General features: G+C 67.5%; 56 protein-coding genes (1 of these 56 only partly in view). 23 read left to right on the top strand and 33 right to left on the bottom strand.

Going from position 1 to position 55,314, the window contains the following annotated elements:
* Window positions 1-1,434 carry the 5' portion of an alpha/beta fold hydrolase gene (locus VFY73_RS23295; protein WP_329723295.1) on the bottom strand. It extends 357 nt beyond the left edge of the window, so only the first 1,434 of its 1,791 coding nucleotides appear in the window; the start codon lies at window positions 1,432-1,434; its stop codon lies off the left edge, out of view.
* A 159-nt stretch (window positions 1,435-1,593) separates the two neighbouring features.
* Here VFY73_RS23295 and VFY73_RS23290 point away from each other — a divergent pair, with 159 nt between their 5' ends.
* The 4 genes from VFY73_RS23290 (at window position 1,594) to VFY73_RS23275 (ending at window position 6,520) form a co-directional block, all read left to right on the top strand.
* On the top strand, window positions 1,594-1,875 hold the full coding sequence (locus tag VFY73_RS23290) for a DUF427 domain-containing protein (RefSeq protein WP_329723293.1): 282 nt from the start codon (window positions 1,594-1,596) through the stop codon (window positions 1,873-1,875).
* A gap of 6 nt (window positions 1,876-1,881) precedes the next feature.
* Window positions 1,882-2,667, top strand: coding sequence for a hypothetical protein (locus VFY73_RS23285; RefSeq protein ID WP_329723291.1), 786 nt, complete (start codon window positions 1,882-1,884; stop codon window positions 2,665-2,667).
* Between the two features lie 131 nt (window positions 2,668-2,798).
* Window positions 2,799-4,403, top strand: coding sequence for a thioredoxin family protein (locus tag VFY73_RS23280; protein WP_329723289.1), 1,605 nt, complete (start codon window positions 2,799-2,801; stop codon window positions 4,401-4,403).
* Between the two features lie 194 nt (window positions 4,404-4,597).
* The gene (locus VFY73_RS23275; RefSeq protein WP_329723370.1) at window positions 4,598-6,520 is read left to right on the top strand and encodes a S9 family peptidase; all 1,923 of its coding nucleotides are present in this window, start codon (window positions 4,598-4,600) and stop codon (window positions 6,518-6,520) included.
* Between the two features lie 199 nt (window positions 6,521-6,719).
* On the opposite strand, the gene gstA is transcribed toward VFY73_RS23275, so the two are convergent.
* A complete protein-coding gene (gene gstA / locus VFY73_RS23270) occupies window positions 6,720-7,331 on the bottom strand; it encodes a glutathione transferase GstA (protein WP_329723287.1) in 612 nt (203 codons plus the stop codon).
* Window positions 7,332-7,493: 162 nt separating this feature from the next.
* Here gstA and VFY73_RS23265 point away from each other — a divergent pair, with 162 nt between their 5' ends.
* The 4 genes from VFY73_RS23265 (at window position 7,494) to VFY73_RS23250 (ending at window position 11,545) form a co-directional block, all read left to right on the top strand.
* Window positions 7,494-7,874 carry a glutaredoxin gene (locus VFY73_RS23265; RefSeq protein ID WP_329723285.1) on the top strand — a complete coding sequence of 127 codons (381 nt, stop codon included), beginning with the start codon at window positions 7,494-7,496 and terminating at the stop codon, window positions 7,872-7,874.
* A gap of 118 nt (window positions 7,875-7,992) precedes the next feature.
* On the top strand, window positions 7,993-9,591 hold the full coding sequence (locus tag VFY73_RS23260) for an alpha/beta hydrolase (RefSeq protein ID WP_329723283.1): 1,599 nt from the start codon (window positions 7,993-7,995) through the stop codon (window positions 9,589-9,591).
* Window positions 9,588-10,379 (top strand): ATP-binding cassette domain-containing protein, encoded by a 792-nt coding sequence (locus VFY73_RS23255; protein WP_329723281.1) that lies wholly within the window; start codon window positions 9,588-9,590, stop codon window positions 10,377-10,379. Before VFY73_RS23260 ends, VFY73_RS23255 begins: the two co-directional genes overlap by 4 nt.
* Entirely contained in the window at window positions 10,376-11,545 is a 1,170-nt protein-coding gene (locus VFY73_RS23250; RefSeq protein ID WP_329723279.1) for an ABC transporter permease, read from the top strand. The genes VFY73_RS23255 and VFY73_RS23250 overlap by 4 nt, the downstream gene beginning before the upstream one ends.
* A 144-nt stretch (window positions 11,546-11,689) precedes the next feature.
* Here the strand turns inward: VFY73_RS23250 and VFY73_RS23245 are convergent, their stop codons facing one another.
* Window positions 11,690-11,920, bottom strand: coding sequence for a hypothetical protein (locus VFY73_RS23245; protein WP_329723277.1), 231 nt, complete (start codon window positions 11,918-11,920; stop codon window positions 11,690-11,692).
* A 260-nt stretch (window positions 11,921-12,180) separates the two neighbouring features.
* Between VFY73_RS23245 and VFY73_RS23240 the strand changes: the two genes are divergently transcribed.
* On the top strand, window positions 12,181-12,897 hold the full coding sequence (locus VFY73_RS23240) for a LuxR family transcriptional regulator (protein WP_329723275.1): 717 nt from the start codon (window positions 12,181-12,183) through the stop codon (window positions 12,895-12,897).
* Window positions 12,898-13,022: 125 nt separating this feature from the next.
* Window positions 13,023-13,178 carry a hypothetical protein gene (locus VFY73_RS23235; protein ID WP_329723273.1) on the top strand — a complete coding sequence of 52 codons (156 nt, stop codon included), beginning with the start codon at window positions 13,023-13,025 and terminating at the stop codon, window positions 13,176-13,178.
* A 281-nt stretch (window positions 13,179-13,459) separates the two neighbouring features.
* Here the strand turns inward: VFY73_RS23235 and VFY73_RS23230 are convergent, their stop codons facing one another.
* A complete protein-coding gene (locus VFY73_RS23230; protein ID WP_414654516.1) occupies window positions 13,460-13,747 on the bottom strand; it encodes a YkgJ family cysteine cluster protein in 288 nt (95 codons plus the stop codon).
* Between the two features lie 187 nt (window positions 13,748-13,934).
* On the opposite strand from VFY73_RS23230, the gene mnmG reads away from it, so the two are divergent.
* From mnmG to VFY73_RS23210, 4 genes are all read left to right on the top strand, one after another.
* A complete protein-coding gene (gene mnmG, locus VFY73_RS23225) occupies window positions 13,935-15,950 on the top strand; it encodes a tRNA uridine-5-carboxymethylaminomethyl(34) synthesis enzyme MnmG (protein ID WP_329723271.1) in 2,016 nt (671 codons plus the stop codon).
* A 144-nt stretch (window positions 15,951-16,094) separates the two neighbouring features.
* A complete protein-coding gene (gene rsmG, locus VFY73_RS23220; protein ID WP_329723269.1) occupies window positions 16,095-16,760 on the top strand; it encodes a 16S rRNA (guanine(527)-N(7))-methyltransferase RsmG in 666 nt (221 codons plus the stop codon).
* A gap of 205 nt (window positions 16,761-16,965) precedes the next feature.
* Window positions 16,966-17,757, top strand: coding sequence for an AAA family ATPase (locus tag VFY73_RS23215; RefSeq protein WP_329723267.1), 792 nt, complete (start codon window positions 16,966-16,968; stop codon window positions 17,755-17,757).
* Between the two features lie 104 nt (window positions 17,758-17,861).
* Window positions 17,862-19,481: a S41 family peptidase gene (locus tag VFY73_RS23210; RefSeq protein WP_329723265.1), complete on the top strand. Its 1,620-nt coding sequence runs from the start codon at window positions 17,862-17,864 to the stop codon at window positions 19,479-19,481.
* A 59-nt stretch (window positions 19,482-19,540) separates the two neighbouring features.
* On the opposite strand, the gene argC is transcribed toward VFY73_RS23210, so the two are convergent.
* Entirely contained in the window at window positions 19,541-20,482 is a 942-nt protein-coding gene (argC, locus tag VFY73_RS23205) for an N-acetyl-gamma-glutamyl-phosphate reductase (RefSeq protein WP_329723263.1), read from the bottom strand.
* 102 nt (window positions 20,483-20,584) lie between these two features.
* Between argC and VFY73_RS23200 the strand changes: the two genes are divergently transcribed.
* Entirely contained in the window at window positions 20,585-21,151 is a 567-nt protein-coding gene (locus tag VFY73_RS23200; RefSeq protein ID WP_329723261.1) for an RBBP9/YdeN family alpha/beta hydrolase, read from the top strand.
* A 3-nt stretch (window positions 21,152-21,154) separates the two neighbouring features.
* Here the strand turns inward: VFY73_RS23200 and VFY73_RS23195 are convergent, their stop codons facing one another.
* The 22 genes from VFY73_RS23195 to VFY73_RS23090 form a co-directional block, all read right to left on the bottom strand.
* Window positions 21,155-21,793 (bottom strand): hypothetical protein, encoded by a 639-nt coding sequence (locus VFY73_RS23195; protein ID WP_329723259.1) that lies wholly within the window; start codon window positions 21,791-21,793, stop codon window positions 21,155-21,157.
* 73 nt (window positions 21,794-21,866) lie between these two features.
* A complete protein-coding gene (locus VFY73_RS23190) occupies window positions 21,867-22,562 on the bottom strand; it encodes a 4'-phosphopantetheinyl transferase family protein (protein WP_329723257.1) in 696 nt (231 codons plus the stop codon).
* A 35-nt stretch (window positions 22,563-22,597) separates the two neighbouring features.
* The gene (locus VFY73_RS23185) at window positions 22,598-23,047 is read right to left on the bottom strand and encodes an excinuclease ATPase subunit (protein WP_329723255.1); all 450 of its coding nucleotides are present in this window, start codon (window positions 23,045-23,047) and stop codon (window positions 22,598-22,600) included.
* A gap of 35 nt (window positions 23,048-23,082) precedes the next feature.
* Window positions 23,083-23,529, bottom strand: a complete 447-nt coding sequence (locus VFY73_RS23180; RefSeq protein WP_329723253.1) for an excinuclease ATPase subunit — start codon at window positions 23,527-23,529, stop codon at window positions 23,083-23,085.
* A gap of 47 nt (window positions 23,530-23,576) precedes the next feature.
* Window positions 23,577-24,806, bottom strand: a complete 1,230-nt coding sequence (locus tag VFY73_RS23175; RefSeq protein ID WP_329723251.1) for a beta-ketoacyl-ACP synthase — start codon at window positions 24,804-24,806, stop codon at window positions 23,577-23,579.
* On the bottom strand, window positions 24,806-25,546 hold the full coding sequence (locus VFY73_RS23170) for a 3-ketoacyl-ACP reductase FabG2 (RefSeq protein WP_329723249.1): 741 nt from the start codon (window positions 25,544-25,546) through the stop codon (window positions 24,806-24,808). The genes VFY73_RS23175 and VFY73_RS23170 overlap by 1 nt, the downstream gene beginning before the upstream one ends.
* A 113-nt stretch (window positions 25,547-25,659) precedes the next feature.
* Window positions 25,660-26,145 (bottom strand): hotdog family protein, encoded by a 486-nt coding sequence (locus tag VFY73_RS23165; protein ID WP_329723247.1) that lies wholly within the window; start codon window positions 26,143-26,145, stop codon window positions 25,660-25,662.
* An 8-nt stretch (window positions 26,146-26,153) separates the two neighbouring features.
* Window positions 26,154-27,341, bottom strand: a complete 1,188-nt coding sequence (locus tag VFY73_RS23160; protein ID WP_329723245.1) for a beta-ketoacyl-ACP synthase — start codon at window positions 27,339-27,341, stop codon at window positions 26,154-26,156.
* Window positions 27,338-27,904, bottom strand: coding sequence for a DUF3261 domain-containing protein (locus VFY73_RS23155; protein WP_329723243.1), 567 nt, complete (start codon window positions 27,902-27,904; stop codon window positions 27,338-27,340). The genes VFY73_RS23160 and VFY73_RS23155 overlap by 4 nt, the downstream gene beginning before the upstream one ends.
* Window positions 27,905-27,911: 7 nt before the next feature.
* Window positions 27,912-28,985 carry a class I SAM-dependent methyltransferase gene (locus VFY73_RS23150; protein WP_329723241.1) on the bottom strand — a complete coding sequence of 358 codons (1,074 nt, stop codon included), beginning with the start codon at window positions 28,983-28,985 and terminating at the stop codon, window positions 27,912-27,914.
* Window positions 28,982-31,339 (bottom strand): hypothetical protein, encoded by a 2,358-nt coding sequence (locus tag VFY73_RS23145; protein ID WP_329723239.1) that lies wholly within the window; start codon window positions 31,337-31,339, stop codon window positions 28,982-28,984. The genes VFY73_RS23150 and VFY73_RS23145 overlap by 4 nt, the downstream gene beginning before the upstream one ends.
* Window positions 31,340-31,343: 4 nt before the next feature.
* Window positions 31,344-31,970: an outer membrane lipoprotein carrier protein LolA gene (locus VFY73_RS23140; RefSeq protein ID WP_329723237.1), complete on the bottom strand. Its 627-nt coding sequence runs from the start codon at window positions 31,968-31,970 to the stop codon at window positions 31,344-31,346.
* The gene (locus VFY73_RS23135; RefSeq protein WP_329723366.1) at window positions 31,967-32,386 is read right to left on the bottom strand and encodes a thioesterase family protein; all 420 of its coding nucleotides are present in this window, start codon (window positions 32,384-32,386) and stop codon (window positions 31,967-31,969) included. The genes VFY73_RS23140 and VFY73_RS23135 overlap by 4 nt, the downstream gene beginning before the upstream one ends.
* 2 nt (window positions 32,387-32,388) lie before the next feature.
* Window positions 32,389-33,954: an aromatic amino acid ammonia-lyase gene (locus VFY73_RS23130; protein ID WP_329723235.1), complete on the bottom strand. Its 1,566-nt coding sequence runs from the start codon at window positions 33,952-33,954 to the stop codon at window positions 32,389-32,391.
* Complete coding sequence (locus VFY73_RS23125) at window positions 33,951-34,925, bottom strand: acyltransferase (RefSeq protein WP_329723233.1); 975 nt, start codon at window positions 34,923-34,925, stop codon at window positions 33,951-33,953. Before VFY73_RS23125 ends, VFY73_RS23130 begins: the two co-directional genes overlap by 4 nt.
* Window positions 34,922-35,701, bottom strand: a complete 780-nt coding sequence (locus VFY73_RS23120) for a glycosyltransferase family 2 protein (RefSeq protein WP_329723231.1) — start codon at window positions 35,699-35,701, stop codon at window positions 34,922-34,924. Before VFY73_RS23120 ends, VFY73_RS23125 begins: the two co-directional genes overlap by 4 nt.
* Window positions 35,694-37,445 (bottom strand): AMP-binding protein, encoded by a 1,752-nt coding sequence (locus VFY73_RS23115; protein ID WP_329723229.1) that lies wholly within the window; start codon window positions 37,443-37,445, stop codon window positions 35,694-35,696. The genes VFY73_RS23120 and VFY73_RS23115 overlap by 8 nt, the downstream gene beginning before the upstream one ends.
* Window positions 37,438-38,055, bottom strand: a complete 618-nt coding sequence (locus VFY73_RS23110) for a hypothetical protein (protein ID WP_329723227.1) — start codon at window positions 38,053-38,055, stop codon at window positions 37,438-37,440. Before VFY73_RS23110 ends, VFY73_RS23115 begins: the two co-directional genes overlap by 8 nt.
* Complete coding sequence (locus VFY73_RS23105; RefSeq protein WP_329723225.1) at window positions 38,036-38,293, bottom strand: acyl carrier protein; 258 nt, start codon at window positions 38,291-38,293, stop codon at window positions 38,036-38,038. Before VFY73_RS23105 ends, VFY73_RS23110 begins: the two co-directional genes overlap by 20 nt.
* 127 nt (window positions 38,294-38,420) lie before the next feature.
* Complete coding sequence (locus tag VFY73_RS23100; protein WP_349257113.1) at window positions 38,421-38,684, bottom strand: phosphopantetheine-binding protein; 264 nt, start codon at window positions 38,682-38,684, stop codon at window positions 38,421-38,423.
* A complete protein-coding gene (locus VFY73_RS23095) occupies window positions 38,668-39,447 on the bottom strand; it encodes a lysophospholipid acyltransferase family protein (protein ID WP_329723221.1) in 780 nt (259 codons plus the stop codon). Before VFY73_RS23095 ends, VFY73_RS23100 begins: the two co-directional genes overlap by 17 nt.
* On the bottom strand, window positions 39,440-40,207 hold the full coding sequence (locus VFY73_RS23090; RefSeq protein WP_329723219.1) for a beta-ketoacyl synthase chain length factor: 768 nt from the start codon (window positions 40,205-40,207) through the stop codon (window positions 39,440-39,442). The genes VFY73_RS23095 and VFY73_RS23090 overlap by 8 nt, the downstream gene beginning before the upstream one ends.
* 244 nt (window positions 40,208-40,451) lie before the next feature.
* On the opposite strand from VFY73_RS23090, the gene VFY73_RS23085 reads away from it, so the two are divergent.
* The 4 genes from VFY73_RS23085 (at window position 40,452) to VFY73_RS23070 (ending at window position 46,629) form a co-directional block, all read left to right on the top strand.
* Window positions 40,452-41,375, top strand: a complete 924-nt coding sequence (locus VFY73_RS23085; protein WP_329723217.1) for a ParB/RepB/Spo0J family partition protein — start codon at window positions 40,452-40,454, stop codon at window positions 41,373-41,375.
* A 396-nt stretch (window positions 41,376-41,771) separates the two neighbouring features.
* Window positions 41,772-43,694 carry a PrkA family serine protein kinase gene (locus VFY73_RS23080; RefSeq protein WP_329723215.1) on the top strand — a complete coding sequence of 641 codons (1,923 nt, stop codon included), beginning with the start codon at window positions 41,772-41,774 and terminating at the stop codon, window positions 43,692-43,694.
* 38 nt (window positions 43,695-43,732) lie between these two features.
* Window positions 43,733-45,016 carry a YeaH/YhbH family protein gene (locus VFY73_RS23075; protein ID WP_329723213.1) on the top strand — a complete coding sequence of 428 codons (1,284 nt, stop codon included), beginning with the start codon at window positions 43,733-43,735 and terminating at the stop codon, window positions 45,014-45,016.
* 26 nt (window positions 45,017-45,042) lie between these two features.
* The gene (locus VFY73_RS23070) at window positions 45,043-46,629 is read left to right on the top strand and encodes a SpoVR family protein (RefSeq protein ID WP_414654515.1); all 1,587 of its coding nucleotides are present in this window, start codon (window positions 45,043-45,045) and stop codon (window positions 46,627-46,629) included.
* Window positions 46,630-46,700: 71 nt separating this feature from the next.
* Here the strand turns inward: VFY73_RS23070 and VFY73_RS23065 are convergent, their stop codons facing one another.
* The gene (locus VFY73_RS23065) at window positions 46,701-48,107 is read right to left on the bottom strand and encodes an FAD-binding oxidoreductase (protein WP_329723211.1); all 1,407 of its coding nucleotides are present in this window, start codon (window positions 48,105-48,107) and stop codon (window positions 46,701-46,703) included.
* Window positions 48,108-48,282: 175 nt separating this feature from the next.
* Here VFY73_RS23065 and VFY73_RS23060 point away from each other — a divergent pair, with 175 nt between their 5' ends.
* Entirely contained in the window at window positions 48,283-49,263 is a 981-nt protein-coding gene (locus VFY73_RS23060) for a hypothetical protein (protein WP_329723209.1), read from the top strand.
* Window positions 49,264-49,334: 71 nt separating this feature from the next.
* On the opposite strand, the gene VFY73_RS23055 is transcribed toward VFY73_RS23060, so the two are convergent.
* The 4 genes from VFY73_RS23055 to VFY73_RS23040 form a co-directional block, all read right to left on the bottom strand.
* Complete coding sequence (locus VFY73_RS23055; RefSeq protein WP_329723207.1) at window positions 49,335-50,651, bottom strand: RNA polymerase sigma factor; 1,317 nt, start codon at window positions 50,649-50,651, stop codon at window positions 49,335-49,337.
* Complete coding sequence (locus VFY73_RS23050) at window positions 50,648-51,058, bottom strand: VOC family protein (protein ID WP_329723205.1); 411 nt, start codon at window positions 51,056-51,058, stop codon at window positions 50,648-50,650. Before VFY73_RS23050 ends, VFY73_RS23055 begins: the two co-directional genes overlap by 4 nt.
* A gap of 16 nt (window positions 51,059-51,074) precedes the next feature.
* Window positions 51,075-51,488: a YciI family protein gene (locus VFY73_RS23045; RefSeq protein WP_329723203.1), complete on the bottom strand. Its 414-nt coding sequence runs from the start codon at window positions 51,486-51,488 to the stop codon at window positions 51,075-51,077.
* A gap of 169 nt (window positions 51,489-51,657) precedes the next feature.
* Window positions 51,658-52,023, bottom strand: a complete 366-nt coding sequence (locus VFY73_RS23040) for a YciI family protein (protein ID WP_329723201.1) — start codon at window positions 52,021-52,023, stop codon at window positions 51,658-51,660.
* Window positions 52,024-52,230: 207 nt separating this feature from the next.
* Here VFY73_RS23040 and VFY73_RS23035 point away from each other — a divergent pair, with 207 nt between their 5' ends.
* Window positions 52,231-53,298, top strand: a complete 1,068-nt coding sequence (locus VFY73_RS23035) for a hypothetical protein (protein ID WP_329723199.1) — start codon at window positions 52,231-52,233, stop codon at window positions 53,296-53,298.
* Window positions 53,299-53,335: 37 nt separating this feature from the next.
* Window positions 53,336-53,932 (top strand): cob(I)yrinic acid a,c-diamide adenosyltransferase, encoded by a 597-nt coding sequence (locus VFY73_RS23030; protein ID WP_329723197.1) that lies wholly within the window; start codon window positions 53,336-53,338, stop codon window positions 53,930-53,932.
* Between the two features lie 16 nt (window positions 53,933-53,948).
* Here VFY73_RS23030 and VFY73_RS23025 read toward each other — a convergent pair whose 3' ends face one another.
* The gene (locus VFY73_RS23025; protein ID WP_329723195.1) at window positions 53,949-55,085 is read right to left on the bottom strand and encodes a 3-deoxy-7-phosphoheptulonate synthase; all 1,137 of its coding nucleotides are present in this window, start codon (window positions 55,083-55,085) and stop codon (window positions 53,949-53,951) included.
* Here VFY73_RS23025 and VFY73_RS23020 point away from each other — a divergent pair.
* Window positions 55,075-55,314: hypothetical protein (locus tag VFY73_RS23020; RefSeq protein WP_329723193.1), on the top strand; the 240-nt coding region annotated here is incomplete at its 3' end. The genes VFY73_RS23025 and VFY73_RS23020 overlap by 11 nt on opposite strands.

Raw genomic sequence — 55,314 nt, 5'->3', positions numbered from 1 at the left:
GCCCTTGATCAGCCGCTTGTAGGTCGCCGGCTCGAGCATTGCGCGCCGGTAGTAATGGCTGGACTTGTAGCTGCGCTGCATCGCGCTTTGCAGCGTCTCGCCTTCGCTCCAGTCGAGCCGGCGCGGGTTGATCAGCACCAGCCCCGTGACGCGCGGGTCTGCCAGCGCGGTCTGGAAGGCGACATAGGCGCCCGAGCACAGCCCGACCAGGATGAAGCGCTGCACGCCCAGGCCGGTCAGGCGCTCGATCGCGGCGCCGACGTCGACGGTCGAGCCCTTCGAATACAGCCGCGTGTTGGCATAGCCGGCGGCGCTGCGGCTGTCGCCGATGCCGGCCAGGTCGAAGCGCAGCGAGCGGTAGCCCCGGGCGGCCCAGGCGCGTGCCATCTTCACGTACAGCCGGTTCGGGCCGACACGGTGGTTGGTGCCGACGTTGAGCATCAGGATCGCAGTTTCGGCGCGGCCGCCGGCCTCGTCCAGCACCTCCGGCTCGGCCAGGATGCCGAACAGCCCATGCTCGTGGCCGAACAGCAGCGGGATTTCGCGCACGCCGCCAAACACCGCGTCGCGCTGCAGCGGCACGTCGGTGCCCGGGGCGCGGGGCTCGGGCACCGCGCCAGCGGGCTCGCCGGCGCGCAGCCAGCCGACGATGCCGTCAAGCGTTTCGGCCGGCACATCGAGTTCGTGCGGCTCGGCCATCATCGCCGCGTAGCCGGGCCATTCGACGACGGTGCTGTCGATGCCGGCTTCGCGGAAGGCGGCCGGCAGCGGGCCGGCACCCGGCAGGTCGTCGCGGGTGATGAACAGGGCCCGCGGGGCGGGCGGTGTGCTGCCCGGTTTGCCGTCCAGCGCCTGCAAGTCCTGCAGCGTCTGCGCGGTGTAGAGCGTGCCCATCGTTTCGAGGTCGTCACCACCGGTGTCGCCTGGGCGCGGCGTGTGCGCGCGCAGCGTGCCGGCGGCGCGCAGCTCGCGCGTGAAGGCGCGGCCGCTGGCGCAGGGCGCCCACAGCACGATGCTGTCGACGCCGCCGCGAACGCTGGCGACGTGGGTGGCCAGCGTGGCGCCGATGCGCACGCCGAACAGCGCCAGCCGCGGCGTGCCGGCCAGGCGCTGCACCTCGTCCAGCGCGGCGCTGATGCAGGCTTGCCACGCCACCACGCGGTCGGGGTCGGAGTCGCTGCCGATCGAGTCACCGGTGCCGTGGTAGTCGAAGCGGATCACCGCAAAGCCGTCGGCGGCCAGGCGTTCGGCCAGTTGGGTGTAGGTTTCGTAGGCGCAGGTGCCTTCGTAGCCGACGGGGCGGCAGAGCACGACGCCGGTGGCGCGCTGGGGCGCGCTGGGCGCGTGGTACCAGCCAAAGCAGCGCGTCTGGGCGGCACCGAAGGCGATCGGCACCGCGCCCGGAGCACTGTGGCTTGCGTCGGTCTGGGCCATCGGCTCCCTCATGGTTTTGTTCGGTCGCGCATGCGGACAATTTTCAGTATAGGGTTCACCTGCCCGGGCCCTGCGGGACGCAGATGCCCCGTCGCCCGACGGTCGGGCGGGGCGCAGGTAGCATCGATCGGATCCAACAAGCAAGGCACAGGAGCAGGCATGAAAGCGGTGTTCAACGGCGTGGTGGTGGCCGAGAGCGACGACACGGTGGTCGTCGAGGGCAACCACTATTTTCCCGAGGCGGCCTTGAAGCGCGAGTACACGAGCTTTTCCAACCACCGCACCAGCTGCGCGTGGAAGGGCCAAGCTCGCTACCTCAGCCTGCTGGTCAACGGGGAACTGAACAGCGACGCCGTCTGGTATTACCCGGAGCCCAGCGAGGCCGCTGCGCAGATCAAGAACCGTGTGGCCTTCGGCCGCGGGGTGCAGATTGTCGAGTAAAGCCGCGTGGCGGTGGATCCCCTGTCGCTGACCCTGGTCCACCGTCGCCGGCTGCGCGAAGTCTGGCGCTCGGCCGGCTGGCCTTGTCAGGATCTGGTCGAGGTTGAACTGCTGGCCGCCGGCTGGCTGGAACGCCGCTGCGACCCGCACGGCCGCGAGACATTGCGCGTCACCGACGCCGGCGTCCAGGCGCTGGCCGCGACGCTGCAGCGCAACCGCGCGGCGCGAGATGCCCACGAGGCGCTGGTGGCGCGTATTGCGGCCGAGATGCAGCGCGCCGGCCGGGTCGTCTGGCGCGGCCTGAGCCTGCGCGCGCCGGTGGCCGGCCAAGTGCAGGGGCCGGACGGCCAGGTGCTGCCGGTGACGCGCTGGGCGATGGCGATGCCGGACGTCTATTCGATCCGCCACACCACGGTCGAGGACTATGTCGAGCCGATCGTGCACGAGGTCAAGGTGCGGCGTGCCGACCTGCTGGGTGACTTGAAGCGGCCGACCAAGGGCGAGGCCTACCGCGCGCTGTGCGGTGAGTGCTGGTACGTGCTGAAGGCCGGCATCGGCGACGCCGACGAGGTGCCCGACGTCTACGGCGTGATGCTGGCGCACCCGGTGGTGGGCGCGCCGGAAAGCGCGGGCCTGGCCTTCGGCGCGCTGGAGGTCCTGCGGCCGGCGCCGAAGCGGCCGTTCCGGCTGCCGTTCGGCGTCTGGATGGCGCTGGCGCGTGCCAACGCAGAGCCGGCGGATGAGGAGTCGCCGCAGGGCCGGCTGGGCGCGCCCGAAATTGATCAACCATGATCGACCGGCGCCGGGCGGCCGCCGGCGAAGTGGTGAGGCCTGTCGCACAATCGTCGGTTGTTGACGCTGCCTGCGTGCCGGTGACCCGCCGGCTTGGTCGCAGGTGCCTGGCCCCATCACCGGAGATCCCTGTGCCTGCCATTGCCTCTTCGTCGCCCTTGCTGCCGTCCCCCCTCGCTCGCGCCGCGTCGGCGGCCTGCATCGCCCTCGCAGCCTGGACGGCTGCGCCGGTCTGGGCGACGGTGGCCAGCGGGCCTCAGGTGGCCTGGCAGGCGGCGGCGGCCGATGTCGACATCGAGAAGGCGTTTGCGCAGGGCAAGGCCGAGGGCAAGCCGGTGCTGGTGTACTGGGGCGCCAAGTGGTGCCCGCCGTGCAACCAGCTGAAGGCGACGCTGTTCAACCGGCAGGACTTCATCGAGCGATCGAAGAGTTTTGTCGCCGTCAGCATCGACGGTGACCTGCCGGGGGCGCAGAAGCTGGGCGCACGCTTCAAGGTGCGCGGCTACCCGACGATGATCCTGTTCAACACCGACGGTGCCGAGATCACCCGCCTGCCCGGCGAAGCCGATGCGCCAGCGGTGATGAACGTGCTGCAGATGGGCCTGGCCGGTGGCCGACCGGTCAAGACGGTGCTGGCCGAGGCGAAGGCCGGCAAGCCGGTGTCGGCCAACGAGTGGCGCATGCTGGCCTTCTATTCATGGGACACCGACGAGGCCCAGTTGGTGCCCGAGGCCGAGCGTGCACCGCTGCTGGCTCAGCTGGCCGGCAGCTGCCCGGTGGGCGAGACCGAGACCGCGACGCGCTTGCTGCTGAAGGCGCTGGTGGGCCAGGCCGAGATCGCACCGAATGCCAAACCGGGCATCAAGGTTGACGGCGCGGTGCGCGACCGGGTCAAGAAGCTGCTGGCCGATCCGGCGGCCACACGCAGCCAGATGGACGTGGTGGTGAACTTCGCGCCCGATCTGGCCAAGGCCCTGGCGCCGACCGCCGGGGCCGACCGCCAGGCCATCGTTGGTGCGCTGGATGCGGCGCTGGTACGCCTGCAAGGTGATGCGTCGCTGTCGCGTGCCGACCGCATGTCGGCGCTGATCGGCCGCGTCGATCTGGCGCGGCTGGAACAACCGAAGGACACGCTCCAGCCCAAGCTGCCTGAGGCGCTGATCAAGCAGGTGCGTGAAGAAGCCTCGCGCGCCGACAAGGAGGTCACCGAAGGCTATGAGCGCCAGGCCGTGATCACCTCGGCCGCCCACCTGCTGGGCGAGGCCGGGCTGTGGAAGGACAGCGATGCGCTGCTGCAGGCCAGCTTGCCGAAAAGCCACTCGCCGTATTACCTGATGAGCCAGCTGTCGGGCAACGCGAAGAAGCAAGGCCGCAAGGCCGAGGCGCTGAGCTGGTCGGAGCAGGCCTTCAACAAGAGCGAAGGCCCGGCGACGCGCCTGCAATGGGGCGCGAGCTACGTCGCCGCGCTGGTGGAGCTGGCACCGCAAGACGAGGCGAAGATCGAGAGGACCGTGTCGCAGCTGATCCGCGAGGCGGACGGCCAGCAGGGCGCGTTCTACGAGCGCAGCGCGCGCTCGATGCAGAAGGTCGGCGACAGGCTCGCCGCGTGGAACGCGAAGGGCCAGCACAAGGCGGTGGTCGAGCGGCTGCGCGCGCAGCTGACCCCCGTTTGCGCCAAGCTGCCGGCGGCAGACGCGCAGCGCGAGGCGTGCGACAAGGTGCTGAAGAAGGCCTGAGGCAGCGCCGGCGTCCGGTGTGGGTTTGCCGCCCATGCCGGCGGGCGCGCAGTCCGTCGTGTCGGGGGGCGTGTTCGTCGCAAGGCGGTACGCGGGGTGTGGGGCGGCGGCGAAGAATCATCGCCACTGAAACACAAAGAGGACGCTTCATGTCTGTGCCCACCCGTCGGTCAGCCGCTTTTCTGCGTACGCCGATGCGCTCGCTGGCCATGTCGACCTGTGTGGCCGCCAGCCTGGCTGCTGGCGTGCCTGCCCGGGCCGATACACCGCCGCCGCAATTCCCGTTGCGCGATTTCTTCCGCAACCCGGACAAGGGCTATTTCCGTCTGAGTGAGGACGGCCGATGGCTGGGCTTCATGCAGCCGGCCACCGGTGATGCCGGCGACATCAAGCGAATGAATGTCTTCGTGCAACCCCTTGAGGCGGGCAAGCCGGTCGGCGTTGCACGCCAGTTGACCCACGAGAGTGCGCGGGACGTGGCGATCTACCGTTGGAAAGGCAACGGCACCGTGCTGTACGAGAAGGATTTCGGCGGTGACGAGAACGTGCGCGTCGTGGCGGTCGACGTGGCCAGCGGCAAGCAGACGCCGCTGACGCCTGATGGCGGTGTGCGGGGCGGCATCGTTGACGAACTGGTCGACGATCCGGCGCACGTGCTGGTGCAGCACAACCAGCGCAACCGGGCCGCCTTCGACGTCTACCGCGTCAACGTGCGCACCGGCGCGTCGACGCTGGTGGCCGAGAACCCCGGCAACATCGTCGGCTGGACGGCCGACCACGACGGTCGCGTGCGCCTGGCGGTCGCCAGCGATGGCGTCAACAACACGGTGCTTCACCGTGCCACGGAGACCGGGCCGTTCAAGCCGCTGTTCTCGACCGACTTCCGGACCCAGGTCGGCCCAGCCTTCTTTGACTTCGACAACCAGCGCTTCTACGCGCTCAGCAACCGCGGCCGCGACAAGACCGCGCTGGTGTTGATCGACCCGGCCAAGCCCGAGGCCGAGCAGGTGGTTTACGTGCACCCCAAGGTCGATCTGGCGGGGGTGGCCTATTCGCAGAAACGCAAGGTGCTGACGCAGGCCGACTTCCAGGTCGAAAAGCCCGAGCGCCACCTGTTCGATGCGTCGATGAAGACGCTCTACGAACGGCTTGAGCGCCAGTTGCCAGGGCAGCAGATCATCCTGCAAAGCGCGAGCCGCGACGAGAAACAGTTCGTCGTCGCGTCGATGAGCGACCGCACGCCCGGTGCGCGCTACGTCTACGACGCGGCGAGCGACCGCTTGAGCAAGTTGGGCGACATCAATCCGCAGCTCCCGGCCCAGCAGATGGCGGCCATGCAGCCGATCAGCTACGCCGCCCGCGACGGCCTGGTGATACCCGGCTACCTGACCTTGCCACCGGGCCGGCCGGCGAAGAACCTGGCCTGCATCATCCATCCGCACGGGGGCCCATGGGCGCGCGACGGCTGGGGTTTCAACCCGGACGTCCAGTTCCTCGCCAACCGCGGCTACTGCGTGCTGCAGATGAACTTCCGCGGCTCGACAGGCTATGGCCGGCAGTACTGGGAAGCCAGCTTCGGCCAGTGGGGCCTGAAGATGCAAGACGACGTGACCGACGGCGCGAAGTGGCTGATCCAGCAAGGCATCGCCGATCCGAAGCGCATCGGCATCTACGGCGGCAGCTACGGGGGTTATGCGACGCTGGCCGGTGTCGCCTTCACGCCCGACCTGTACGCCGCGGCGGTGGACTATGTCGGTGTGTCCAACCTGTTCACTTTCATGAAGACGATCCCGCCGTACTGGGAGCCGATGCGCCAGCAGATGTACGCGATGGTTGGCAACCCGGACGACCCGAAGGACAAGGAGCGGCTCACCGCGACCTCACCGGCACTGCAGGCCCACAGGATCAAGGCGCCGCTGTTCATCGCCCAGGGCGCCAAGGACCCGCGGGTCAACAAGGCAGAGAGCGACCAAGTCGTCGAAGCGCTGAAGTCGCGTGGCGTCTCGGTGCAGTACCTGGTCAAGGACAACGAAGGCCATGGTTTCCAGAACGAAGAGAACCGGTTCGAGTTCTATAGCGCGATGGAAGCCTTCTTCGCCCAACACCTGAAACCGTAAATGTTGGCCCCCACGCCCCTCCCGGGGCTGCCTTGCAGGCCGCGCCGAGCCACAGGCTCGGCCCCTCGGCAGGCACAAGCAGTCCTCAGGACTGCTTGTGTCCGACCTCGGCCCCCCGTGGGGGCTCGCGCAGCGGACCGGCAGAGCCGGATCCGCGCACGCCACTTGGCGTGCGGCAGCCCCTGCGGGGTGCCGCCAGTCAGGCCTTGTTCAGGCCTTCGGCTTCCATTGCGGCCCTCACCGACGGGCGGGCGGCCACGCGGTCGCGGAAGGCGTTGAGGTTCTTCAGTGCACCCATGTCGACGCCGACGACCTTGCTCCAGTTGGTCACGGTGAACAAGTAGGCGTCGGCCACGCTGAACTCGTCGCCCAGCAGGTATTGCTTGCCTTCGAGTTGGCTGTCGACCCACTGCAGGCGTTCGCCGATGCGGGCGCGGTAGACGGCCTTGCCTTCTTCCGGCATCGCCGGATTGAACAGCGGTGAATAGCTCTTGTGCAGCTCGCTGGTGATGAAGTTCAGCCACTCCATCAGACGGTAGCGCTGCAGGCTGCCGGCCGGCGGCGCCAGCTTGGACATGGGCACCTGGTCGGCGATGTACTGCACGATGGCCGGGCCTTCGGTCAGGCGCTCGCCGTTGTCCAGCTCCAGCACCGGCACCTGGCCCTTGGGGTTGACCTGGTAGAAGTCGCTGCCGTCGGCCAGTTTCTTGGTCTTCGTCGAGGCCAAGGCAAGGTCGAAATTCAGGCCGGCCTCGCGCAACACGATGTGGGGTGACAGCGAGCAGGCGCCGGGGCTGTAGTAGAGCTTCATGGGGTCTCCTGGGTGGGTTCGCGGACGAAGCGGCGATCATCGGGCCAAAGACCAAGACCGGGGGGCGGCCAGGGGCTTCGCAAGCCTGCCAGGCAAACGCCATCGGATTGGCGGGCAGCCTCTGCTAGATTGCGCCGCATCCTCGCTCTGCTGTGACCACCCATGCCGCGTGCCATCCTTGCCGAAGCCCAGATCCACCCCGCGGTGCGTGAGCGCATCGCGCAGCACCAGTCGACCATCGTTGCCGAGGTGCAGCAGGCGGTGGCTGCCCACCCGGTCGTGGTGGTCGGCATGGCGATGAACCCGTTCCCACGCAAGGCCAGGCGCTTGCTCGATGCCGCCGGCGTGTCCTACCGCTACCTCAGTTATGGCAGTTACCTGAGCCAGTGGCGGCCACGTAACGCGCTGAAGATGTGGACCGGTTGGCCGACCTTGCCGATGGTCTTCGTTCAAGGGGTGCTGATCGGCGGTGCCGACGACCTCGAAGCGCTGATCGCCAGCGGCGAGTTGAAGCGCCTGCTGACCTCGGCACGTCCAGCGTGAGCGGACGGTTGGTGCGGCGCGCCGGCCGACGCGCCCATGGCGGCGCTTCGTGCGTGTCACCCCGCGTTTCATCCGCCGTGGCGAGCGCTCGGCGCCACTGCCTTCACAATCGCCGGCCATGAAGCAACAACGAGCCGTTTCCTTTCGCTGGGGGCTGCAGGCGGTGGTGGCCGCCGCAGTGCTCGGCCTCGGCGGGCCGACCACAGCGGCCGAGCCGACGCTCAGCTTGAAGCCGTGCCGCCTGAAGGGCTTCGAGCACGAAGCCCGGTGCGGTGTGCTGAAGCGCCCGCTCGATCCGACCCGCCCCGACGGGCCGCAGATCGACGTCCATTTCGCGGTGATGCCGGCCATCGCGCGCAACAAGAAGCCCGACCCGGTGCTGTTCTTCGCTGGCGGGCCGGGCCAGAGTGCGATCGGCCTGGCCGGGCCGGTGTCGCGCGTGCTGACCCGCTTTATGAACCGGCGCGATGTGATCCTGATCGACCAGCGTGGCACCGGCCGCAGCGCACCGCTGGACTGCGAACCCGAAGCGCCGACCCGGCCGTTGGCCGACACCATCAACCAGGGCCGGCAGGCCAGCCTGCTGCTGGCCTGTCGCGATGCGCTGCAAAAGCTGCCCTATGGTGACCTGCGCCAGTTCACCACGACGATCGCGATGGCCGATGCGGATGCGGTGCGCCGCGCGCTCGGCGCCGACAAGGTCAACGTGATGGGAGGCTCGTACGGCACCCGGGCGGCGCTGGAGTACATGCGCCAGTTTCCCGCCACTGTGCGGCGCGCGGTGATCGACGGTGTCGCACCGCCGGACATGGCCTTGCCCGGCTCGTTCTCCCCCGATGCGCAGCGCGCCTTCGATGCGCTGCTGGCCTCTTGCGAAGGGCCGCAGGCCGACGCCTCCTGTCGCCAGCGCTACCCGGGTCTGCGTACCCAATGGACGGCGGTGCTGGCCGCGATGCCTCGCGAAGTGGTGGTGCCGCACCCGGTGACCGGTCGCGACGAACGTTTCACGCTGACGCGTGACATGCTGGTCGGGCTGGTTCGCCTGCCGCTGTACGCGCCGTCGCTGGCCTCGGCGCTGCCGTTCGCGATCAGTGAAGCCGCGGCCGGGCGATACGGCGCGATCGTCGGCCTGGCGACCTCGATGGGCGGCAACAGCCGCGGGCTGGACCTCGCGATGGGCATGCACTTCTCGGTCGTCTGTGCCGAGGACATGCCGCGCCTGGGCAAGACCGGCGACAAGCCGGGCCCGGACTTCGGCGACGCCGCGTTGGCGTTGTACCGCGATGCTTGCGCGATCTGGCCCAAGGGCAACGTGCCGGCGGCCTTCTACACGATGCCACCGGCACCGGCAGCGACGCTGGTGATGTCCGGTGGCGCCGACCCGGTGACGCCGCCACGCCACGGCGAACGGGTCACCCAGGCGCTGGGCGCCAGGGCGCGCCACGTCGTCGTGCCGCATGCCGGCCACGGCCTGATGGCGCTGGGTTGCCTGCGGGACGTGATGTACCGCTTCGTCGACACCGAAGACGAAACCCAGGCGCTGGCGGCCGTGCTCGACGATGCGAAGTGCGCCACGCAGCTGCCGCGTCCACCGGCGTTCGCATTGCCCAGCCCGCCGCCGGCTTCAGCGCCGCCGCCGGCGCAGCCGGCCTCGGCCCCGGCGCCGCAAGTTCGCCGCGGACCGGACGACGCGCCTTCCTCGAAAGCCGACCGATGATCGAAGTCGAACAACTGGCCAAGCACTTCGTCCACGGGCATGGCAAGAAGGCGCGTGTCGTGCGCGCGGTGGACGGCGTGAACTGGCGCGCCAACGACGGCCGCATCACCGGGCTGCTCGGCCCCAATGGCGCCGGCAAGACGACGACGCTGCGCATGGTGGCTGCGCTGATCGCACCGGACGCCGGGCGGGTGCGTGTCGACGGCGTCGATGTGGTCGCCGAGCCGATGGCTGCGTTGGCCCGCATGGGTGTGCTGTCCGATGCGAGGGGCTTGTACCCGCGGCTGACGGCGCGCGAGAACATCGTCTACTACGGCCGCCTGCACGGCCTGAGCGGCGCGCAGGCCAGTGCCCGCGCCGATCAGCTGGCCAAGGTGCTGGAGATGGCGCCATTGCTCGACCGCCGTACCGACGGCTTCAGCCAGGGCGAAAAGATGAAAACGGCGCTGGCCCGCGCGTTGGTGCACAACCCGCCCAACATCATCCTGGACGAGCCGACCAACGGGTTGGACGTGCTGGCCACGCGCGCCTTGCGCGAAGCCTTGCGTCGGCTGCGCGACGACGAAGGCAAGTGCATCGTGTTCTCGACGCACATCATGCAAGAGGTCGAGCGCCTGTGCGACCACGTCGTCGTGATCTCGCACGGGCACACGGTGGCCGAGGGCACCGTGGCCGAGCTGTCGGCGCGTACGGGGCAGAGCGATTTCGAAGAAGCCTTCGTGGACCTGGCGTTCACGCCGACCGAACGCCACGACGCCGGTGAACTGGCAGGGGAGCAGACAACATGATGGCCCGATCCATGTGGGCGGTGTTTTGCAAGGAGTTGGTCGACGCGCTGCGCGACCGGCGCACGCTGTTGACGGTGTTCCTCAGCTCGGTGGCGATGGGCCCGCTGGTGCTGGTGCTGATCTCGACGCTGGTGTCCGACATCGAGAAACGCGCCGATGCGCGCGAGCTAACCGCGGTCGGCCTGGACCAGGCGCCGACGCTGCGCAACTACCTGCTGCGCCAGACCTACACGCTGCAGGTGGCGCCGCCGGATTACGAGAAGCTGTTGCGCGAAAGCAAGCTGGGCGACCCGGTGCTGGTGGTGCCGGCCAGCTTCGAGAACGATCTGGCCCGCGGTGAGGTGCCGGTGGTCGAGATCGTCACGTCGAGCGCCAACCAGCGGGCGCAAAGCGGTGTCGGCCGCTTGAGCGGGTTGATGGCCGGTTTCAACCGCGAACAGGGCACGTTGCGGCTGGCGGTGCGCGGTGTATCGCCGGGCGCGATGGAAGTGGTCGAGGTCGATGAGCGTGACCTGGCCAACCCGGCCTCGCGCGCCGCCCAGCTGACGGGCATGTTGCCGTTCTTCGTGCTGATGGCGGTGCTCTACGGCGCTTTGAACGCCGCGCTCGACACGACCGCGGGTGAGCGCGAGCGCGGGTCGCTCGAGCCGCTGCTGATGAACCCGGCGCCGCGGCTGGCGCTGGTGGTTGGCAAGTGGGGGGCGGTGGCGGCGGTCGGCATGCTGATCGCGGTGCTGTCGTCGTTCAGTTTCCTGCCCGGCCAGTGGTTGCTGAAGAGCGAGACGCTGGCGGCGATGTTCCAGTACGGCCTGACCGAGGCCACCGCCTTCCTGGCGCTGCTGTTGCCACTGGCCGGCGCGCTGTCGGCGCTGCTGATGGCGATCGCGATCCGCTGCAAGAGCTTCAAGGAAGCGCAGGCCAATGCGACGGTGGTGGTGCTGGTGGTTTCGCTGTTGCCGATGATGACGCTGTTCAACCAGGACGGCGAGAAGCCGTGGCACCTGTGGGTGCCCGCATTGGCGCAATCGACGTTGATGGCGCGGGTGCTCAAGGGCGAGCCGATCAATGCGTGGGACCTGGCGGTGCCAGCGATCGGCAGCGTGCTGTTGGCGGGGGCCTGCCTGGTTTTTCTGGCGCGGCAGTTCGCAAAGGCGGCCGTCCGCTGAGGCGGCCATCGCGATGAACGACGCGGAGGATCGGGCCTGGCGGTGAGCCGGCGACGTTCGCCCCATGCGGCCGCCGGGGCGGCCACGCGATGCCGGTGTTCGGATGGATGATCGCGCGGGGAGGGGGCGTCGCTGCGTCGCCTGTCAGGCCGCTTGAACTACTCGCCAGACCTCGTCTTGCCACGGCAACTGGCAGACCAGCCGGCTCAGGTGCAACGCCGATTCGCGGGCCGCCAGCAGTTCGCCGTGGTCGCCGACCAGGCGCAGGTTGGTCACCACGCACAGCGGGTTGGCCATTGCCACGACGCCGTCGGCGATCTGGACCCAGTCCCAGGCCAAGCCGGCCTGGCCCTCGTCGAAGTGCTCGCTCCACACGGTTTGACCCGCGCAGGGCGTGCTTCGGCTGCCCGAGGTGGTCACCCGAGTGCCCAAGTGGACAAATCTTGCCTTACGCTTGATGCTGGCCTGACAGAAAATGGCGGGCCAGGCGTAAAGCGCCCAGGGGGGTGGCATGGAGACGCAGGAGGTCGTGAGCATGATGGCCTTCTTCTTCGTCCGAACAGCCCGAAGTCTGGAGAGGTCGTGTTGCACCGACTAGCTGTCAATCCTGTCAGGGTGTTGTGATGAGTGGCACCATGTTGAGCCACAGTTATCTGTCGATCATGGAGGCGAAGTCGATCGAGGACTTCCGTGGCCAGATCGTCCATTTCGCCAACGAGCTGGGTTTCCAGTACGTGTCGGCGCTGACCGTGGTCGACCATTCGCTGACGCGCTCGGATTTCGTCAGTGTCGATAACATGCCGATCGACTTCCGCGAAGCTGGTGCATCGGCGGCCGACAACCAGCGCCGCGACCCGGTGATGCAGCATTGCAAGCGCGGGGCGGTGCCGATCGTTTGGGACCAGGAGACCTACCTCCGCCAGGGCGCCATCGACGTCTGGGAGGAACAGGCCGCTTTCGGTTACCGCACCGGCATAGCGCTGGCGCTGCATTTGCCGGAAGGGCGCCACTTCATGCTGGGCGTGGACCGCGACCAGACGCTGCCCAAGGAGGCCGGCGAGCTGACCCGCATGGTGGCGCACCTGCAGCTGTTCGCGGTGCATGCGCAGGACACGGCGCTGCGCCTGTTCGTGCCGGCTGAACAGCTGGTCGAGACACCGTCGCTGACGCCGCGTGAGCTCGAAGCGCTGCGCTGGACGATGGAAGGCAAGACGGCCTGGGAGGTCGGCAGCATCCTCGGCATCAGCGAGCGCACGGCGGTGCTGCACATCCAGAATGCCATGCGCAAATTGGGCTCGGTCAACAAGCACCAGGCGGTGCTGAAAGCACTTCGGCTCGGTCTCATTCATTGAGGTCCCGGGTGCCTTTGTGACGGGCGGTTACGGGCACCTGTAAGAGTTGACAGTGTTCGAAATAGGGGGCGATTGCTTCAATGGCGGTACGCGCTGAGTCAGCGTTTCACCGCCCCGGAGTCCCCATGAAGCAAGCCCTGTTGTCCCTGATCCGCCCCGTGTTGCGTCATCCGGTGGCCGAGCCTGTGCCGGCTGTTGGTCTGCGGGAGCTTGACCGCGCCGAGTTGCGCTTGGTCGGTGGCGGCTCCAGCGAAACGGACCTGCCCAAGACGGGCTGGTAAGCACCCAGTCACCCATGCCATTTGTGATGCGTCCGCGCAGCTGACGGGACGCGTTCACTGACCCTTCATCAACCGAATCCCTCCACAACCAGCGTCGGGCTTGTTGGCAATACCGTCAAGGTGTCGCTCCCAAGTTTGGCTTGGTTGACTTTCAAGGTGCTGGCGGCGTTCCGCCGCCAGCACCTCTTTTTTTGGGCGCGACGGTGAGGAGGGTGGGGTCGGGTGCTCGCGCCGCGCCGCGGGCCTAACGAGAATTCGTGGCTGACCGAACGCTGGGGCGTTCAATGCGGCGCCATCGGCCCGGGATGGGTCTGCGTCTCCAGCTGCGTCAGCCAGTGCATCGCATGCACGCGGTCGGGTCCGCACATCGCCGCTGACGGCTGAAGCGACCCGCAAACCACCGGCCGTCGCGGGTCGCCGAACAGGCGGCAGCGCCGGGCCTCGTCCAACTGCACGCATGGCACGCCGGCCGGCTTGCCATGGGGCATGCCGGGGATCGGGCTGGAGATCGATGGGGCGGTGCAGCAGGCGCCGCAACCGGTGCGGCAGGCCAGTGAGGCGGTCGTCATGTCCGGCATTCTCACCGTCTCGGGTGGGGTGAGAGCTTCCGGTGTGCGCATTTACTCACATCATGGGGTGTCGCGGCGGCACATGCCAAGCGGGTGATCGCTGCGGTTCGTGACGTGGAAGGTGGCCCTCTTTAAAATCAACACCTTGCGCGCGAGTTCGCGCCTGTCCCCGTGATTGGAAGCGCCCGTGCTGTATCCCCAGGAATTCGACGTCATCGTGGTTGGTGGTGGCCACGCCGGTACTGAAGCGGCCTTGGCCTCTGCCCGCATGGGCTGTGCCACGCTGCTGCTGAGCCACAACATCGAGACGCTGGGGCAGATGAGCTGCAACCCGTCGATCGGCGGGATCGGCAAGGGCCACCTGGTCAAAGAGGTCGATGCGCTGGGCGGTGCGATGGCGCTGGCCACCGACGAAGCGGGCATCCAGTTCCGCATCCTCAATTCGAGCAAAGGCCCGGCGGTGCGCGCGACGCGGGCCCAGGCTGACCGGGTGCTTTACAAGGCGGCGATCCGCCGCCGGCTCGAGAATCAGCCGAACCTGTGGATCTTCCAGCAAGCCGTTGACGACCTGATGGTCGAGGGTGACCGGGTGGTCGGTGCGGTGACGCAGGTCGGCATCCGCTTTCGCGCCCGCGCGGTCGTGCTGACGGCGGGCACCTTCCTCGATGGTCGAATCCATGTCGGGCTGCAGAATCACAGCGGCGGCCGGGCCGGCGATCCGCCGGCGGTCAGCCTGTCGGCCCGGTTGAAGGAGTTGAAGCTGCCGCAGGGTCGTCTGAAGACCGGCACGCCGCCACGCATCGACGGCCGCTCGATCGACTTCTCCCTTCTCACCGAGCAGGCGGGGGGCCTGGACCCGGTGCCGGTGTTCAGCTTCATGGGGGCTGCGGCGATGCACCCGCGCCAGGTGCCGTGCTGGATCACCCATACAAGCGCCCTGACGCACGAGATCATCCGCTCCGGTTTCGACCGCAGCCCGATGTTCACCGGTGTCATCGAAGGGGTGGGGCCGCGCTACTGCCCGAGCATCGAAGACAAGGTCAACCGCTTTGCCGACAAGGACAGCCACCAGATCTTCCTCGAGCCCGAGGGCCTGACGACGAACGAGTTCTACCCGAACGGCATTTCGACCTCGCTGCCGTTCGACGTGCAGCTTGCGGCAGTGCGTTCGATGCCGGGGCTGGCCAATGCGCACATCCTGCGGCCGGGCTACGCGATCGAGTACGACTACTTCGACCCCCGTGAGCTGAAAAGCAGTTTCGAGACGCGGGCCATTGCCGGCCTGTACTTCGCCGGCCAGATCAATGGCACCACCGGCTACGAAGAGGCGGCGGCGCAAGGCCTGTACGCCGGCGTCAACGCTGCCCGGGCTGCCCGCAGCGAAGAGCCTCTGTCGCTGCGGCGTGACCAGGCCTACCTCGGGGTGCTGGTCGACGACCTGGTGACCAAGGGCGTGACGGAGCCTTACCGCATGTTCACCAGCCGGGCAGAGTTTCGACTCCAGCTGCGCGAGGACAACGCCGACGCCCGCCTGACAGAGCTGGGCCGGACGCTCGGTCTGGTCGATGACGAACGCTGGACCGCCTTCAACCGCAAGCGTGACGCGCTGGCCCGCGAGGCCGAGCGGCTGCGCTCGACCTGGGTCCACCCGGGAATCCTGCCCACTGCCGCCGCCGAAGCGATGCTCGGCAAGGCGATCGAGCGCGAGTACAACCTGGCCGATCTGCTGCGGCGCCCCGGGATTGGTTTCGACCAGGTGGCTGCGGTCGCCGCGGTGGCTCGTCCGGAGGCCGGTGTTTCACGTGAAACGTTGCATGCCGAATTGGGCGGCGAACTGGCTGATGTGTTGATCGAGCAGCTGGAGATCTCGATCAAGTACGCCGGCTACATCGACAAGCAGGTCGATGAGGTCGAGCGATCGTTGGCCTACGAGAACCTGGCCCTGCCCGCCGAGCTGGACTATGGGCAGGTCACGGCATTGAGCTTCGAGGTGCGCCAGAAGCTGAGTCGCCACCGTCCCGAGACACTGGGCCAGGCGGCTCGCATCTCCGGTGTCACACCGGCCGCCATTTCACTGCTGCTGGTGCATCTGAAGAAGAAGCGCTTTGCCGGCTTCCTGGCTGTCGATCCGGCGGCCGCCAATGACGCGGCGGGGCAGGGCGGACAGCCGCGCCCGGTGGCGGGCGCCGCCGATGCGGCCTGAATCCCCAGTCCCCGGTGCTCGGCCGGGAGCGGGCGCCGCCTTGTGCCGGTCGTTTGACGGCACGGTCGCGATCACCAAAGCGGCGTCTTTCCGCCTGGCGTCGCCGTCGCCACCCCGGTTCCGGCTTGAACTCATGCCCACAACGTGACCACTGCTTTCCCGCACCCACTCGCTGCCGCGCTGCAGCAAGGCCTGGGCGCCTTGCGGCTGCCCGTGTCCCCCGACACCGAGGCCAGGCTGTTGCGCTACCTGGATCTCATCGCGCACTGGAACCGGGTCTACAACCTGACGGCGATTCGCGAGCCCCAGGCGATGTTGACCCAGCACCTGCTGGATTGCCTGGCCATCGTCGGGCCGCTGAGTCGAGAGCTCGGTGAAGCGTCGCCCCGGCGCATCCTGGACGTCGGCAGCGGTGCGGGCCTGCCCGGCGCGGTGCTGGCGATCTGTCGGCCGGATTGGCAGGTGACCTGTGTGGACGCGGTGGCCAAGAAGGCGACCTTCATACGCCAGGTCGCGGCGGAGCTGCAGCTGCCGAACCTGACCGCCAGCCATCAGCGGGTCGAGGCGATGGAGGGGCCGGGCTTCGACCTGATCACGTCGCGTGCGTTTGCGACGCTGGCGGACTTCGTGAACCTGACCCGCCAGCGCTTGGCACCGGAGGGCTGCTGGGTGGCCATGAAAGCCCACTTGACGGATGCCGAGCGTCTGGCAGTACCGGCCGGCGTGTCGGTGTTTCACGTGGAACAGTTGACCGTTCCAGGGCTGGACGCGGCGCGCTGCCTGGTGTGGATGCGACCCGACGTGGGCTGAGAGTCTGCCGGTCTTTCGCGCAGCCCGCCCATTCCGGCCTCGATCGGCGCTCAATGGCGCGGGTGAACCCGCAAAGCTTCCAGGCCGTCGAGGCGGCCGGTTGTCACCATCCGGCGCTGTTCACAGCCCATCCCCAGTGAATTCACCGGCCTGCCCACAGAGTTGTCCACAGACACCGAGTGCGCGGACGGCGACAATCCACGCCATGTCCCGAATCTTCTGCATTGCCAACCAGAAAGGCGGCGTTGGCAAGACGACCACCTCCGTCAATCTGGCCGCCGGCCTGGCGCGGGTCGGGCAGCGGGTGCTGCTGGTCGACCTCGACCCGCAGGGCAATGCGACCATGGGCTCGGGCGTCGACAAACGCAAGCTCGAATCCAGCGTCTATGACGTGCTGCTGGAAAGCGCCAGCGTCACCGAAGCGCGTGTCCGGTCGGAGCAGGGGGGCTACGACGTGCTCGGCGCCAACCGCGAGCTGGCCGGCGCCGAGGTCGAGCTGGTCGGCCTGGAGCATCGCAACGAGCGGCTGCGGCGTGCTCTGAAGGCGGCCGATGCCGACTACGACTTCGTGCTCATCGACTGCCCACCCAGCTTGAGCCTGCTGACGCTGAACGGCCTGTGCAGTGCCCACGGCGTGATCGTGCCGATGCAGTGCGAGTACTTTGCGCTCGAAGGGCTGACGGACCTCGTCAACACCATCAAGCAGGTGCATGCCAACCTGAACCGCGACCTCGAGCTGATCGGGCTGTTGCGCGTGATGTTCGACCCTCGCATCACCTTGCAAACCCAGGTCAGCGACCAGCTGAAGGCGCACTTCGGCGACAAGGTGTTCAACACCGTGATCCCACGCAATGTGCGTCTGGCCGAAGCGCCCAGCTACGGTTTGCCCGGCGTTGTTTTCGATCCGGCGGCCAAGGGTGCGCAGGCCTTCATCGACTTCGCGCGCGAGATGGTCGAGCGGGTCGGCAGCCGCGCCGCCACCGCCACCCCGGCCTGACCGGCCGGGCTTTTGAATTTGCTGAAACTTGCCTGCGGGCGCTTCGGCACAATTTGCCCGGGCCACCGGGGCCCACAACCAAAAAACCCACAGGGATCACTGCCTTGAAATCGACCTCGACCGAGACCCTCGCCGACGCCACGAACCCGGGCGCTGCTGCCGGCGCCCGCCCGACCAGCCGTCTGTCCACGCTGTTTGCGATCGCCGCCTTGACCGCCACGCTGGGCGGTTGTGGCGGTGGTGGCGGCGACAGTGGGACCACGCCGTTTCCACCCCCGCCGCCGCCACCCCCGCCCGCGGCCAGCGATTCGCCGCAGGTCTGCGCACCCACCAACCCGTACCGCGGCGATGCGCTGGATCCGACCTCGGTCGGCACCCTGGCCAACGAAAAGGCCTGGCTGCACAGCTACATGAGCGACGCCTACCTCTGGACCAGCGAGATGCCCACTGTCGACGCCGGCAGTTCGTCGTTCAGCAATACGTCGGACGTCTACGGCTCGCTCGAGAACTACTTCAATGCGCTGCTGACACCGAACCGCACGGCGTCGGGCAAGCTGCGCGACGAGTTCAGCTTCATCTACCCGACCAAGGAATGGAACGACCTGATGAATTCGGGCGCGACCTCCGGCTACGGCATCGAGTGGTACTGGGACTCGCCAACCCCGCCGCGCGGCTTGCGCGTCGCCTACGTCGAGCCGGGCTCGCCCGCTGCCATGGCGGGTGTGCTGCGCGGCGACCGCCTGCTCACCGCTGATGGCGTCAGTGCCGACACCAACACCCAGTCGGGTGTTGACGCGCTGAACGCCGCGCTGTTCCCGAGCGCCAACGGCCAAACCCACAACTTCAGTTTCAGCCGTACCGGCAGCGGCACGCTCAGCAAGAGCGTGACCAGCGCAACGGTCACCAAGCAACCGGTGCCGACCACGATGGTGATCGACAACGCCGGCAGCAAGGTCGGCTACGTCGTCTTCAACGACCACATCGCCAGCTCCGAGCAGAAACTGATCGATGCGGTCAACACGCTGAAGGCGGCCGCCGTCACCGACCTGGTGCTGGACCTGCGCTACAACGGCGGCGGCTATCTGTACCTGGCCAGCGAGCTGTCCTACATGATCGCGGGCAGCAGCCGCACCAACGGCAAGGTGTTCGAACAGCTGCAGTACAACAGCAAGCGCAGCGACGAAACGAACAGCGACGACGCGAAGACCCCATTCTTCAGCACGTCGTGCATCCTCGACGCGAACTTCAACTGCTCGAACCAGCAGCCGCTGCCGACGCTGAACTTGTCGCGCGTCACCGTCATCACCACCGGCTCGACCTGCTCGGCGAGCGAGGCGGTCATCAACGGCCTGCGGGGCATCGATGTCGAAGTCCGGGTGATCGGCAGCACGACCTGCGGCAAGCCTTACGGCTTCACAGCCAAGGACAACTGCGGCATCTCGTACTTCCCGATCGAGTTCAAGGGCGTCAACGCCAAAGGCTTTGGCGACTACGCCGACGGCTTCACCGCGTCGTGCCCGGCCAGCGACGACTTCGATCACGCGATGGGCGATACCGACGAAGGCATGCTGAACGCTGCGCTGTACAACCTGCAGCACGACGCCTGCAGCCTGGCCGCTGCGCAAACGGCACGTCGCTCGGCCTTGGCGCTCGGCGCCGATGCCCGGCCGCGCCTGCTGCGTGGCCTGGAGCGCGAAAGCCGGGTCGTGATCCCGCGTCGCTGAGGCGCTTCGGACCTTGCGGCGGGAGAGGGACTCGCCGCCGCACCCCAGAGGGCTCGGTCTTACAAACCGAGCCCTTCGTCCTTGCCGAGGTGCACGTTCATCGCCTGCACCGCCGCCCCGCTGGCCCCTTTGCCGAGGTTGTCCAGCCGGGCGATCAGGATGGCCTGGCGCTCGTGCGCGAAGACGAAGATGTCGACCCGGTTGGTGTCGTTGCAGGCCTGGACGTCGAAGAAGCCGGTCTCGAGCGTGGCTGGGTCCGACAGCGACATCACCCGCACGAAGCGCTCATGCGAGTAGCGGGCTGACAAGGCATCGTGCAGCTGGGCACCGGTCACCATGCCGGGCAGTTCCGACAGATGCAAGGGCACACTCACCGCCAAGCCCTTGTAGAAAGGGCCGACGATCGGCATGAACACCGGGGGCGTCTGCAACCCGGTGTGGGCCCTCATCTCGGGCAGATGCTTGTGCTGCAGCCCCAGGCCGTATGGGCGTGGGGCGTCGAGCGTGCGGTCGCCACCGGCCTCGTACTGCTCGATCATCTTCTTGCCGCCGCCGGAGTAACCGGTGATGGACGTGGCGCTGACCGGCGTTTCCGCCGGAACCAGCCCGGCGTCGATCAACGGCCGCAGCAGCATGATGAACGCGGTCGAATGGCAGCCCGGGTTCGAGATGCGCTTGGACTGGCGGATCAGCTCGCGCTGGTCGGGGGCCAGTTCCGGCAGCCCGAAGGTCCAGCCCGGGGCCGTCCGATGCGCGGTGCTGGCGTCGATCAGGCAGGTGCGCGGGTTGGTGACCATCGCGGCCGCTTCGCGCGACGCGGCATCGGGCAGGCACAAGAAGGCGACGTCGGCCGCGTTCAGCAGGCGCGCACGTTCGGCTGCGTCCTTGCGCTTGTCGGCATCGATTTTCATCATCTCGATGTCACCGCGCATGGCGAGGTATTCGTGGATACGCAAGCCGGTGGTGCCTTCCTGGCCGTCGACAAACACGCGGGTGGTCATGGGCAATCCTTGTGGTGGTAAGTGCGGTCGGGCCACCGACGCCAGTGGCCCCAGAATCAGGGGATTCCCTGAAGCATACGGCAAGCCCTCGGGCTGCGACGCATGAACCCGAACCTCGACGATGTACGCGTGTTGCTGCTGCCCGGCTGGCTCGATTCCGGCCCCGGCCACTGGCAGACGCTGTGGGAGCAACAGCACGGCGACACCCGCGTGCAGCAAGCCGACTGGCAATGGCCGCGCCGCGGCGACTGGATGGCGCGGCTCGAAGAAGTGATGCTGGAAGACGAGCGGCCCACGCTGCTGGCCGCGCACAGCCTGGGCTGCCACCTGGTGGCAGCGTGGGCGGCGCATTCATGTCACACGGCCCGTGTGTGCGGGGCCCTGCTGGTGGCCCCGCCCGACCTCGACCAACCCGACACGCCGCCGCAGTTGTTCAATTGGCGACCAATGGTGCGGCAGCGCCTGCCGTTTCCGGCGCGGCTGATCTACAGCGTAGACGATCCGTTCAGTTCGGCCACCGCTGCGGTGGCGATTGCCGCAGAGTGGGGTGCGATCGCCAGGTCGATCGGCCACCGGGGGCACATCAACGGCGAATCCGGCCTGGGCCATTGGGCAGCAGGCCGCGCCGTGTTGATGCCGTCCTCGCCCAAGGTCGAATCGTCGCTGTAACGATCAGGATGAGGCGGCGGACGCAGGCGGCGCTGCCACGTCGGAAGCTGTGGGCTCAGCTGGCGCGGGCGCCTGCTCGCTTCGCAGGTCGACATCGTCTTCTTCGTCCATCGCGGGGATCGGCGTGCCAGGTGCCCCTTGTCTCAGCCATTGGCGGATGTCGGCTCCTGTCTTGGCTGCCACCTTGCCCATCACGTGGCAGGTGCCCATGAACAAGCCGGAGAACGACGCGACGCTGACGCGGCGGAAGTCGCGTGCCGAAACAACACCTTCGGATCCGACGACTTCGGCGCGGATCACCATCCACTTGGGACCGCTGTAGTTGCCCCCGCCCAGGCCAAACATGTTGACGACACTCAGCTTGAGGCCGCGCTCTTCACCGGTCAGCTTGGGCAGCCCGTCACCCGACTTCATGTTGCGATAGTTGCGCTGCAGTTGTTCCCCGACGCGCTCGCTCACCAAGCTGGCGACGCTGCATTCCTTCGCCAAATTTGACATCGCCACCGTCGGCGTCAACTCCACCGTCTTCGAAAACGCTGCGAGTTCGACCGGGGCCCGTGCGGCGTGCGCCGCCGCGGCCAGTGTGCCCAGCAACAGGGCGGATATCCATCGAGAGCGGCTCGATGCTCTTGGCAGTTTCATGGTTCAGGTTCCCTCCAATTGGAATTGGGACGCGCTCCGCGTCAGTGAACGGATGGTTTAGGCCCGCCGTCTTTCAGTCGTCCATGACGACCGCGAATCGAGGGCTTGTGGTCTGGATGCGTTGCTCTGCAGCAGGAAGGGTTGGCCAGTCGATCCGGCAGTTGGCCGGACAAACGACGGTGGCGAGTGTGTTGTCGAGGCCGAAGGTGATGCCAACGACTTCGTCGTGAGCCTCTGCTGGCCGCGAGCACATGTGGGCAAGCTGCGCCGGTGCCAGAGCGCCACCGCGGCTCTTGATCCACGCCTCCTTTGCCGTCCACAGCGCATAGAACTCGGTGATCTGCTGCGACGGTGCCACCTCTCGCCATGCACTGAACTCACAAGGGTGGAGGGCCAGTTCGGCCAATTCATGCAGTCGCCGACGCGGGCGCGGTACCTCGATATCGAGGCCCAAAGGCCCATTCGCGGTGACCGCACACGCCACACGATCACCGCTGTGCGACAGGGCCACCGCCGGCAACGGTACGCAAGGACCATGGGTCACCTGTGGGGGGCCATCCTCGGCGCTCGACAAGTGCCAGTCGCGGGCTTGCCCATCAAACTTGGCGGACAAGAGTTGCCTGGCCCACCAACGGCCTGCCATGAATTGCCGGCGGCGGTTGGGTGCCGTGATGCTTGCGAGCCGATCCAACTCCGCGCTCGACAACCATGCTTCGCAGGTCGACAGCGCAGGGTCGGCCATCAGACGGCTCACGCTGGTGATGGCCACCGAGACACGGGGACCTGGCTGCATCAGGCTTGGACCTACTCTTCCACCTTGACGTACGTGGCCTTGAATGACACGCCGGCCATCAAAGCGCCCGCATGACACTCGTAGTCGGTCGCGCTCTTCAAGTCTCTCAGGTTGTAGGAACTGGTGATGCCAACGACCGCGTTGGCGCCCAGAAACTTCGCCTTGGCTTGGAAAGCCATGAGCGCCGACAAGGCGGCCCACCGGCAAGCAGCTTCGTCGTCTTTGCCGACGCCGTTGGCCTTCTTGCTCGAAGTGTCCTTGCCGAACTTGGTCAACACCTTGGGAGTGACCTGATCACCGAAGAAAAGCTTGATTGTGGGATCAAGCTTTTGCTGTGCTTCGGGCATGGCCAAGACATCGGCGAACTTCAACGAGGTGTATTCGGTGTCCCGAGCCACGGCAGGTGTCACGGTCGCGGTCATGACCGCCGCCAGCCATCCGATCGGGGCGAGGGTGTTCATGACGGTCACTTCGCGCTCGCGAACACTCAGGTTCTTCACGGAGCCAGTTTGACGAACGTGCCCTTCAGCGCGACGCCAATCACGAATGCGCCGGCATGGCATTCGTACTCGGTCTGGCTGCTGAACGGCTCCTTCTTGTAGTTGCTGACGATATTGATCACGGCATTGGCGCCCAGGTGCCTGGCACGCTCTTGCAGTGCGACCAGGGCTGAATAGGCCGCCCACTTGCAGCCGAACGCGTCTTCCTTGCCGAAGCCGTTGGTCTTCTTGTTGGAGGTGTCTTCGCCGATCTTCGACAGGACCTTGGGTGTCGGCTGGTCGCCGAAATACAGCTTGATCGAGTCGTCCAGCTTGGTCTTGATGTTGGGATCGCTCAAGGTCAGCACCTCGGCGAACGGCAGCTTGTATTCGGTGTCGCGCGCAGCAGCGGCACCGGCGGCGAGCGCGCAGGTCAGCAGAACCAGGGCGGGTTTCATGTTCATCGGATTCTCCTTGGGACGTTGTAGTTGGTGGGGCATGGAAGGCGGGTTCAACCCGCCCAGCGCTTGAAAATCAGCGAGGTGTTGATCCCGCCGAACGCGAAGTTGTTGCTCATCACGATCTCGGTCTCGAGCTTGCGGCCGTCGCCGATGATGTAGTCCAGCGGGGCGCAGCGTTCGTCGACGCGTGTCAGGTTGACGGTCGGTGCGAACCAGCCTTCGCGCATCATCTCGACGGTCATCCACGCCTCCAGTGCGCCGCAGGCGCCCAGCGTGTGGCCCATGTAGCTTTTGAGCGAGCTGATCGGCACCCGCTCGCCGAAGACGGCACGCGTCGCCGCGGACTCGGCGATGTCGCCTTGGTCGGTGGCCGTGCCGTGGGCATTGATGTAGCCGATCGCTTCAGGCGGCAGGCCGGCATCTTCCAGCGCCAGGCGCATGGCCTGGGCCATCGTCTCGGGCTGCGGATGGGTCACGTGCTGGCCGTCGCTGTTGGTGCCGAAGCCGATGATCTCGGCATGGATGTGGGCGCCCCGCGCCAGGGCATGGTCCAGCTCTTCCAGCACCAGCGTGCCGGCGCCTTCGCCAAGGACGAGGCCGTCGCGCGAGGCATCGAAAGGCCGCGGCGTGGTGTCGGGTTGGTCGTTGCGCACGCTGGTGGCGAACAAGGTGTCGAACACGGCGGCTTCGGTGGCGTCCAGCTCTTCCGAGCCACCCGCCAGCATGGCCACCTGCTTGCCACCGCGAATGGCCTCGTAGGCGTAGCCGATGCCTTGCGAACCCGAGGTGCAGGCGCTGCTGGTGGTGACGATGCGGCCGGTGATGCCGAAGAACACGCCCATGTTGACCGGGGCCGTGTGCGCCATCATCTTGATGTAGGTGCTGGCGGTGATGCCCTCGGTGGTCTTTTCCATGATCATGCGGCCGAAGTCGCCGATCGACTTCGGTGTGCCAGCCGACGAGCCGTAAGAGATGCCCATGCGGCCACTGCTGACCACGGGGTGGTCGAGCAGGCCGGCATCGATCAGCGCCAGCTCGCTGGCCCGGGTGGCCAGCAGCGCGACGCGCCCCATGCTGCGCGTCGACTTGCGGTTGTAGTGGGGCGGCAGGTCGAAGGGGGCCGCGGGGGCGCCGAGCCGGGTGTTCAGGCCCTCGTAGTCGTCCCATTCGACGATGTGCTGGATTGCGTTGCGCTTGGAGCGCAGGCGGTCATGCACGGTGGCCCAGTCATGGCCGATCGGGCTGAGTGCGCCGAAGCCGGTGATGACGACGCGTTTCATCAGACCATACCTCCATTGACCGAGATCACCTGGCGCGTGATGTAGCCGGCGTCAGGCGACATCAGGAACGCGACCAGCGCGGCCACTTCGTCCGGCCGACCCATGCGGCGGGCCGGGATCATTTTCATGGCTTCGTCGACCACCTCCGGCGGCACCATCTCGGTCTCGATCAGCCCCGGTGCGACACAGTTGACGGTGATCTCGCGCTTGGCCAGCTCGATCGCCAAGGCCTTGGTGGCACCGATGATGCCGGCCTTGGCGGCGCTGTAGTTGGCCTGGCCGCGGTTGCCCACCAGGCCCGACACCGAGGCGAGCGTGATGATCCGCCCTGGGCGGCGGCGGCGCACCATCGGCATCACCACCGGCTGCAGCACGTTGTAGAAGGCATCCAGGTTGGTATGGATCACACTGTCCCATTCCTCGCCGGTCATGGCGGGGAAGGCATTGTCGCGCGCGATGCCGGCGTTGCAGACCACACCGTGGTAGGCACCGTGGGCTTCGATGTCGGCGTCGAGCGCGGCCGCGGCCGCCGAGCGATCGGCGACATCGAACATCAGCACCCGGGCGTGGCGATCCAGCGCGCGGATTTCGGCGGCTGCCGCTTCGGCCTCGGCGGCACCGCGTCGGCCATGCAGGACGATGTTGAAGCCGTCGCGCGCCAGGCGCAGCGCGATCGCGCGGCCGATGCCACGGGTGGAGCCCGTCACGAGGACGGTGTGACGGTCGTTGTTGTTGGTCATTGTTGTCCCTCCGAGGCGCATGGCGTCAGGTGCCTTGTTTGAGGCTCATGCGAACCGATTCCAGCAGGTCGTGCAAGGCGGAGAAGCAAAGGGCGCGGAAAACGTTCATCGGATCAGGCTTCGCGAGAATCGGACGTCGCAGAGGACGGCGGCATGGGGGGTTCGAACACCGACACCATCGCCTCGGCCAATAGGCGGTGGGCGGGGCCGTGAATGCGGCAGGCGAATTGTCCCAGCCCACTGTCGCCGATCAGCTCGCAGCGGGCGTGAATACGCAATGTTTGCCCGGTGGCAAACACCGGCACCTCGGCCTGGTAGCGCCGGCTGCCGAGCAAGAAGCCGATGGCCGGTTCGCCGCCGGCGGCGCGCGAGCGCGCGCCGGCCCAGGCTGCGACGGTCTGCGCCATGTACTCGATGCCAACCCAGGCTGGCACACCTTGGCCTTGCACGAACATGCTGGTGGGCGTGATGTCGACCTCGGCCAGTGCCTGTTCAGCGTCGATGGTGACCAGGCGGCTCAGCAGGCTCATCGCGCCACGGTGCGGCACGAAGTGCTCGACCGGCGGTCGGGGGGCAATGGAGGGTGCGGTGTCGTCCATGGAAAGGGTCAATCGCGGGCGAACAGAAGTGTCGCGTTGCTGCCGCCGAAAGCGAAGGAATTGCTCAACGCGAATCGTGGGGAGCGAGCGGCGCGTTCACCTGGCGCCACAACGCGCAGGGCGGGCAGGGCGGGGTCGCACTCGCCATCCCACCAATGCGGCGGCAGGGCGTGGGTCGGGTTGTCCACGAGCGTCAGCCAGGCGAAGGCGGCTTCGAGGGCGCCGGCCGCGGCCAGGGTGTGGCCGGTCAACGGTTTGGTCGAGCTGACGGGCACCTCCAGCCCGAAGAGCTCGGCGACCGCCTTGCTTTCCATCGCGTCGTTGTGCGGCGTCGCGGTGCCGTGCAGGTTGATGTAGTCGACCGCCGCTGCAGCGACCCCGGCACGCCGCAGCGTCAACCGCATCGCCTCGGCGGCGCCACGGCCGGTCGGATCCGGTGCTGACATGTGGTGGGCATCGGATGTTTCGCCCCAGCCGGCCAGGCGCAGCCGGCCAGGCTCGCGCGACAGCACGAACAGCGCCGCGCCCTCGCCGAGGTTGATGCCCTCGCGGTTCCTGGACAACGGATTGCAGGCCTTGGCCGAGACTGATTCGAGCGCCGAGAAACCGTTGACGGTCAAGCCGCACAACGCGTCGGCGCCGCCGCAGACGACGGCATCGACCAGGCCGGCGCGCAGCAGTCGCGCGCCGGAAGCGAGGGCCTTGGCACCCGATGAGCAGGCGGTCGAAATGGCGTAGGCCGGTCCGGCCAGGCCGAGCACGTGGGCGGCGAACTTTGCCGGGCTGACCATCTCTTGCTGGCCGTAGTGGTAACCATCGGGCCAGCCGCCATCGGCTTGATGGCGGCGCGCTGCGGCTTCACCTTCGAGCACCCCGGCGGTGCTGCTGCCCAGCACCATGCCAACGCGGCTCGGGCCAAAGCGTGCACAGGCCGAATCGACCGCCGCACGCAGCGCCGGCAGCGTCTGGGCGACCAGCGCGTTGGTGCGGCTGACCAGCCCGCGCGGCAGATCGGCCGCCAGCGGCGGTGGCTCGACCGCGGCGCGGCCGAGCGGCAATGCGCGGCCGGGCGTGTAGCCATCGCTGACCGGTAATGCCGGGGCGGTCGTGGCAAACAGCCGCGCGCGCACCGAGGCTTCGTCGGCGCCGAGCGAACAGCTCAGGCCCATCGCCTGCAAATAGATGGCGGCCGTCATGGCGTGGCCCCTTCGATCGGCATCGAGTCGATGCGCAGCGTGTAGCCCAGCGCCTGGTTCACGAGCTCGATGTGCAGCGAGCCGGCGTCGCGCACGGTCGTGACGACCGTGCCGTGTTGGCGCAGCACACGCAGCGGGCCTTCGTCGGCCAGCGTCGCATCGGCGGGCAGGGCTGCCTGCAGCGCAGCGAGCGGCCACAAGGCGAGCTGCATGTCGCTCAGGACGCGTTCGGCGGGGATCTCCTTGGGCCAGCCGGCGGCCTGCTCGGCCTTCAGTGAGCGTCCGTCCCATTCGAGGCGGGCCAGGGTCTGACCGGTGCCGAGCAGCGCCAGCCGAAGGGCTTGCGCATCAGCTTCGAGCAGCGCGTCCAGGGGCGGCTGGGTGCGGCCCTGGCTGGTGACCTGCAGCCGTTGCTGCCACGCCAGCGTGCGGCCGAGCGAGGCCGGCGGCAGCCGAAAGCTGACGGCCGCCGAAGGCACCGGCGCCGGCGGAGCACTGGCGCAGGCCGTCAGCATGGCACTGAGCAGCGCACTGGCGACGAGACGAACGGAGCAGCGGAACATCGCTCGTTCAGGCCTTCGCGAATCGCAGCAGCGAATGGCCGTAGCCGATGCCGTCGCGGCGCGTCAGCAAGCGCAAACCGGCCGCTTCGGCCAGGCGGATGTAGTCACCGCTTTCGTAGACCTTGCTGTTGCCGCTGGCCATCGCCGTGAAGTACGGCGAGGTGTTGATCAGGCAGAAGGTGGCGATGTCGTAGCGCTGGCTGTCCCACAGCGTGTCCAGGATCAGCACCTGGCCCTGCGGCGCCAGCGCCGCCACCGCCCGCTGCAGGATGCTGGCAATGACCGGCTCGCTGAAACACGACAGGAACTGGCTCATCCAGACCAGGTCCATGCCGTCAGGCAGTGTCACCGTCGGGTCGAGCAGGTCGCGCGCGTGCGGCGTGGCACGCTCGCGCAGGCCGGCCTCGATCAGCGTCGCCTCGGCCACGGCCAGCTGTTGCGGCAGGTCGACCAGGTGCAGCTCGATGTCCGGCGACGCCTGCAACGCCAGGCGGGCGAACTTGCCGGTGTTGGCGCCGATGTCCATCACCCGTTTCGGCGCGCTGGCCAGCACGTCGGGCATCACCGACGGGAACGACGTGTCCGAGTAGAGGTGGTCGAACTCGAACCAGCTCGTTTTCGCCGGCTCGGGCAACTCGGCCATGCCCTGGTACAGCGTCGGCCAGTCGCCCAGTGCCCGCAGGCCCAGCGGCGCCTCGGCGTCGAGTGAGGCGTCCAGGTCGGCCAGGCCCCGGTAGCAGACGTCGTGCACGAAATCGAGGTTGATCTGGGTCAGCCTGTCGGACAGCAGGCAATAGCCGGTCTTGTCCAGCACGTAGCGGCCGTCGTCGCGCTGGACCACGCCGGCGGACAGGCACGACTCCAGCGCCACCTTCAGTGCGTAGGCGCTCCAGCGGCCGGTGCCGGCCAACGCGTCGACCGAGATGCCTTCCTTGCCGGCCTCGGCCAGTGCCTGCAGCATGCCGCGCTTCCAGGCGTAGCGCACGCACTGGAAGACGACTGGACCGAAGGCAATGCGTTGCGCCGCGAAGCGTGCTTCGAAAGCGGTCTGGCCGGCCGGCGAAAAATTCAAGTGGGTCATACGGAGGAGGGCAAAGGGTTCGTTTCGGGGCGGCGCGCCATCGGCGCCAACAGCGTGACGACAACCAGGCCGATGCCCAGTGTCAGGCCGAAAGCGCGCAGTGCCGGTGTGCTCGACAGCGCCAGCAGGCCAAAGGACAGTGCGGTGCTCGCTGCGCCGAGCACCACGGCCAGCCAGGCGGCACCGTCGCCACGGTGCTCGAGCAGGAAGACACCATAGTCGACGCCTACGCCCAGCAGCAGCAGCAGCGCGAGGATGTTGAACAGCTGCAGCGGCAGGCCGAGGGCGCCCAGCGCTGCCAGCGCGACCAGCGAAGCCAGCGCCGCCGGCGCCCAGGCGCGCCAGGCCGCGCCGCGGTAGCGCCAGGCCAGCGCGGCGAACACCAGGACGTGGCCGGCCAGCAGCAGCCAAGACATCGTGTGCCGGTAGCGGCCCAGCAGGCCGGAGACGTCAGCGGCCTTGTCGACCCAGCGCACGCCGGGCAGACCATCGGCCGCGGCAGCCAACGCCGGCAGCTGGGTCGTGTCGTTCAGGCCGCGCAGCATCACCACGCTGGCCCATTCGGGCTGGCCGGGGGCGCCGATGTCGCCGAGCCACAGGTCACGCGCGCCGGCCGAGGCGGCGTGGGCCAGCCAGGTGTCCAGGCGCAGCGGCACATCGCCGAAGGCCGGCCGGGTGATCGATTCACCGAGCTGCGCATTGATGCCGGCCAACACCGCGCTGTCGACGCGTGCGCTCAGGGCGGCATCGTCTTGCTGTTGCCTGGCCGACGGCACCCAGTCCGACAGCGCACGCCAGCCGACCAAGGAACCCTTGGCCTGCAGGCCATGCAGCCGAGCCGTCAGGGCTTCTTCGCGCTGCAACAAGGTCTCGGCGTCTGCCGCGGTGACGAGGAAAAACTGGCTCGGGCTCGGGGCGCCGAGCAGGCGGCCGATCTCGCGTTGATCAGCCACCAATGCTGGCGGCGAGGACTGCAGCTGGCGCAGGCTGTCGTCGGTTTGCAGCCGCATCAGACCGGCACCGACCGGCAGTGCGGCCAGCCCGAGCACCAGCCAGTTCGCGCGACGGTTCGTCCAGCGCGGCCAGGTCGCGAGGCTGCCGGCCACGCGCTGCGCAAATGCAGTGGCCGGTACCGGCCCACTGCCCAGCCGCGGGAACCAGCACCACACCGTCAGGAAGGCTGCGGTCAGACCGACGCCCGAGAACAGGGCCATCTGCCGCAACCCCGGAAAGGGCGCCAACGCCAGCACCGCATAGCCCAGCACGCTGGTCGCCAGTGCCAGCGCCAACCCCGGCAGCAATTCGGCCATCAGGGCCGGTGCCGAGCTGTCCGGCTGCGCCTGGCGGCTGGCGAACCAATGGATGCCGAAATCCTCGGCCACGCCGACCAGGCTGGCGCCGAAGACCAGCGTGATCAGGTGCACCGAGCCGAAGACCAGTGCCGTCGCCGATAGCGCGGCGGCGACGCCAATCACCAGCGACAAGGCGACCAGCCCCAACGTGCGCAGGCGCCGGAACGCCGCCCAGACCAGCAGCAGCACCGCGGCCAGCGAGCCCCAGCCGATGGTGTTGACCTCCCGGCTGGCCCGCACCGCGGCTGCTTCGGCGTGCAGCGGCACACCGGCCTTGAGCAGGCGCAGCGTCGGCACGGCCCGCCGCGCGCTTGCTTCGGCGCTGCCCAAGGCGTCACCCAGGGCGGCGTTGCCATCGAGCGCAAAGGCCGGGCGGCCGGTGTCATAGGCCAGCACCACCCAGTCTAGGCCGTCGGCATGCAGCATCAGCTCGCCGGCTTGGGGGCGGGCCAGCGTTTCGCCGCTCCGTGCGGCCCACCAGGCCGGCCACAGGCCCAGCGGATCGGCCGCCCAGTCGGTCAGCCGCACGGCCAGGCCAGGCTGGTGCAGCGACGACAGCGCGCGGCCCACCATCGCTTCGGGCGGCGTGGTTGCCAGCTGCTGGCGCTGGGTGGCGGTCAACAGGCGATCACGCCAAGGCCGGTAGAAATCGACCACCTGCGTGGCGGCGCGCTCGTCGGCGGCCAGCGCCTGCCAGCCCAGCGCGGTGGGCAGCCCTTCGCGCCACGCCGCGGCGGCGCGGCGTGCGTCGGCGTCGGAGGCGGCACCGAGCATCACGACGACACGGCGGCCGGCCGCATCGGCCAGCTTCTGCGTCGCACGGGTCACCTCGGGCTGCCGCTCGTCCTGCGGCAACAGCGCCAGCACATCGGTGTCCAGGCGCGAGTCGTGCCAGAAGCGCCACTGGTGCGCGGCGATGGCCAGCACGACCAGCAGCCACAGCCAGGCCAGCCAGGGGCGGCCGGTTGACTGGCGCTCGGGCGTAGCGGCAGCGCGGTGCATCGCTTCAGTCAAAACGCTTTGCCTCTTCGGCGCTCAGCGCAGCGGCACTGGTCTGGCTGGAAAAGCGGATCAGGCTCGCGTCACCTGAAGCTTCTTGCCACTGCACGGTTTGGACCTGGCGATCACCTTGCAGCTCGACCTTTTGCAGCCACGCCGCCAGCGTGGCGTCACGCGGTGTCAGCGTCAGTTGCCAAAGCCCGCCATCCGGCGCCTGGCCTTCGATGCGAAAACGCTGGGCGAGTGTGGCCAGGTCGGCCGACAGCAGCGCAAACAGCAACTGGTTCACGGCGCGCAGGCCGGGCTCGCTGCGGGCGTCCATCGCGGTCGTGCTCGCACCATCCGCGCCGCGGCTGACCAGCCGTTCGCGCGTCAGCACCAGCGTCGACGCGAAGGGCTCGCGCGTGCGCCAGACCACACCGCGCTCACGCGCGAAGAGGTAGTCTCCCCTGGAGACCAGCGGGTGCTTGAAACCCTTCACGGCCTTGCGCTGCTCGAATTCGCCTCGTTGCACCGGCGCGTCGGACAGGCGCTTCTTCACGCGCTCGGCCAGCGCGTCGCCGTCGGCCGCGTGCAGAGCTGGCGCTGCCAGCGCCATCAACACCGAGGTGCAGAGCAAGCGGCGGCGGTTCACGGCGCGGGCACCCCCAGACGCTCCCACAGCACCGGCGGGCAGACGAAGCACATTTCGCCGGTCTTCAACTCCACCGCCACCTGCGTGGTCTGCGCGCTGGTCAGCTTGCGGCCGCTGGCGGCATCGGTGATCAGGTAGTCGATGCGCAGGCGGTTTTCCCATTCGATGATGCGGGTCGCGACCTTCAGCGGCTGGCCAAAGACCGCCGAGCGCACGTACTTCAGCTTCATCTCGACGATCGGCCAGGCGTAGCCCGAAGCCCGCATCTGCGGGTAGTCGTAGTCGTACTGCTTGAGCAGCGCGCTGCGCGCCAGCTCGAGGTACTTGACGTAGTGCCCGTGCCAGACGATCTCCATCACGTCGATGTCATAGAACGCCGGCACCACCTCGATGGTGTGGCTCAGGTCCGGGGTCACGCTCACCGTTCGTCTCCCGTGCCCGGCAGCTCGAACGAGCGAGCGCGCAAGGCATCGGCCAGTGCCCACAGCTCCCGGTCCAGCGCACGGTCCTCGGCGACCAGCGGGATGCGGTCTTCGAGCACCGCGAGGAAGTCGGCCAGCGGCGCCGGCAACGTGAGCGTCGGGTCGAGCCGGCGCCGCAGCGCCAGGCCTTGCCGGGCGGCGATGAGCATCGCGGCGCCGACCTGCTCGGAGAGTTCGAGCACGCGCAACGCGTCGCGCGCCGCGATCGTGCCCATGCTGACCTTGTCCTGGTTATGGCACTCGGTCGAGCGCGAGAACACCGAGGCCGGCATGGTCTGCTTCAGCGCTTCTGCGGTCCAGGCCGAGACGCTGATCTGCACTGCCTTCAGGCCGTGGTTGATCGCCGCGCGCTCACCGGTGGCGCCGGACAGGTTCGATGGCAGGCCGTGGTTGTAGCGGGTGTCGACGAGCAGTGCGAGTTGGCGGTCCAGCAGGTCTGCGACATTGGCGACGACGTTCTTCAGGCTGTCCATCGCAAAGGCGATGTGGCCGCCGTAGAAATGGCCGCCATGCAGCACACGCTCGCCGTCGGGGTCGATCAGCGGGTTGTCGTTGGCGCTGTTGAGTTCGTTCTCGATCAGCTGGCGCAGGAAGGGCAGCGCGTCTTCGAGCACGCCGATCACGTGTGGCGCGCAGCGCAGCGAGTAGCGGTCTTGCAGGCGCTGCTCGTTGCGGGCCGGGCGGTCGCTCGCCAGGTCGGTGCGCAGCCAGGCAGCCACACGCTGCTGGCCGACGTGCGGCTTGACCGAGAACAGCTTCTCGTCGAAGTGGTGGGCGTTGCCGGCGCTGGCGACCACGTTGCAGGCCGTCAAACGCGTGGCCAGGCGCGACAGGTACTCGGCGCGGCGCCACGCCAGGCACGCCAGTGCGGTCATCACGGCGGTGCCGTTCATGATCGCGAGACCTTCCTTCGGCCGCAGGCGCAGCGGCGTGATGCCGAGCGCTGCGAAGACCTCGACGGTCGGCCGTGGCTGGCCTTGCCACAGCACGTCGCGCTCGCCGCACAGCACGGCGGCCAGATACGACAGCGGCGTCAAATCGCCACTGGCGCCAACCGAGCCCTCGGCCGGGATCAGCGGCAGTACGTCGTGAACCAGCAGGCGCTCGATCTGCTCAAGCAGTTCGACACTGACGCCCGACACGCCCTGAGCCAGCGAGGCCAGGCGCACGGCCAGCACGGCGCGCGTTTCTTCCGGCGTCAGCCAGCGGCCGGCGCCGCAGCCGTGGTAGGTGTACAGGTGGTGCGGCAGCTCGGTGACCAGCGCCGGCGGGATGACGACGGTGCACGAATCGCCATAGCCGGTGGTCACGCCGTAGACCACGCCCTCTTCACGCAACAGGCGGTCGAGGAATTCAGCGCCGCGGGCGATGCGGGCGCGAAAACCTGCATCGCGCGACAACTCGGCGCGGGCGCGGCGCTCGGCCAGGGCGGCGATGTCGTGCAACGTCAGCGGCTGACCGTCGAAGCAAATGACCGGCAGGTCGGTGGACAAGGTGTTCATCGGGCAGGGGCGGCCACGGGTTGCGGGGTCACCGGTTGGTCCCAGAAGGGGAAGAAGTTGAACCATTCGAATGGCGCGTCGACGACGACCGACTCGAGCGCCTGGGCAAAGCCGCCGGCGTGCTCGGCCAGAGCCTGGGCGCGCCGCGCGCGCGGCAGCTCGACGCGCTCGGCCAGGCGTTTGAACCGCACCCGGTGGCCTGTGCCTTCACGCACGCAGGCCATGAAATACAGCGGGCACTGCAACAGCATCGCCAGCACATAGGGCCCGATCGGGAACGGCGCCGATCGGCCAAGGAACGGGACCATCGCCGTGCTGCCGGGGGTGGGCCGGACGGGCACGCGGTCGCCCGCCATCGCGACGAACTCGCCGCGCGCGACGCGCTCGGCCAACAGGGCAGCAGTGGCCGGCGTGATCTCGGTGACCTGGATCAACTCGACGCCGCTGTCCGGGCTCAGCTTGCGCAGCAGGCGGTTGAACTCCTCGGCATGGCGGGTGTGCACGAGGATGGTCAGCTTGAAATCGCCGCGCCGCTGGGCGCCGGCCTGGCAGAGCTCAAGGCAACCGACGTGGGCGGTGACGAGCATGCCGCCCCGACGTTGGTTCAGCATCTGCTGCACCGGCTCGTGGCCTTCGTACTGCAGTTGATGGAAGCGGTAGCGCCCGCTCATCGCGAGCAGCTTGTCGAGCAGGGTATCGGCGAACGACAGCAGGTGGCGCATAGGCGCAAACCGGCCAGGGGGCGGATCGCCGCGACGTGCGGCGACGGCGGCCAGGAACTCGTGTGACGCAGCCCGCGCCCGCGGCTGGGTCGCCCAGTACCAGGCGACGACCGGCACCACGGCCAGGCGGAAGGGCCAGCGCCCCAGCCAGTGGTGCAACTGGTACAGCAGCCACAGGCCGGCGGTGCAGGTCGATTCGCCGATCGTGGCCCAATGGGCTGCCGGGGCGTGGGCGGTGCGCGTGGTCATCGTGGCACCACTTTGCGCCACAGCAGCAGCGGCGCGCGCCACAGCATGCCGGCGAAGAGCTTGGCGTGCATGCGCGAGATCAGCAGGTTGTCCAGGCCCAGCTTGAAGTGCGAGATGCCGTCTTGCGGGTAGGTCACGCGCGTCGGCAGATTGACCATCGGCACACCGCGCCAGTACAGGCGCACGAGGATCTCGGTGTCGAAATCCATGCGCTTGCCGATCGCGACCTCGTCGATCAGCCGCACCGTGGGGTTCAGCGGATAGACGCGGAAGCCGCACATCGAATCCTTGATCGCGAACGACAGCGTGTTGATCCAGACCCAGATGTGGGTCGCGTAGCGGCCGACGAGCCGGCCCAGTGGCACGCTCTCGTCGTAGACCGGGGAGCCGATCACGACCGCATCCGGCTGGCCTTGCGCCGCCGCCAGGAAGCGGGGAATGTCGGTCACCGCGTGCTGGCCATCGGCGTCGATCTGCAGCGCGTGGCGATAGCCCGCGGCCTGGGCGGCCCGGAAGCCGGCCATCATCGCGCCGCCCTTGCCCTGGTTCTGCGGCAGCCGAACGAGGGTGACACGCTGCGGGCCGTGCCGCGTGGCCAATGCATCCAGCACCGCGGCGCAGCCAGACTCGCTGCCGTCGTCGACCAGCACGCAGTGCAGGCCGTGCGCGTGCACGCCGTCCACCATCGCGCCGATCGTCGCGGGGTGGTTGTAGACCGGGATCACGGCGGCGACGTCGCGCGAGAAGCCGCTCGTCGGCGCTTTCAGCTCACGCATTGCCCAGTGCCTTGTCGGAGTCGAAAACCACCTTGCCGCTGGCATGCACGCCGGCGGGCGAGGTGTAGCGAAAACCCAAGGTGCCGCGCTCGGCCGACCAGTCCAGCGCCAGCTCCAGCAGCGTGCCGGGCGGCACGACCTGCTGGAACTTCAGGGCATCGATGCGCGTGAAGTGCCCGGTCACCTGGAACGCTTCACGCCCCCAGCCGATGGCCCAGTCGAGCTGCGCCACGCCAGGCAGGATCGGGTTGCCGGGAAAGTGGCCGTCGAACACAGCCAGGGCCGGGTCGGGCGTCACGCGCAGCCGGGCCGCGGTGGTGTCGCGCTGCAGCCATTCGACCGGCGGCCGGCCGCTGTCGACGGGGGCGTCGAACAGGGCGCCCAACAGCGCTTCAGTGCTTTTGCCTTGCGAGTTGACCGGCAGCGCGTCGACGAAGCGCCAGCGCCGCGGCAACGCGACGCGCTCGACGTGGGCCAGCAGGCGGCCACGCAGGCGCTCGCCGAGTGCACGCCGACCTTGGGCCTGCAGCAGCGCCCGGCCGGCCGCTGTCGGCACGGCGACCACGGCGATGCGGCCGTCGGCGTCGGCCAGCAGCAGCGCGCGCGCTTCGGCCAGCAGACGGTCGTCGTCTTCGAGCAAGGCGCGTTCGATGGCGCTCAGCGACACGCGCTTTTCGCCCACCTTGACGATGCGGTCGGCCCGGCCCAGCAGCACGAAGCCGGCACCGTGCGGATCGTCGGGCAAGGGCCGCACGCGGTCGCTGGTCGTGTACCAGGCTGCATCGGGCAGGTGGCCCGAGCGCACCTCGAGCAGTTCGTCGCTGATGCGCCAGTCGACACCGGGCAGGGCGCGCCAATGGTCGCCGTCGTGGGCCCGCTGGCGCCAGGCGATGCCTCCGGTCTCGGAGCTGCCGAAGACTTCGATCGGCGAATGGCCCAGCCTTGCCAACGACTGCGCGGCGGCCTCCGGGGGCAGCGGGCCGCCGGACGAGAACACGGCGCGAAGAGCGCCGGCGCAAGCGGCCAGCGCCGGTTCGTCGGGGATGCGGCGCAGGTGCGCCGGGCTGGCGATCAGCAGGCCGGGGCTGCCGGACAACGCGGCGGGCAGCGCCTCCAGGTAGTCCAGCCGGCGGGCCAGGAAGGGCCGCCCGGCCGCGAGCGACCACAGCACCTGGAACAACAGGCCGTAGATGTGCTGGTGCGAGACGGTGGCCACGACGGTCGCCGGCCCGTCGGCGTCCGCGCGCAGGCCGAACGCGGCCTGCAACGTGTGCATCTCGGCATCGAGTTGGGCCAGGCTCTTGGCGATCGCCTCGGGCTCGCCGCTGGAGCCGGAGGTGTAGACGATCAGCCGGGTATGTTGCCGGTCCAGCGGCAACCGCGGGGGGCGGGTGGGCGTGGCCGCCGCGCAGGGCAGCGCGCCCGGCAATTGGCCCAGCGAGCCGTCCACCTCGGCAGCCAGCCGCGCGAGTGTGGCCGGCTGCATGTCGCCGGGCAGCAGCACAGTCTTGCCGGCGTGCCAGGCGCCAAACAGCATCGAGGCGAAGTCCGCGCTGTCGTCGCTGAACAGGGCCCAGCGCCGGCCCGGCTCGATCGCCAGGCGGGCTTGCCAGGCATCGACGTTCGCCAGGAAATCGGCCCGGCTCAGCACCAGGTCGCCGCGGCGCGCGAAGGCGCGGTCGGCCAGCCCTGGCCGCACGGCAACCTCGGGCAGGGGCAGCCAGGTGGGGGCGGAATCAGCCATGCGACGCACCTGTCAGGGCTGCCCCGTCGGCAGCCACCCGCGCCTTCAAGCGCCGACGCAGCAGCCACTCGCCAGCGAACATGGCGCCCATCAGCAGGTAGGCAATGAAGCCGTTGTACAGCGCCCAGCCTTCGGTCGACAGCCACAGCGCGGTGGCCCCGGCGGCCGCGCCGTTGAACACGAAGAACAGGCACCAGGCCTCGGTGACGCGGCGCGTGTAGACCACGCCTTCAAGGGGCAGTGCCGGTTCCGACAGGCGCGCCAGCCGCTCGATTACCGGCGGGCCGCGCCACAGGCTGACACCGAACACCAGCAGCAACACGGCGTTCACCAGCACCGGGTAGAGTTTGAGCGGCAGCCAGCCCTGGCCGGCCAAGCTGAACGCCGCCAGCACCGCGGCACCGGCCGCAGCGGCCCACCATAAGGCCTGGCGCGACACCGCCGCGCGCAACAGCGCCAACCCGACGAGAGCGAAGGCGAACCAGCGGGGTTCGATGCGACCCAGCCCGAACGCGACCGCGAACGGGTACGCGACGGTCAGCAGCAGGACCAGCCCGGTCGCCAAGGCGCCGGGGCGCAGCCGACCCGCTTCAGATCGGCGCCGGGTCATTGACCAGGCGAGCCAGCGCGTCCGCCACATCCTGCACTGTGCGCACCGACTTGAAAGCCTCGGGGTTCAGACGTTTACCGACCAGGGGCTTCAGGCGCACGATCAGGTCGACTGCGTCGATGCTGTCGATGTCCAGGTCTTCGTACAGGCGCGATTGCGGTTGAATGCGATCACGCTCGATCTCGAAGGTGTCGTGCAAAGTGTTGACGATCGTTTGCAGGATGTCGTCTTGGTTCATGGCGATCCCTAGGGCAATGGTCAGGCGAGGGTCGGGCGACAGGCGCTGGCTCTCAAGGAAACGATGGGGCCGCTGCCGAGTTCCTTGATCCCTCGGTGGCGGGCTCGGCTTGCCGAGTCCTGGGTGCTCAGAGCGTGCGTTGCGCGGCCACGAACGCAGCCAGGGCACGCACGCTGGCAAAGTGGCGGCGTGTCTCCTCGGCGTCGGCCGACATGTGCACGCCATAGCGCTTTTGCAGCGCGAGGCCGAGTTCCAGTGCGTCGATCGAGTCCAGGCCCAGCCCTTCGACAAACAGCGGCGCGACGGGGTCGATATCGTCGGGCTGAACGTCCTCCAGCGCCAGAGATGAAATCACGAGTTCCTTGATCTCTTGTTCAAGAGTGGCCTGCACAGCGGGTCTCCGGGGAAAAGTAAGCGGTCAGATGATCGGTCAGCCGGCGCGCGGCGATGGCTTCGCTCGCGCTGTCGGCCAGGAAGGGGGCGACGGCGATGTCTTCGCCGACCTCGAATTCGATGTGGCAGCGCTGCGCCGGCACGCGGTACCACTTCTCGCCTTTGCCCAGGGTCAGCGGTTGGACGCGGATGCGCACCGGCGTCACGTTGCGCTGGCCACGCACCGCGATGTTGGCGGCTCCACGCTGCAGCGGCTGATGCCCGGTGCGTGGGGTGCGCGTTCCTTCGGGAAAGATGATCAGATTGTTGCCCGTGCGCAACGACTGCAGGCAGTCCTCGACCATGCCCGCGCCGGAGTCGTTGCAGACAAAGCCCGCGGCGCGCACCGGCCCCCGGGTGAACGGGTTGTGGGCCAGCGCGGCCTTGACGATGCAGTCGGCACCCCGGACGAACGACATCAGGAACACCACGTCGATCAGCGTCGGGTGGTTGGCCAGGATCAGCAGGCCATCGCGCTGAAGGCGCTCGGCGCCACGCAACTCGTAGGTCAACACGCCAAGGCGACGCATCAGCGCCACGAAAAGGCGGAATGCATGGTGGATACATGCCCGCGCCCAGCGCGCACGGCGCTCGCGCTCGGCCACCACGACGTTCAGCAACGGAAACACCACGCCACGCAGCACCAAGCCGCCGACACCAAAGACGGCAAAGCAGAACCCGGTGGCGGCCGTGCGCCACGCCCGGTCCAGGTGCTCAACCATGGCGGCTCCAGCGCCAGCTTTGGCCGTCGGCGTTGCGCGCCCATGTCGCTTGGCCGGATAGCGCGAAACGCAGCAGCGCCAGGCCGAATGGAAGGTCGGTCTCGGTGGCGTCGGCCGGGAGGGGCTCGGCGGGGCCCAGCTGCAATCGCAAATGGGGCTGGCCTGCCCTTGGCGAAGCGACGCGCCATGCCCAGGCGTAGGGCGCGATCGGCTCGTCTGCGAAGCTGGCGTAGTCTCCCGGCAGCGGCGCGTCGTATTGCACGATCACCACGGCGTCTTCCCCGTCGGCAAGCAGGCCGGCGGCTTCGACCAAGGCCGCACCTGCGCTGCTGGCGCCGCCGGCCAGGGCGCTGTGGTGGGCCCGATCGCCGCGGGCGATGGACACGGCCGCGCCGATGGCGTTGTGCACCGACAAGCCGAAGGCGGTTGGCGAGATCGGCTCGCCGCGGGCCAGGTCTGCCAGCAAGGCCAGCGAGCGGCCGGCGTCGCCGTAACGCGACGCGTAAATCATCGGGGTGCCGGCCACGCTGTCTGCGCCGGGGGCAGGGTCGGCGAGCTGGTAGGCCACTTCGGCTGCCGCTCGGCCCAACGGGTTCAGGCGCCTGCGGGCCATGGCGGGCATCGCGGTCAAGGCCGGCGCGTCGTCGGTGGCCGGCGGCAACGGTGCGTCGGCCGACGCTGCCCAGGCCAGCCAGCGCTCGCGCTCGGCCAGAGTCGGTGCCCATGCCGCCCAGTCGCAGATGACAAAGTCGATGTTCACGAGGTGGGCGAGCGGCGGCGAGGTAGGCGGGCGGCAGGCAGCGGTACTGCGCCGTATGAAACCCCATATTGTAAGTAAGCGCCCTCCATCACCACCACGGTGGCGACCCCCCACATTGCAGGCTGCGTCGACAAGGACCGTGTGCTGTTTCACGATGTGACCGGGCATGGGGCTGACGCCGGCAAGCCGCGTAACTTCGCGCATGCCGGCCAGCGCCGCGCCCCGAGCCGGCGACAATCCACGGATGGCAACCAAGAAACCCAAGGGACTGGGGATGGGCCTGGAGGCCTTGCTGGGCCCCAAGGTCAACGAAACACCGGCGGGTGACGCCGCGTCTGTGACCCCCAGCGTGCTCAAGCTCGGCCAGCTGCAGGCCGGCAAGTACCAGCCGCGAACCCGCATGGACGAGGGCTCGCTGTACGAACTGGCGGAAAGCATCAAGAGCCAGGGCGTGATGCAACCGATCCTGGTGCGACCCCTCAATGCACCAGAACAGGGCGCTGCCGGGGCCGCACGGTACGAAATCATCGCGGGCGAGCGGCGCTTCCGTGCCGCGCAGCTGGCGGGCCTGAGCGAGGTGCCGGTGCTGGTCAAGCCGGTGCCGGACGAAGCCGCTGCCGTGATGGCGCTGATCGAGAACATCCAGCGCGAAGACCTGAATCCGCTCGAAGAGGCGCAAGGCCTGAAGCGGTTGGTCGACGAATTCGGCTTGACCCATGAACAAGCGGCACAGGCGGTCGGACGTTCGCGCAGCGCGGCGAGCAACCTGTTGCGCTTGTTGAATCTGGCGGCGCCGGTGCAACAAATGTTGATGGCCGGAGACCTGGACATGGGCCATGCGCGCGCCTTGCTGCCACTGGCCAACGCGCAACAAATCCTCGCGGCCAACGAGATCGTGGCCAAGAAGCTGTCGGTGCGCGATGCCGAGAAGCTGGCCAACAAGGCTTCGAACCCGGGGCGTCAGGCGCCGCTGCTGCGCGTCGCGCAAGAGAAATCGCGCGACATCGTACGGCTCGAAGAGCAACTGGCCGATGCCTTGACGGCCGACGTCGAGATCCGCGTGCAGCGCAAGACCAAGCGCGGCGAGCAGGGCGAGATCGCGATTCGCTTCGGCTCGCTCGATGAACTCTCGGGCCTGTTGGACAAATTGGGCGCGCGCGAGCGTTGAACATTCTGCGCGCTAGCCTGCGCTGCATGTGCAGCGTGCCACGCTGGGTGTGGCGTGAATTCGTCGGCCTCTAGCCCAGCCGACGCGAAACGAGATATAACAGGTCGACCGCATGGCGCTGCGTGAACGGAAGACGCAGGTGGCTCGAGATGCTCTGGACGAGCGAGCCAGCCGATGTGGTGGGCCTATGGCCTGCTTTTTGCTCGATTGCCTGCAGGAGAAAAGCACAAGCTGTCACCGTCAACGTGCCTTGGCGCGTTGCATGACCTGAAGACCGGAAAGCTCTGATGACGCCTGGGTCCGTACAGCCGGGACGCCATCAGAACTTCCCAGACGTTGCGCCGGAGGGAGCCCTCGCGCAGCGCCGCCCTGACGCACATTGACAGGAGGTCTTGCATGGACGTGATGAGCAGCTTCGCCGCCCGGTACGAGCGCACCCGCGAGGAGGAGATCTCTCTCGCGGACTATCTGGCCGAGTGCAAGCGCAACCCGCTGGCCTATGCCACTGCCGCCGAGCGCATGCTCAAGGCCATTGGCGAGCCACAGATGGTCGACACGCGCAATGACCCGCGCATGTCGCGCCTGTTCGCCAATAAGGTCATCAAGATCTACCCGGCGTTCGCCGAGTTTTACGGCATGGAAGACTCGATCGAGCAGGTCGTGTCGTACTTCCGCCATGCCGCGCAAGGGCTGGAAGAGAAGAAGCAGATCCTGTATCTGCTGGGCCCGGTGGGCGGCGGCAAGAGCTCGATCGCCGAACGGCTGAAGCAGCTGATGGAGCTGGTGCCGTTCTATGCGATCAAGGGCTCACCGGTCAACGAGTCGCCGTTGGGGCTGTTCAATGCGGACGAAGACGGCCCCCTGCTCGAAAGCGAGTACGGCATCCCGCGCCGCTACCTGAACCGCATCATGAGCCCATGGGCCGTGAAGCGGTTGGAAGAGTACGGCGGCGACATCCGCCAGTTCAAGGTGGTCAAGCGCCACCCGAGCGTCTTGAAGCAGATCGGCGTGACCAAGACCGAGCCGGGCGACGAGAACAACCAGGACATCTCCAGCCTGGTCGGCAAGGTCGACATCCGCAAGCTCGAGACCTACGCGCAAGACGACCCGGACGCCTACAGCTACTCCGGCGGCCTGTGCCTGGCCAACCAGGGCCTGATGGAATTCGTCGAGATGTTCAAGGCGCCGATCAAGGTGCTGCACCCGCTGCTGACGGCGACCCAGGAAGGCAACTTCAAGGGCACCGAAGGCTTCGGCGCGATCCCGTTCGACGGCGTGATCCTCGCCCACTCGAACGAGAGCGAGTGGAAGGCGTTCCGCAACAACAAGAACAACGAGGCCTTCCTCGACCGCGTCTACATCGTCAAGGTGCCGTACTGCCTGCGCGTCTCGGAAGAGATCAAGATCTACGAGAAGCTGATCCGCGGCTCGTCGCTGGCCGAGGCCAAGTGCGCCCCGGGCACGCTGAAGATGATGAGCCAGTTCGCGATCCTGACGCGGCTGAAGGAGCCCGAGAACTCGTCGCTGTTCTCGAAGATGCAGGTCTATGACGGCGAGAACCTGAAGGACACCGACCCGCGCGCGAAGAGCTACCAGGAGTACCGCGACTACGCGGGCATGGACGAAGGCATGAGCGGCATCTCGACCCGCTTCGCCTACAAGATCCTGTCGAAGGTCTTCAACTTCGACAGCCAGGAAGTCGCCGCCAACCCGGTGCACCTGATGTACGTGCTCGAACAGCAGATCGAGCGCGAGCAGTTCCCGCAGGAGCTCGAGCAGAAGTACGTCGCCTTCATCAAGGAGCAACTGGCGCCGCGCTACGCCGAGTTCATCGGCAAGGAGATCCAGACCGCCTACCTCGAGAGCTACAGCGAGTACGGCCAGAACATCTTCGACCGCTACGTGACCTACGCCGACTACTGGATCCAGGACCAGGAGTACCGCGACACCGACACCGGCGAGGTGTTCGACCGCGCCAGTCTCAATGCGGAACTGGAAAAGATCGAGAAGCCGGCCGGCATCGCGAACCCGAAGGACTTCCGCAACGAGATTGTCAACTTCGTGCTGCGTGCACGCGCCAACAACGCGGGCAACAACCCGGTGTGGACGAGCTACGAGAAGCTGCGCGCGGTGATCGAGAAGAAGATGTTCTCGAACACCGAAGAACTGCTGCCGGTGATCAGCTTCAACGCCAAGGCCAGCGCCGACGAGGCCAAGAAGCACGAGGACTTCGTGCAGCGCATGGTCGAGAAAGGCTACACGGCCAAGCAGGTTCGATTGCTGTGCGAGTGGTACTTGCGCGTTCGGAAATCTTCTTGAAGCCAAGCCCGTTCCGACCATAACTGACGAGGGACGCGATGCTTCAACAGATCATCGACCGCAGACTGGCCGGCAAGAACAAGTCGATCGGCAACCGCGAGCGGTTCCTGCGCCGCTACAAGGATCAGATTCGCGAAGCGGTCAAGCGTGCGGTCGATGGCCGCGGCATCCGCGACCTGGAGCGCGGCGAAGAGGTGCGGATCCCGAAGAAGGACATCTCCGAACCGGTGTTCCACCACGGCCAGGGTGGCAAGCGCGAAATGGTCCACCCTGGCAACAAGGAATACATCACCGGTGACCGCATCCAGCGCCCGAAAGGGGGCGGCGGCCAAGGCAGCGGCAAAGGCCAGGCCAGTGATTCGGGCGAGGGCGAAGACGACTTCACCTTCTCGTTGAGCAAGGAAGAGTTCATGCAGGTCTTCTTCGAGGACCTGGCCCTGCCGCACCTGGTGAAGACGCAGCTGGCCGACGTGCCGGAGTGGAAGACGCACCGAGCCGGCTACTCCAGCGACGGCACGCCGAACAACCTGCACATCGTGCGTTCGATGCGGGGCGCTTTGAGCCGCCGCATCGCGCTCGGCGGCGACGCGCGGCGCGAACTGCACGCGCTGGAAGCGCGCGTGATCGAGATCAAGCGCCACCACTCGGACGACCCGGTGGCGTTGAAGGAGATGGCCGACGCCGAGAAGCGCATCATCGAATTGCGCGGCAAGCTCGCCGGCATTCCGTTCCTGGACCCCATCGACCTGCGCTTTCGCAACCGGGTGCGGGTGCCGGTGCCGAGCAGCAAGGCGGTGATGTTCTGCCTGATGGACGTCTCGGGCTCGATGGACGAGGCGCGAAAGGACCTGGCCAAGCGCTTCTTCATCATCCTGTACCTGTTCCTGACCAAGCACTACGAGAAGATCGACCTGGTCTTCATTCGCCACCACACCCAGGCCCAAGAGGTCAGCGAGGAAGACTTCTTCCACGCCCGCGAAACCGGCGGCACGGTGGTCTCCAGTGCGCTCGAGTTGATGCACGACATCATCAAGGCGCGCTACCACCCGGGCGAATGGAACATCTATGGCGCCCAGGCCAGCGACGGTGACAACTGGCACCACGATTCGGGCCGTTGCCGTGAGTTGCTGGCTGAGAAGCTGCTGCCTGCCTGCCGCTACTACGCCTATGTCCAGGTGGCGGAGGAAGAGCAGAACCTCTGGGAGGAATACACCCGGCTGGTCGAGACGCACAAGCACTTCGCCATGCGCAAGGCCACCGAAGCTTCACAGATCTACCCGGTGTTCCGCGACCTCTTCAAGAAGGAAGGGGCGCCGAAGTGACCGAGTATTCACAGGACCGCCGTTTCGTGCACAACGTTTCGAAAATCCCGGCCGCGGGCGACCGGCGCAAGCCGCGCAGTGCGCTCGACGGCCCCTTGCCGCCGCCGCCCCGGCCCGAGCGGCCGCTGGAAGACCCGAGCGACTGGTCGTTCGAGCTGATCGAGCAGTACCACGAGGTCATCAAGGCCACGGCTCGGCGCTTCGGGCTGGACACCTACCCGAACCAGCTCGAAATCATCACCGCCGAGCAGATGATGGACGCCTACGCCAGCGTGGGCATGCCGGTGAACTACCGCCACTGGAGCTACGGCAAGGAGTTCATCTCGACCGAGAAGAACTACCGCCGCGGCCACATGGGCCTGGCCTACGAGATCGTCATCAACTCGAACCCCTGCATCAGCTACCTGATGGAGGAAAACCCGATGGCGATGCAGGCGCTGGTGATCGCCCACGCTGCCTACGGCCACAACAGCTTCTTCAAGGGCAACTACCTGTTCCGCATGTGGACCGATGCGTCATCGATCATCGACTACCTGGTCTACGCGAAGAACTACATCACCGAGTGCGAAGAGCGCCATGGGGTGGGCACGGTCGAGGAGTTCATCGACTCCTGCCATTCGCTGCAGAACCACGGCGTCGACCGCTATCGGCGGCCCAGCAAGAAGTCGCTCGCCGAGGAGCTGGCGATGCGCAAGGACCGCGAGCAGTATGCGCAGCAGCAGGTCAACGACATCTGGCGCACCCTGCCCAAGCGGATCGAAAAAGCCGAAGAGGCCCAGCAGACCCGCCGCTTCCCGGAGGATCCGGAAGAGAACCTGCTGTACTTCATCGAGAAGAACGCACCGCTGCTGGAGCCCTGGCAGCGCGAGGTCGTGCGCATCGTGCGCAAGATCGCGCAGTACTTCTACCCGCAGCGCCAGACGCAGGTGATGAACGAAGGCTGGGCGACCTTCTGGCACCACAAGATCCTCAACACGATGTACGACGACGGTTTCCTGACCGACGGCGTGATGATCGAATGGCTGAAGTCGCACACCAACGTCGTCTACCAGCCCAAGGTCGGGGATCGCAACTACTCGGGCATCAATCCCTATGCGCTGGGCTTTGCGATGTACACCGACATCAAGCGCATTTGCGAGGCGCCGACCGACGAAGACCGCGCCTGGTTCCCCGACATCGCCGGCAAGCCCTGGCTGCCGACGCTGGACCAGGCGATGCGCAACTACAAGGACGAAAGCTTCGTCGGCCAGTTCCTCAGCCCGAAGCTGATGCGCGACTTCCGTTTCTTCCAGATCACCGACGACGAGAAGGACACCGAGATCGAGGTCAGCGCGATCCACGACGACAGCGGCTACCGCCGCGTGCGTGAATCGCTGTCACGCCAGTACGACCTCGGCGCCCGCGAGCCCAACATCCAGGTCTGGAACGTCAATCTGCGCGGCGATCGCTCACTGACGCTGCGCCACACCCAGCACAACGACCGGCCGCTCGACGACGGCGCGCACGAGGTGCTCAAGCATGCCGCCCGCCTGTGGGGCTTCGGCGTGCAGCTCGAAAGCGTCAATGCCAAGGGTGATGTGACGCGAAGGTGGAGCGTGCCGGCGCCGAGTTGAGGCCGCTATCGCCCCGGAGGGCTCGCGCTCGCCGCGTGGTGAGCTGGCGGCGCGCGCCCATTCGGTGAGGCTCAGCCGGCGAAGATCTTGCCCGGATTCATGATGTTGCGCGGGTCCAGCGCCCGCTTGATCTCGCGCATCATTGCCACCGCGCTGGCGCCGGCCTCTTCGAGCAGGAAGCCTTGTTTGTGCAGGCCGATGCCGTGCTCGCCGGTGCAGGTGCCTTCGAGTTTCAGGGCGCGCTGCACCAACTGATGATTTAAACGCTCGGCCAGCTCTCGCTCGGCCGGGATGGCCGGGTCGATCAGGTAGGCGACGTGGAAGTTGCCGTCGCCGACATGGCCGACGATGAAGTAGGGCAGGCCGGAGGCCTCGACTTCGCCTACGGTCTCGACGATGCATTCGGCCAGCCGGGAGATGGGCACGCAGGCGTCGGTGGTGACGCTGCGGCAGCCGGGCTTCATCTGCAGGCCTGACAAGTAGGCGCGGTGGCGTGCGGTCCACAGCCGGGTGCGTGCCTCCGGCGTCGTGGCCCATTCGAAGGCCTGGCCGCCGAATTCAGCCGCGATCTCTTGCACCGCCTCGGCCTGCTCTTTCACGCCGGCGTCGCTGCCATGGAACTCCATCAGGAGCATCGGCGATTCGGTCAGCGTCATCTTCTCGGCCCGATTGACCGCGCGGATCGCGTTCGTGTCGAGCAGCTCGCAGCGTGCGATCGGCACGCCCATCTGGATGATCTGGATGGTGGTGTTGACCGCGCTGGCCACATCGGGGAAGTGGCAGACCGCGGCCGAGACGGCCTGGGGCAACGGATACAGCTTCAGCGTGATCTCGGTCATCACCCCCAGCGTGCCTTCGCTGCCGACGAACAGACGGGTCAGGTCATAGCCGGCACTGGACTTGCGCGCACGCGTGCCGGTGTGCACCACTTCGCCCGAGGCAGTAACGACTGTCAGCCCCAGCACGTTCTCGCGCATTGTTCCGTAGCGCACCGCGTTCGTGCCCGACGCGCGCGTGGCGGCCATACCACCGATCGACGCATTGGCGCCCGGGTCGATCGGAAAGAACAGCCCGGTGTCGCGCACCTCGCGGTTGAGCTGCTCGCGCAGGACACCGGCCTGCACGGTCACGGTCAGATCTTCGGCGTTGACGCGTAATACCTGGTTCATGCGTGATACGTCGACGCTGATGCCGCCCTGCACCGCCAACAGATGCCCTTCGAGCGACGAGCCGGCCCCGTAAGGGATCACCGGCACGCCGTGTTCATTGGCGAGCTTGACCACGAATGCAACGTCTTCAGTCGATTCGGCAAACACCACCGCGTCGGGCGGCGGTACGTCGAACGGCGACTCGTCGCGGCCGTGCTGCTCGCGCACTCCCAGCGCGGTGGACAGGCGACCGCCGAAGCGGGCGGAGAGCGCCTCGCGCATCGCCTCGAGCAAGGGAGGCGGTGCGGTCGGTTCGTTGAGATTGGTCATGCGCCGATTGTGCGACTGTGTTGTCGACATTGCTGCAGGCACACGGTTCATCAATGCATGCAAGGCCTTTCGCGAGGCATCGGGTCTAATCCGCGCACATGTGCCCGAGCATTCCGAGCACATGTGCATTCTTCATAGCCTATTGAGGTTTTCTTTTGTGAGGGAGAAACCAGAGATGCACAAGCACACCATTCGCACGACCTTGTTGACTGCCTTGCTGTCGGGCGGTCTGATCGCCGCGGGCCATGCGCAAACCAGCGACAACGACATGCCGTCCCGGTTGCTGCCTTCACACGCCAAGGCATGGATGCTCAGACACGCAGCACAGCAAAAGGCTGCCCGCGCGTTGAAATCGCAAACTGCGGGCGTCGACACCACTGCGCCGGTCCTGACACGGTTCGAGTCAGCGGCCTCGGTCGACGTTACGCGGGCCATGAGTTCCATTTCTGTGGCGGTCAGGGCGGCGGACGATATGTCCGGTGTCCGCACGGGGTGGGCCTATGCCTCGGGACCGAGTGGGCAACTCGTCAATGTCTCGTTCTTCGACAATCTGCCCGCAAAGAAGCTGAGCGGTCGGATGGCCTCCAACGAGGTCTCGCCGTTCCTGGAACCTGGCACGTACACCTTCGAGGCGGCCTTCGTTGGAGACGTCGCGGGCAACTACAGCTCATTGGACCAAGCGTCATTGGCGGCACTAGGGAAGGCGACATTCGTCGTCAAGAACACCGCAGGGTTCGATCGCACGGCGCCCGCGCTGCTGTCCGGTCGGGTTTCAACCCCGCACGTTTCACTGTCGGCCAAGCAGCCGGGGACCGACCTGTCCGCTTACATCGGCCTCACGATGGAGGCTGCAGACACTGGCAACAGCGCACTCTCCGGCGTCCGCAATGCGTACGTCACCTATTGCTTGCTGGATCAGTCCAATTGCTTCAACCTTGCGTCCGACAACACGGGACTGCCGCGGCGCGCCGGTCCTGTCACGTTGAGACTGGGTGGGCAGGTCGACCCAGCTTGGGCAGCGGGCGAATACCACCTGACCTGGGTAGTGACAGTCGATTACGCCGAGAACAATCAGCAGCTCTACGGCACGGATTTCGGCGGCCCCACGGACTTCAACGCCTACTTCCCGTCGACGACGATCACCATCACCCCGTGATGATCTCGTGGTGACGAAAGGCGCATGCCCCTGACTCCCGACCCGGGGCAACGACATCGGCCCGGCCCCAGTCAATGCGGCCGGGCTTTTTCGTTGGGCGCCGTCGCTGCCGCCCGTTGGCTCAGCAGCGCCTTCTCCCGCTCGTTCTTCGCCAGGCCGGCGGCGCGCAGGAACTCGGCACAGGCCTGATCCTGGCGGCCCAGCTTGACCAGCAGGTCGCCCCGCACGGCGGGTAGCCAGTGGTAATTCTTCAGCGCCGGTTCGTCGACCAGTGTGTCAACGATCGCCAGCCCCGCCTCGGGCCCAAATGCCATGCTGACGGCGACGGCGCGGTTCAACTCGACGATCGGCGATTGCGTGGCCTGCGTCAGCGCGTCGTACAGCGCGGCGATGCCGGCCCAGTCGGTTTCATCGGCGGTCGGTGCGCGGGCGTGGCAGGCGGCAATCGCGCCTTGCAGCGCGTAGGTGCCGAGCGGGCGGGTCTGTTGCGCGACCAGTTGCTCGGCCCTTGCCAACGCCGCGAGGCCGCGGCGAATCAGCAAATGGTCCCAGCGAGCGCGGTTCTGGTCGGCCAACAGGACCGGCCGGCCCTGCTCGTCGGTGCGCGCGGCCGTGCGGGAGGCTTGGATTTCCAGCAGCGCGGCCAGCCCGTGCGCTTCGGGCTCGTCGGGCGCCAGCTCGGCCAGCATGCGCGCGAGCCGCAGCGCCTCGTCGCACAGGGCTGGGCGCATCCAGTCGTCGCCGGCCGTGGCGGTGTAGCCCTCGTTGAAGATCAGGTAGACGACCTCCAGAACCGAGGCCAGCCGTGGCGCCAGTTCGGCGCCGCGCGGCACCTCGAAAGGCACGCGCGCTTCGGCCAGCGTGCGCTTGGCGCGCACGATGCGCTGCGCGATCGTGGGCTCGGGCACCAGGTAGGCGCGGGCGATCTCGGCGGTGCTCAGGCCACCCAGGAGCTTCAACGTCAGTGCCACGCGTGCTTCGGGTGACAGCAGCGGGTGGCAGGCGGTGAAGACCAGCCGCAGCAGGTCGTCGCCGATGTCATCCTGCCTGGCGGCATCCAGCGCGTCGACGAAATCCGGCACGACCAGCGCTTCGCGCGCCTCCAGGTCGAGCCCGATCTGTTCCAGCTTGGAGGCCAGGTTCTTGTCGCGCCGCAGGCGATCCAGAGCGCGGTGCTTGGCGGTGGTCATCAGCCAGGCTCCTGGGTTCGCCGGCACACCGTCTGCCGGCCAGTGCTCAAGCGCGGCGACCAACGCGTCCTGCGCCAGCTCCTCCGCCAGGCCGATGTCGCGCACCATGCGGGCGACACCGGCCACGATGCGCGCCTGCTCGATGCGCCAGACCGCGTCGATCGCCCGGTGGGTGGCCGCTTGGGTGGGGCTGTTCATGCCGACGGTGGCACGGCGTTCGGATCCATGTGCATCAGCTCCCAGATGTGGCCGTTCGGGTCTTCGAAGCCGTGGCCGTACATGAAGCCATGATCCTGCGGCGCGCGGGGCGCGGTGCCGCCTGCCGCCAAGGCCTTGGCCACCAGCGCGTCGACCTCGGCCCGGCTGTCGCACGACAGGCACACCAGCACCTCAGTGCTTCGGGTCGCGTCGGCGATTGGCTTGCCGGTGAAGGTCTGGAAGAAGGGTTCGGTCAGCAGCATCACGTAGATCGTGTCGGACACGACCATGCAAAGCGCCGAGTCGTTGCTGAAGTGCGGGTTGAAGCTGTAGCCGAGGGCCGAGAAGAAGGCGCGGCTGCGCTCGACGTTCTTGACCGGCAGGTTGACGTAGATCTGGGTGGGCATGGTGATCTCCGGGCGGTCAATGGTTGCCGACTTCGATGTCCTTGAAGCGCTGTACCGCCTCGTTGGGCGAGAAGTCGTCCAGCTCGAACAACTGGCGGACCTCGATTTCGCCCTCCATCTCGGCGCCAAAGGGCGCAGGGAAACGACGTGCCCACTCCATCGCCTCTTCGCGCGAGCGGGTCTGGATCAGCGTGTAGCCGGCGATCAGCGCCTTCGTCTCGGCGAACGGGCCGTTGATGAGCGTCGGCTTGCCGCCGTGGTAGCGCACCCTGAAGCCGTGCGCGCTGGGTTTGAGCCCGTTGGCATCCAGCAGCGCCCCGGCCTTGGCCAACTGCTCGTGGTAGGTGGCCATCGCGGCCATCAGGCTCTCTTCGGGCATCGTGCCCGACTCGCTGACCGCATTGGCGCGGACCATGATCATGAAGCGCATCGTCGTTCTCCTGTCATCGTGAAGGCTCGATATCTTGACGACGAAGAAGACGGGCCCAATTCGACAAACCGAAGACCCAAAAAAAGCGATGCTGAAACTCAGATCGGTGCTTCAGGCCGGACGGCGCAGCCCGTCGCTTGCGGGCGCCGTCGCACCCAACTGCCGCATTTCAGGCGTTCGATTCCTCGAAGCACGGAGCCGCCGGGCGCACCTCGACCGTGGCCCATTCGGCGGCCGGGCAGCGCCGGGCGATCTCCAGCGCCTCCTCAGGTCCGCCGCAGTCGACCAGGTAAAAGCCGCCGACCATTTCTTTGGCCTCGGCAAACGGGCCGTCGAGCAGTTGGGCTTGACCCTTGCGCACCTGCACCCGCGTGGCCCTGGCCGGCGCGGCGAGCGACTCCACCGCCAACAGCTTGCCGTCGGCCTGCAACTCGTCGCCGAACTGGCGCATGCGGGCGTAGGCCTCTTCACCTTCGGCGCGAGTGCGGGACTCGCGCTGGCCGGTGGGTTCGACGATCAACAGCATGTAGCGCATGGTGGTTTCCTTCGGTTTTACGGCAAGGCGGATGAACTTGATTTGATCATGGTGGTTGGCTTGCCGTACGCGGTCGTATCGTCTCAGCAAATCCGTTGAGATCGCTCCTGCTCTGGTGGGATACAAATCTTGCTGCGCCGGATTGAGGCAGGGAAGCCGGCGTCTCGCATCTCGCCCGCCCGGGGCGTTCAATTCTTCGAAATTCAGATGACATCCACCAAAGGATTCCGCGCCGCCGGCACCTCGGCAGCGCTCGTTCTGGTCTGCGCGGCCGCTCACGCCGAAGTGGCCTACACATTGATCAAATTGGAGAGCTTCGGCGGCTCCCGAAGCGGCGCTCACGCCGTGAATGGCGCCGGCGTAGTCGTCGGCTTCGCGACAACCGCTCCGAACGATGACGACCCGCCGTCGGAGTTCCTGCGCGCGGCCCGCTGGACCGGCTCATCGCCCGCGGACCTTGGAACACTGGGCGGTCCCTACGCGACTGCCAACGGTATCAGCGATGCGAACGTGATCGTCGGCTACAGCCTGGTTCCTGGTTCCTACAACGCCCGAGCGGCGCTGTGGCGCGACGGGGTGGCCACCGACCTGGGCGGCCTCGGGGGCTCCCGCAGCGAGGCCAAGGCCATCAACCAGAAGGGGACGGCGGTGGGCTATGCGGTGACGCTGGGTGAAAAGAAGACTCGCGCCACGGTCTGGAAGAACGGCGTCATCAAGGCGCTGCCGGGCATCGGTGGAAACACGGCTGCGGCAGAGGCCATCAGCAACACTGGCTTTATCGCCGGCTGGAGCACCGTGTCGAAGCGGCGCGCCCATGCGGTGGTCTGGAAGGGGTCGGTCGTCACCGACCTCGGAACGAGTCACGACGGGACGTCGAACGCATACGGCGTCAACGATGCCGGTCAGGTGGTCGGCTCTCGCGTGGTGCAGGACAGCCATTCGCGCCCCACTCTGTGGGTGGGCACCACGATGACCGACTTGGGTACCTTGGGCGGCGATCAGGGCTGGGCCTGGGCCATCAACAACAAGGGCGACGTTGTCGGCGCCAGCTCGAAGAGCGGCATGGATGAGGCGCGTGCCACGCTTTGGTCTGGCGGCCGGGCGGTGGATCTGAACGACGTCATCGATCCGGAAGTTCGTGCGGAGGGCTGGTTGTTGCTGGAGGCGAGGGCCATCAATCAGAATGGCTACATCGCCGGCATCATGCGCAACGAGATGGGCTGGGAAGAGCGTGGCTATCTCTTGAAGCCGGTGACGTCCGCCGCCAGGCACTGAGAACTCGGCAGCGCCATGGGCGCCTACACTGCCGCCCATGGCCAACCGACTTTCTCAGATTGCCACCCGCACCGGCGACGACGGCACGACCGGGCTGGGTGACGGGCAGCGCGTACCCAAAGACCATCTGCGCATTGCGGCGATGGGCGACGTGGACGAGCTGAACTCGCAGCTTGGCGTGCTGCTCGCCGAGCCGCTGCCGGGTGGCATCCGCGAGCTGCTGGTGACGATCCAGCATGAGCTGTTCAACCTGGGCGGCGAGTTGTCGATCCCGGGCTACGAGTTGCTGAAGGCCGACGCGGTGCTGCGGCTGGATCAGGCGCTGGCGCACTACAACGCGCAGCTGCCACGGCTGGCCGAGTTCATCCTGCCGGCCGGCACGCGCAGTGCCGCGATTTCCCACGTGGCGCGTACGATTGCGCGCCGCGCCGAGCGGGCGGTGGTGGCGCTGGCGGCGACCGAAGCGGTGAACACCGCGCCGCGCCAGTACTTGAACCGCCTGTCGGACCTGCTGTTCGTGCTGGCCCGGGTGCTCAACCGCGCCAACCTCGACGGCCTGGGTGGCGACGATGTCTACTGGCACAGCGAGCGGCTGCTGAAAGCAAACCAGGCGCCGCCTGGCGGCGCCGCCTGACCTGGGCCGCCACCGCTCAGCCGCGACGCGCCTTCACCGCGTCGCTCAACACCTGCAGCACGCCGACCGAGTCGTCCCAGCCGATGCAGGCGTCGGTGATGCTCTGGCCGTAGGCGAGGGCGCCGGGCTGGTCCTTGCCCGGGGTGAACTTCTGCGCACCGGCCAACAGATGGCTCTCCACCATCACGCCGAAGATGCGGCGGCTGCCGGCGCGCAGTTGGCCGGCAATGTCCTTCGCGACGTCGATTTGGCGCTGGTGCTGCTTGCTCGAATTGGCGTGGCTGCAGTCGACCATCAGCACCGGGTTCAGCTTGGCTTCGGTCAGCGCTTGGCACGCCGCGGCGACGCTCGCATCGTCGTAGTTCGGCAGACGGCCGCCGCGCAGGATCACATGGCAGTCTTTGTTGCCTTTGGTCTCGACGATCGCGACCTGGCCGTTCTTGTGCACCGACAGGAAATGGTGCGGCCGCGCGGCAGCCTGGATCGCGTCGCAGGCGATCTTCAGATTGCCGTCGGTGCCGTTCTTGAAGCCGATCGGCGCTGACAGACCCGAAGCCAGTTCGCGGTGGACCTGGCTTTCGGTGGTGCGCGCGCCGATCGCGCCCCAACTGATCAGATCGCCGATGTACTGCGGGCTGATCGTGTCGAGGAACTCGCTGCCGGCCGGTACGCCGAGGCGGTTGATCTCGACCAGCAGCTGGCGCGCGATGCGCAGGCCTTCGTCGATGCGGTAGCTCTCGTCGAGGTAGGGATCGTTGATCAGGCCCTTCCAGCCGACGGTCGTGCGGGGTTTCTCGAAGTACACCCGCATGACGATTTCCAGTGTGTCGGCAAAGCGTGCGCGCTCGGGCGCCAGACGGCGGGCGTATTCCAGCGCGGCGGCCGGATCGTGGATCGAACACGGCCCGATGATCACCAGCAGCCGGTCGTCCTTGCCGTTCATGATGTGGCGAACGGCGGTGCGGGTGTGCTTGATCAGCTTCTCGGTCGGCGTGCCGGCGATCGGGAAGAAGCGGATCAGGTGCTCGGGCGGCGGCAGCGGCGTGACGTCCTCGATGCGCTGGTCGTCGGTCTCGCTGGTGCGCTCGCTGAGCACCAGGCCGGAGCGGGCATGGTCATGGGACGCGGCAGGGGCGGTGGCTTTGGCATTCATCGTCGTCTTTCCAGGGCGTAGTCGTCGAAGCGGTGGGGCCGGCCGGCCCAGGCGAAAAAAAACCGCCGGGGCTGCCGGCGGTCTTTCGGGGGTTTCGCTTGCTTTGCTGTTTCTTCAGTTGCGCGCGATTGCCTCTCCAGCCACCGAATGGGGCGAGAACCAAAAGTACGCAAAGAAAAATCGCGAGGCACGCATCACGATGGTGAATGTAGCACGCCGTTGCGGCCAC

It is taken from the genome of Ideonella sp., assembly GCF_036277275.1.
Lineage (GTDB): Bacteria > Pseudomonadota > Gammaproteobacteria > Burkholderiales > Burkholderiaceae_C > Ideonella.
Note: the sequence above shows the minus strand (reverse complement) of the source record. Positions and strands in the feature narration are given on the sequence as shown.

What these genes read in the sequence shown, in the direction of transcription:
- VFY73_RS23290 (WP_329723293.1), top strand. Translation starts at nt 1,594, where the DNA reads ATGAAAGCGGTGTTCAACGGCGTGGTGGTGGCCGAGAGCGACGACACG.
- VFY73_RS23275 (WP_329723370.1), top strand. Translation starts at nt 4,598, where the DNA reads ATGCGCTCGCTGGCCATGTCGACCTGTGTGGCCGCCAGCCTGGCTGCT.
- gstA (WP_329723287.1), bottom strand. Translation starts at nt 7,331, where the DNA reads ATGAAGCTCTACTACAGCCCCGGCGCCTGCTCGCTGTCACCCCACATC.
- VFY73_RS23265 (WP_329723285.1), top strand. Translation starts at nt 7,494, where the DNA reads ATGCCGCGTGCCATCCTTGCCGAAGCCCAGATCCACCCCGCGGTGCGT.
- VFY73_RS23260 (WP_329723283.1), top strand. Translation starts at nt 7,993, where the DNA reads ATGAAGCAACAACGAGCCGTTTCCTTTCGCTGGGGGCTGCAGGCGGTG.
- VFY73_RS23255 (WP_329723281.1), top strand. Translation starts at nt 9,588, where the DNA reads ATGATCGAAGTCGAACAACTGGCCAAGCACTTCGTCCACGGGCATGGC.
- VFY73_RS23250 (WP_329723279.1), top strand. Translation starts at nt 10,376, where the DNA reads ATGATGGCCCGATCCATGTGGGCGGTGTTTTGCAAGGAGTTGGTCGAC.
- VFY73_RS23240 (WP_329723275.1), top strand. Translation starts at nt 12,181, where the DNA reads ATGTTGAGCCACAGTTATCTGTCGATCATGGAGGCGAAGTCGATCGAG.
- VFY73_RS23235 (WP_329723273.1), top strand. Translation starts at nt 13,023, where the DNA reads ATGAAGCAAGCCCTGTTGTCCCTGATCCGCCCCGTGTTGCGTCATCCG.
- VFY73_RS23230 (WP_414654516.1), bottom strand. Translation starts at nt 13,747, where the DNA reads ATGACGACCGCCTCACTGGCCTGCCGCACCGGTTGCGGCGCCTGCTGC.
- VFY73_RS23215 (WP_329723267.1), top strand. Translation starts at nt 16,966, where the DNA reads ATGTCCCGAATCTTCTGCATTGCCAACCAGAAAGGCGGCGTTGGCAAG.
- argC (WP_329723263.1), bottom strand. Translation starts at nt 20,482, where the DNA reads ATGACCACCCGCGTGTTTGTCGACGGCCAGGAAGGCACCACCGGCTTG.
- VFY73_RS23200 (WP_329723261.1), top strand. Translation starts at nt 20,585, where the DNA reads ATGAACCCGAACCTCGACGATGTACGCGTGTTGCTGCTGCCCGGCTGG.
- VFY73_RS23195 (WP_329723259.1), bottom strand. Translation starts at nt 21,793, where the DNA reads ATGAAACTGCCAAGAGCATCGAGCCGCTCTCGATGGATATCCGCCCTG.
- VFY73_RS23185 (WP_329723255.1), bottom strand. Translation starts at nt 23,047, where the DNA reads ATGAACACCCTCGCCCCGATCGGATGGCTGGCGGCGGTCATGACCGCG.
- VFY73_RS23180 (WP_329723253.1), bottom strand. Translation starts at nt 23,529, where the DNA reads ATGAACATGAAACCCGCCCTGGTTCTGCTGACCTGCGCGCTCGCCGCC.
- VFY73_RS23175 (WP_329723251.1), bottom strand. Translation starts at nt 24,806, where the DNA reads ATGAAACGCGTCGTCATCACCGGCTTCGGCGCACTCAGCCCGATCGGC.
- VFY73_RS23170 (WP_329723249.1), bottom strand. Translation starts at nt 25,546, where the DNA reads ATGACCAACAACAACGACCGTCACACCGTCCTCGTGACGGGCTCCACC.
- VFY73_RS23165 (WP_329723247.1), bottom strand. Translation starts at nt 26,145, where the DNA reads ATGGACGACACCGCACCCTCCATTGCCCCCCGACCGCCGGTCGAGCAC.
- VFY73_RS23160 (WP_329723245.1), bottom strand. Translation starts at nt 27,341, where the DNA reads ATGACGGCCGCCATCTATTTGCAGGCGATGGGCCTGAGCTGTTCGCTC.
- VFY73_RS23155 (WP_329723243.1), bottom strand. Translation starts at nt 27,904, where the DNA reads ATGTTCCGCTGCTCCGTTCGTCTCGTCGCCAGTGCGCTGCTCAGTGCC.
- VFY73_RS23150 (WP_329723241.1), bottom strand. Translation starts at nt 28,985, where the DNA reads ATGACCCACTTGAATTTTTCGCCGGCCGGCCAGACCGCTTTCGAAGCA.
- VFY73_RS23145 (WP_329723239.1), bottom strand. Translation starts at nt 31,339, where the DNA reads ATGCACCGCGCTGCCGCTACGCCCGAGCGCCAGTCAACCGGCCGCCCC.
- VFY73_RS23130 (WP_329723235.1), bottom strand. Translation starts at nt 33,954, where the DNA reads ATGAACACCTTGTCCACCGACCTGCCGGTCATTTGCTTCGACGGTCAG.
- VFY73_RS23125 (WP_329723233.1), bottom strand. Translation starts at nt 34,925, where the DNA reads ATGACCACGCGCACCGCCCACGCCCCGGCAGCCCATTGGGCCACGATC.
- VFY73_RS23120 (WP_329723231.1), bottom strand. Translation starts at nt 35,701, where the DNA reads ATGCGTGAGCTGAAAGCGCCGACGAGCGGCTTCTCGCGCGACGTCGCC.
- VFY73_RS23115 (WP_329723229.1), bottom strand. Translation starts at nt 37,445, where the DNA reads ATGGCTGATTCCGCCCCCACCTGGCTGCCCCTGCCCGAGGTTGCCGTG.
- VFY73_RS23110 (WP_329723227.1), bottom strand. Translation starts at nt 38,055, where the DNA reads ATGACCCGGCGCCGATCTGAAGCGGGTCGGCTGCGCCCCGGCGCCTTG.
- VFY73_RS23105 (WP_329723225.1), bottom strand. Translation starts at nt 38,293, where the DNA reads ATGAACCAAGACGACATCCTGCAAACGATCGTCAACACTTTGCACGAC.
- VFY73_RS23095 (WP_329723221.1), bottom strand. Translation starts at nt 39,447, where the DNA reads ATGGTTGAGCACCTGGACCGGGCGTGGCGCACGGCCGCCACCGGGTTC.
- VFY73_RS23085 (WP_329723217.1), top strand. Translation starts at nt 40,452, where the DNA reads ATGGCAACCAAGAAACCCAAGGGACTGGGGATGGGCCTGGAGGCCTTG.
- VFY73_RS23080 (WP_329723215.1), top strand. Translation starts at nt 41,772, where the DNA reads ATGGACGTGATGAGCAGCTTCGCCGCCCGGTACGAGCGCACCCGCGAG.
- VFY73_RS23075 (WP_329723213.1), top strand. Translation starts at nt 43,733, where the DNA reads ATGCTTCAACAGATCATCGACCGCAGACTGGCCGGCAAGAACAAGTCG.
- VFY73_RS23065 (WP_329723211.1), bottom strand. Translation starts at nt 48,107, where the DNA reads ATGACCAATCTCAACGAACCGACCGCACCGCCTCCCTTGCTCGAGGCG.
- VFY73_RS23060 (WP_329723209.1), top strand. Translation starts at nt 48,283, where the DNA reads ATGCACAAGCACACCATTCGCACGACCTTGTTGACTGCCTTGCTGTCG.
- VFY73_RS23055 (WP_329723207.1), bottom strand. Translation starts at nt 50,651, where the DNA reads ATGAACAGCCCCACCCAAGCGGCCACCCACCGGGCGATCGACGCGGTC.
- VFY73_RS23050 (WP_329723205.1), bottom strand. Translation starts at nt 51,058, where the DNA reads ATGCCCACCCAGATCTACGTCAACCTGCCGGTCAAGAACGTCGAGCGC.
- VFY73_RS23045 (WP_329723203.1), bottom strand. Translation starts at nt 51,488, where the DNA reads ATGCGCTTCATGATCATGGTCCGCGCCAATGCGGTCAGCGAGTCGGGC.
- VFY73_RS23040 (WP_329723201.1), bottom strand. Translation starts at nt 52,023, where the DNA reads ATGCGCTACATGCTGTTGATCGTCGAACCCACCGGCCAGCGCGAGTCC.
- VFY73_RS23035 (WP_329723199.1), top strand. Translation starts at nt 52,231, where the DNA reads ATGACATCCACCAAAGGATTCCGCGCCGCCGGCACCTCGGCAGCGCTC.
- VFY73_RS23030 (WP_329723197.1), top strand. Translation starts at nt 53,336, where the DNA reads ATGGCCAACCGACTTTCTCAGATTGCCACCCGCACCGGCGACGACGGC.
- VFY73_RS23025 (WP_329723195.1), bottom strand. Translation starts at nt 55,085, where the DNA reads ATGAATGCCAAAGCCACCGCCCCTGCCGCGTCCCATGACCATGCCCGC.